Genomic DNA, 56016 nt, shown 5'->3' with positions numbered 1-56016 from the left:
CCATTCCCGCCAGGAGCACGATGAAAGCCACCGCCACGGCGCGCCCCGTGGGGGTCCGTGGACCCGACGGGCTGCCCAGCATCAGTAATGTCGCCGCGGCCAGGGTCGTCAGGATGGCGACCAGCAAAAAGCGGACAAAGGGCTGCAGTCCGCGCGCGGCGAGGTAGTCCGACAACCAGTCATAGTGGTCGGGTTGACGCCACCACACGCCGATCCAGTGCATATTTCGACGCCCCTGGCCCCTCCTTGCCACCACCGTTCGTCTGCGCGGACGACCGAACCTCCGTCGTATGCTACTTATCCACCTGAAAACCAGGGCCCGTTCAGAATTTCAGCGCGAACCGCGCGGTTGCGCGGACAGTCTGGTGATCAACCGCCGCATGCTGCGGCCGAGGGATCGTGGAACGTGATCCGGATCCATCAGCTCGTTCTCGGCCAGCGCGCTGTCCTCGCCGGCCACGGTCCGCTCGGTGAATCGCCGCAAGGTCTTGCCCATACCGCGCAGCGCCTCGACGGCCTGCAGGAAGGACTTTCCCTCCCGCATCGTCCGGTCGAACTCATCGACGGAAATCCCCAGATGCTCACACACCAGTTGTTGGCGCACCGACTCGATGGCTCGCCGGATATGTTGGTGCGCTCCGGTATTCGGGTCCGCCTCGACGGCGAGGTCGCACTCACTGTCGAACCCCAGCGACCGGTTGTTGAAGTTCGACGAGCCGACGCGCAACAGCCAATCGTCGACGACCAATATCTTCGAGTGAATGTAGATCTGCGACCCGCCGTCGGTGACCGCCCAGTAGACGCCCAGGCGGCGGTATTCGTCGGCCGCCCAGAGCTGTTGGATGAGCCGGTGGCGTGCGCTGTCCATCGTCTCGCGTTCTAGCCGGTTCAGTCCGCGGCGGGGAAGGACGATGACGATCTCGGGACCGTCAGGCTCTTGGAGCCGAGCGGCCAGCGCCTCGACCACCTGTCGGGCCGCCAGGTACTGGTTCTCCAGATAAATGGTGTGACGTGCCGCCGCAATCGCCGCGAGGTTGAGCGCTTCCACCTCGCGGATCTCGTCGCGACCACCGAATGTGGGCAACGTGCGCGCGATCCCGACCTCGACATCGCGCAGGATGGGCCGCAGGCCACCGGGCCACACGGCGCGCGCCGATTCGATCGGGGCCAGCGACTCCTCGGTCGCGTCACGCCACCTGTCCCGGGCGACCTCGGCGAGCGCCCGCGCCGCGGCGCCGTCCACCGCGGCCGCGACCTCGTGTCGGGGACAGTACCTGCGGCCGAGCGCGCGACGAAAACGGTTGTTGTGCTTGTGTTCTGGGGTATCCCACCGATCCAGGGTGAGGTCGATGCCGCCGCAGAACGCCAGGACGTCGTCGACGATCACGATCTTTTGGTGATGGACGGCGCCGGTCGGACGGGCTCCATCGACGGCCAGGCGCAATCGCCTGCTGCTGAGCCGATTCACCACCGACACGGGCGTGACGCCGTACCAAATCCCGTCGAACACCGGCAGCAGGCGAAGGTTGGATTTCAGCACGTAAATTTCGAGGTCAGGTCGTCGCCATAGCAGCCAGTACAGAAAGGCACCCAGCTGGTTGGGGCCGGCGAGCTTCTTGCCTCCTCGTTCGAATGCAGTCCTGGCGTCGAAGTCCCAGCCGATCAAGATGATTCGACGTTGGGCCCGCAGCATCGCCGCCTTGACCTGGCGAAAGTACTCGGCGGCGTCGATGATGCAGGCCAGCTGGTCGGCGCGCTCCACGCGCCAGCAGGTCTGGCCGGTGATGGGCAACGGATCATCGGGCATACGCGGTCTGTCTACCACATCGGCGCCCGGTCGCCCCGCCACCCGAAGTACAGTCGTCCACCGTGAACGTTGACGCGGCCGCCTTCGCCGAGCAGTGGGTCGCGGCGTGGAATTCCCACGACGTCGAGTCCGTGTTGAAACACTTCCACGAGGACGTGGTATTCACCTCACCGGTGGCGGCGGAGCTGCTCCCGGAAACGGCCGGGGTCGTTCGGGGCAAACCCGCGCTGCGGGACTACTGGACCCGCGCCTTGGCGCGCGTTCCCGATCTCCGGTTCGCCGTGGAGGGCGTCTACCGGGGAATCGACACGATCGTCATCGCGTACCGAAACCAGAACGACAAACTGGTGAGCGAGGTCTTGCGGTTCAGCGGCGACGCGGTGATCGAGGGGCACGGAACGTATCTCGTTGCTCCGTGACGACGGGCTGGTCTTGTTCGATCGATTGGATCACCTTGTCCATGAGCCAGCCGATCGCCAGCGTCGCGTCGTCGCCGTCGACGTTCCAGACCCCGACGAGGCGCTCGTAGCTGGGCAGGTTCCATAGCACGTCAAGCAAGCCGGCTACCACTCGTCGATCGGTTTCCGACCACTGCGGGGCGGCCGCCGAGACGGCACGCAGCAAGGCCTCACGCCGGCGATGGTCGACGGTGACAAAGGTGGGGTCGTCCGGCGCCTGCATGGACTGGCGCACCGAAAACCGTTGCAGCGAAGCGAAAACGCGAGCGGTGACCTCGGCGAGGTTACCCAGATCCACGTCCTCGTAACGGATGCCCGCTTCGGATTCCAACCGCTGCATGACCGCGTCATGGAGATGCCGCTCGGTCGGGAAGTGCCGATAGACGGTGCGCTCGCCGACGCCCGCGCGTTCGGCGACGGCCCGAAAAGTCAGGTCCCGCCAGTCCCACGTGTCGAAGCCATGCACCAGGTCCGTGCCGGCGGCGACGATCCGCTCCCGGGTTTCGGCCGCCTTCTGGCGTCGCGCACGGTTGTCGTAGCTGCGCCGGGCAGCAATTGACGACGCACTCATAATCATGGCAGTATACTGCCACGAAATTGGAGGAAGCATCGTGGCATCACCCGGCGAGTTGATGACCGCGGCCGTCGAGCGAACGGGGCTCGAGGACTTCGGCGACGATTCCTTCCGCGAGGGCCTCGAGATCTTCCTGCGTGCATTACAAGACGAGGCCCGGTTGAACGCGCGCGGCGAAGCATTCGTCTACGGCCGCATCGGCCTTCATCTTGCGCAGCGGCTGTGCGTCGAGGATTGGTATCGGCGACATCCCGAAATCGACGAGGTCTCGATCGATGCGCCCCTCTTCGGGCTCGGCCTGCCGCGCACCGGGTCGACGGCATTGTCGTTCCTGCTGGCCCGGGATCCGAATGTCCGTTACCTACGCAGCTGGGAGTCGACCCAGCCCTGCCCGCCACCGTCGACCGTCCGAGGCGCGGACCCGCGCATTCCGTCCGGTGAGCTGAAGATCGTCGCCGGCTCGCGGCATCATGTTCCCCAGGACATTCACGGGCCGATGGAGTGCCTCGACCTGATGGCATTGGATTTCAAGTCCCAGATCTTCCAGGCGTACGCCCAGATCCCGTCGTATTCGACTTGGTTGGTCGACCGGGCGGATTTCACGTCGACCTACCGATACGAGCGGCGAGTCCTCAAGCTGCTGGCCTGGGGCGAACCCGCCCGCCCATGGCGGCTGAAGACGCCCGCCCACGTGTTGTCCCTCGACTACCTCGACCGGGCGTTCCCGGACGCCAAATTCGTTATGACGCACCGCGATCCGACGGACGTGATCCTGTCGGTGGCCGACGTGTACGCCGACATCGTCGGCGGCTTCACCGACTACCTCGACCGCCGCTACCTCGGCGAGTTGAACGTGCACCAGTGGTCGATCGGCATGCAGCGGGCAGTGAAGTTTCGCGACGACGGAGCCGAAGACCGATTCTTCGACATCGGGTTCGGTGCCATGCAGGCCGACCCGATCGGTGAGGTGCGCCGCCTCTACCAGTGGCTCGGCGAACCGGTCACCGAGGAGTTCGAGGCCGGAATGCGCGACTGGTGGGCCGAGAACGCGGAACACCGCGAGCCGCACCCGAAGGCCGTACCCGAGGAATTCGGCTTGGAAATCAACGCAATTCGGCCGCTGTTCGCCCAATACGTCGAGCGGTCGCAGCGGTGGCTCGGCCATTAGAGATGGAGAGACAGGCATGACGATCGACCTGACGGGCGGCATCGACCTGGCGCGCGAGTACATGTTCGCCGAGCGGCCGGACAACCCCGAGATGCGCGATTCGGTGAGCTTCTGGGTGTTCGACGAGCGCGGCGAGGTGGGCCTGCCGCGGATCGGGATCGAGGCGGTGAGCGCGAATTGGGGGTCCCACGGCCTTCAGGTCAACGTCGCGTTTTCGGACGGCAGGGTGTATCGGGTGCGCGACGACGGCGACAGCTGGCCCGTCGCCGGCCGCGATGGCAAGCCGACCGTGCTCGGCGCGGGCCCGCTCGGGTTCACGTGCGTCGAGCCGTTCGACGCGTGGACGATGACGTTCGACGGCAAGGCGATCGCCACGTCGTCCGCCAACCTCGCCGACGGCCGCAAGCAAGGTGAGCTGGTCGATCTGCGCTTCGACGTCGAGGCGAAAATGGCCGTGCCCCCATGGGTGCAGGGCGCGCTGCGGAACGACGCCGCATCGGCGCTGAAGACGTCCGTCGAGGGCGACCTGATGGGCGGGCCGCGCTACGAGCAACTGTTCCGGGCCACGGGATCGGTGCGGGTGGCGGGCCGCGAACACCCCTTCACCGGCAGCGGCTTGCGCATCCGGCGCCAGGGTGTGCGCCGGCTGGAAGGGTTCTGGGGGCACTGCTGGCAGTCGGCGCTGTTTCCGAGCGGTCGGGGGTTCGGCTACATCGCCTATCCGCCGCGACCGGACGGGCGGCCCACATTCAACGAGGGATACGTGTTCGACGGCGGCGGCGGCCTGATCCCGGCCCGGGTGGTGGAGGCGCCCTGGCTGAGGCAGCTGCAACCATGCGGCGAGGACGTCTCGCTGGTGCTCGAGACCGCCAACGGCACCGAACGGATCGCGGGCGAAACCGTCGTCTCCACCCACGACATCATCGATCCCGGCGAGGTGCCGGCCGAGCAGCTTGCCAAGCTCGCGAACTGGACGTTCCCGGCTCTGCAGCAGGCCGGCGCCCGCTACCGGTGGGATGGCGAGGAGACGATCGGCATGCTGGAGCGCTCCAGCCCGATGGACAAGATCGAGCGCTAGGCCGGTACGCGGCGATCGGGATTGGATTCGCCAGGCTGGCAGTACTATTCACATGTGGCGATACGGCGCGGACGCCCGACCCGTGCGGAAGCGAAGAAACTCGACCAGGCGGTGCGTGAAGCCGCGGTGGCGACGTTCGTCGAACTCGGTTATGCCGACACGAGTATGGAGGCCATCGCGCGCGCGGCCGGCATCACGAGGCGATCGCTGTACGCTCGGTATCCCGACAAGCGGGCGATCTTTGTCGATGTAATCCCCTGGGCCATGACGAAATTCGACGATGGCGAGGAATCAATCGAGGCGATCATCGGCGACGATCCGGAGGAGACGCTGCTCGCCGTCGCGCGCGCGTGTCTGGCGCGCGCGGTGCGACCGGAAAATGTGCGGCTCAAGCGAATAGCGCTCAGCGAAGCGGCGAACTTCCCCGAGTTCAACGTCTCGTCCGAGTCGATGATGTGGGCCGGCAGGCAACGGGTCGTCACCGAGGTGCTGAAGCACTATGAGGAGCTGGGGTGCCTGGACCTCGGCGATGTCGAGCTGGCCGCCGAGCATTTTCTGGCCATGGTGGAAGCGGTGCCCGCCCGAATGGCCGACTTCGGTGTGTTCCGGTCGAAAAAGCAACAGGAGCGCCACCTGCAGTACGCGGTCCGGTTGTTCTTGCGCGGTACGCTACCGCGCTGACCGTTGTCTAATTGCTCCGTGCGCACGAAATCGATTGGCTCATAAGGTAACTCTCCAGACCCTCGCGGCCGAGCTCACGGCCATAGCCGCTGGCCTTCATCCCGCCGTAGGGCGCGAGCGGATCCATGATGTAGCCCTCGTTGACGCCGAAGGAGCCCGCGCGCACCTGTGCCGCGACGCCGTAACCGCGATCGGGGTCGTCCGTGAACACCGCTCCGGCTAAACCGTAGTCGGATTCGTTGGCGATCCTGATGGCGTCGTCCTCGTCGCGGTAGGGGATCACGGTGAGGACCGGGCCGAAGATCTCCTCACGGGCGATCTTCATCCCGTTGTCGGCGTCGGCGAACAGGGTCGGACGGATGTACCAACCCCGGTCTATCCCGTCGGGCATCTCGGCTCCGCCGGTCACCAGGCGCGCGCCGTCGGACAGGCCGCCGGCGATGTAGTCCCGCACCCGCAGTTGCTGGCGTTGCGCCACCAGCGGGCCGACCTGGGTCGCCGGATCGGACGGATCGCCCACGACGAGACCGTCCAGTTCGGCGGCCAGCGCGTCGACGAAATCGTCCCGGCCGGCCGGAATCAGGACCCGGCTCAAGGCATTACAGACCTGGCCGCTGTTGGCGAGGCTGGACATCTGGATGGCCTTGGCCGCCGAGGCGGGGTCGGCGTCGTCGAGGATGATGGCCGCCGACTTGCCGCCCAGTTCCAGGCTGGCCTGGCGCAGTCCGGCGGCACAGGCGAGCGCTACCTCGCGGCCCGCCGCCGTCGAGCCGGTGAAAGACACCTTGTCGACGCCGTTATGCGCAACCAAGTGCGCCCCCACCGTCCGGTCGCCGGGGACCACATTGACCACACCGGCGGGCAGCTGCGCCTGCTCGATGAACTCGGCCAGCAACAAGGCATCCAGCGATGACTCGGGGGACGGTTTGACCACCACGGTGCAGCCGGCCAACAGGGCGGGCACCACCTTGCCGATCGTGAGGAACTGCGGCATGTTCCAGGGCACGACCGCGGCAACCACGCCCACCGGCTGCTTGGCCACGCAGATGTCGTTGCCGTAGAAGCCGGGCCGGAGCTCTTCGAACTCGTAGGACGCCGCCATCGCGGTGAAGGCGGCGATGGCGCTCAGCGGCAGCCGCGACTGAACGTGCTTGCAGAACGTGATCGGGGCGCCGATCTCGGCGCAGATGAGTTCGGCCATCTGCGATCGTCGTTCCTTGTAGACGGCGGCGAGCCGGTTCACCGCCTCGATCCGCTCGGCCAGGCTCAGCCGCGGCCAGGGCCCCTCGTCGAAGGCGGCCCGGGCCGCTTCGACGGCTCGATCGACGTCGGCGGCGCCGGCCGAAAGAACCTGCCCGATCACCGATTCGGTATGCGGCGAGACGATTTCGATGGGGTTGCTCGTACTCGGGGACTGCCACTCACCGCCGATGAACAGCTGGTCTCTGGTGTACATGACTGCCTATCAGTAGAAGTGAATTCAGGTGCAGCGGCCACCGTTGACACCGAGGATCTGCCCGGTGATGTAGCCGGTCTCCTCGGAGACCAGGAACGAGCACGCGGCGGCGATGTCGTCGGGGCGTCCCACCCTGCCGACCGGTACCTTCGCGATGTTGTCCTCGATCGATCCGCCGAGCAACCCCTGCTCCTCCGCCTTGCGCAGCATCGGCGTGTCGATGAAGCCCGGTGGTATCACGTTGGCCGTGATGCCGTGCGGGGCGTACTCGAGCGCAAGGGTTTTCGTCAGTCCGTTGACGGCGGACTTCGCCGCCACGTAGTGCGCCTGGTACGGCGAGCCCGAATGGGTGCTCGACGAGGAGATGTTGACGATGCGGCCCCAGCCCGCCTCGAGCATGTCGGGCAGCGCCGCCTGGGTGCAGTGCAGCACGCCGTTGAGGTTGACGTCGATCACCTTGGACCACTCCTCGAAGGCGATGTTGAGGAAGCGCCGAAACCCCGTCATGCCGGCGGCATTCACCAGGATCGTGATCGGCCCGAGCGCGCTCCGAATGTCGTCCAGCGCGGCATCGACCGCGCGGCGGTCCGTGACGTCGGCGAGGTAGGCGAACTCGCTGTCCGACTCGGTCAGGTCGATGGTCGCGACGTGGTAGCCGTCGGCCCGGAGCCGTTCGGCGATCGCACGTCCGATGCCGGACGCCCCGCCGGTGACGAGCGCGGTCTTCACGGATAGAAAATATACAGCCTGTGTACTTTCGTTGGCAATGGCGCTACGCTGACAGCGTGGACCGGCCGCAATTCCGCTTCGCGGTGCAGGCGACCAACGCCGCCGACGGGCGTGAGTGGCGCGAATTCGCCTGCCGGGTACAACAACTCGGCTACTCCACGCTCCTGCTCGCCGACCACTACCTCGGCCCCGGGCCGGCCCAGCGCGCCGCGCGCACCCCACGCCAGGACCTCGCCCCGATCGCGGCGATCGCCGCGGCGGCCGCCCACACCACCACGCTGCGCGTCGGCTGCCGGGTGTTTTGCATCGACTACCACGTCCCAGCCGTGCTCGCCAAGGAGGTGGCCACGCTCGACCTGCTTTCGGACGGGCGGCTCGAGCTCGGCATCGGGGCGGGCTGGAGCGAGACCGAGTACGAGGCCATGGGCCTGACGTTCGGGACCCCGGGGCAACGCATCGCCAAGCTCAAAGAGGTTGTCGCCCTGGTGAAGGCGCACTGCGCCGGCGCCGAGCTTGCGCACGCCGGTGCGTACGTGAACGTCAGCGGATACGCCGGCACACCGCGATCCGCGCAGCGGCCGCATCCGCCGATCATGATCGGCGGCGGGGGCCGGCGCGTGCTCAGCTACGCCGGCCGCGAAGCCGACATCGTCAGCATCAACACCGTGCCGTTCGCGCCGCGCACCGACGACGGGCTGACCCCACACGAGGAGGCCGTCCGCCGGTTCGACTACGTCGCCGCGGCCGCCGGCAGCCGCGCCGGCGACCTCGACATCGAAAGCTCGCCCTTCTTCGTCGAGGTCACCGACGACCCGGAGCGCGCCTACACGCGCCTCGGGGCGAGGACCGGGATCGCGCCGGAGATCCTGCGCGACCACCCCAACGTGCTGGTCGGCTCCGCCGACGCGATCACCGAGACATTGCGGGCGCGCCGCGAGGCCTACGGCGTCAACTACGTCACGGTGCGCCAGGCCCAGGCCGAACACTTCGCGCCGATCGTGGCGCAGCTGACCGGAACCTGACAGCGACGGGAGCACCATGGCCAAACGAACCAGATTCAGCGAATACCATGACCGGTACCCGAACTACCGCTTCGAACTGGACGACGACGGCATCCTGCTGATGCAGTGCCATACCGACGGCGACAGCCTGGTATGGAGCTGGCAGGCACACGACGACATGTCCGACGCCTTCGCCGACGTAGCGGGCGACCGGGAGATCAAAGTGCTGATCCATACCGGGACCGGACAGAACTACAACGCCAACTGGGGCCGAATGCCCAATGGCGATCCGGTGGAGAAGCCCGAGTACCTGCTGATGCCCGGCACCCGCGGTTTGGTCAAGCTCGACGAAAAGGCTTGGTACGCACGTCATCTCATCACCAATGTGCTCGACGTCGACGTGCCGATGATCAGCGCGGTCAATGGCCCGTGCAACATGCATTCGGAGGTCCCGCTGATGGGCGACATCGTGCTCGCCTCCGAAGACGCCTACTTCCAGGACGCCTCACACTTTCCGCGGGGCCAGGTGCCCGGCGACGGGCAGCACGTGATCTGGAGCTACCTCGCCGGACACACCAGGGCCCGGTACTTCCTGCTGACCGGCAAGAAGCTCGGCGCGCAGGAGGCCAAGGAGTGGGGCGTCGTCAACGAGGTGTTGCCCAAGGACCAATTGCTGGACCGCGCTTGGGAATTGGCGCGTGAGCTGGTGAAGCGACCGCCGCTGACGTTGCGCTACTCGCGGCAACTGTTCACCAACCCGCTCAAGCGCGCCTTTTTGGACGAGCTGGGCCACGGACTGGCGCGCGAGACATACGCGCAGCGCGCCTTCTTCCCGTTCGGCGGCGAGATGGAACCACTCGATCGACCGTGGGACCAGCAGCCGTGGGCCCAGGCTAACTCCAAGGCCAACGGCCAACCCCTCGACGAAGGAGCGCGACCATGACGGACATTCAACAGCGGCTCGCCACCGGAAAGGGCAAGTTCACCCCGCACTACCCCGACCTCGGCACCGGCCCGGTGAACTACGAGGACTGCATCTCCGAGGAGTTCTTCGCCGCCGAGCGCAAGGCCGTCTTCGAACGGAACTGGCTGTGCGTCGGACGCATCGAGCGCCTGCCCCGCAAGGGCTCCTACTTCACCCGGGAGCTGCCGGGCGGGCTGGCGTCCATCGTGATCACCCGCGACCTCGACGACAACGTCCACGCCTTCCACAACGTGTGCGCCCACCGCGGCAACAAGGTTGTCTGGCAGGAGCACCCGCAACGGGAGTCGTCGGGCAGCTGCCGCGCCTTCGCCTGCAAGTACCACGGGTGGCGCTACGACCTCGACGGCGGCGTGAACCACATCACCAACGAGGAAGAGTTCTTCGACCTCGACAAGAGCAAGCTGCGCATGCCCCCGGTGCACTGCGAGGTATGGGCCGGCTTCATCTTCGTCAACCTCGCCTCCAAACCGGGGCAAGCGCCGGTGCCCTTGCGCACCTTTCTCGGCGACGGCCTGCTGGGCATGGAGTCCTACCCCTTCGGGCGGATGACGCAGCGATACGGCTTTTCCACTCGCATCAACGGCAATTGGAAGCTGGCCGTCGACTCCGTGTGCGAGTGGTATCACCCGCCGTACGTGCACGGCCGGTTCATCGACCCGGACGTGTCCAAGGCCGAGAAGATGGTTCCCCCGGTGGACGCCTACCACTACGAGCTCTTTCGGCCGCACATGCTGACGTCAGTGCCCGGGCCGCCGCCGCTGCCGCCGCGCGAACCGGGGACCGCCGGGCCGGCCCGCCGCGACCAGCGATGGGTCTACAAACTGTTCCGCGCCGGGTTGTTCGGGCCCGACGACGTTCCCGATATCGGACCGCTGCCGGACTTCCTCAACCGCGGCGACATCGCGTCGTGGGGCAACGATCAGTTCTGGATCTTCCCCAACATCTCGGTCCAGATCTGGGCCCGGGGCTACTACATCACCTACACCTACTGGCCCGAGACGGTCGACTCTCACATCTACGAGATCGACATGTACTTCGTCCCGCCCGCCAACGCCAAGGAGCGGCTCGCGCAGGAACTGGTGGTCGACAGCACGATCGAGTTCGCGATGCAGGACGTGAACACCATCGAGGCGACCCATTCGGCGTTGAAGACCCGCGCGCAGAACACCTTTCACCTCAGCGATCAGGAGCTGCTCATCAGGCAATTCCACACGGTCATCCGCCACACCGTCGCCGCCCACCAGTCCGGCAGGCAGGGGAACTGACGATGACGAACACGCTTCCGGACGGCTTCTCCGACCTCGAAACTTACGTCGCGGACTGGGCACTGCCCACCCGCGCGCAGCGATACGCGGCCCGGCTGGACCGGCCCTTCGACGAACTGGTCGCCTTCTACGACGCCGTCGCACCGCGCGCCGAGGAAGCCATCGCCTACCTCGACGGGCTGGACATCACCGCGCTGCCCGAGGACGCCACCAGATTGCTGCACCTGCTCTACTCGATGATCCTGGTGTCGTATGCGGTGAATGTGTTCAAGCAGAACCGCATTCCCGACTCCGGCGCCGCGTTCTTCGAGATGGTCGCCGAGCCCAGCGTGTGATGATGGGTGACGATACGCTGCCGCTGTCCGGGCTGCGGGTGGTCGACGCCGCGACGCTGGCCGCCGGCCCGTTGGTGGCCACCGCGCTGGGTGAGTTCGGCGCCGAGGTCATCAAGGTGGAACAGCCTCGTGTCGGGGATCCGCTGCGCACCTGGGGGACCCGTCGTGACGACGTCGGCTTGGTGTGGAAGAGCCTGAGCCGCAACAAGAAATGCGTAACCCTGGACCTGCGCCGAGATGACGGTCGCGCGGTGTTCCACAGCCTGCTCGACGTCAGCGACGTGCTGGTGATCAACACCCGGCCGAGCACGCTGGCGCGCTGGGGGCTGGACTACGACAAGGTCCATGCCCGCCATCCGAGCCTGGTGATGCTGCACATCACCGGCTACGGGGCGGGCGGTCCGGCCAGCGACCGGCCCGGATTCGGAACCCTCGCGGAGGCGATGAGCGGGTTCGCGCACGTGTGCGGGCAGCCCGACGGTCCCCCGACGTTGCCGCCGTTCATGCTCGCCGACGGCGTCGCCGCGCAATCGGCCACCTACGCCGTCATGATGGCGCTCTATCACCGCGACGCGCATAGCGCGCCAGGCCAACTCGTCGACGTCAGCCTGATCGAACCCCTGGCGCGGCTCGTCGAGCAGGCGACACTGGCCTACGACCAACTCGGACACATCCAGGGCCGCGCCGGCAACCGCGTCGACGCCAGCGCACCCCGCAACGCCTACCGCACCTCCGACGACCGATGGATCGCCATTTCGAGCGCATCGTCGAGCGTTGCCGCCCGGCTCTATCGGGCCATCGACAGGCCCGATCTGGCGGTCCGCCCCGAATACGTCGAGCCCATCCCACGCCAGGCCCGTGCCGACGAGATCGACACGCTCGTCGCGGCGTGGATCCGCGCGCACACGCTCGAGCACGCCATGAAGGTGTTCCTGGCCGAAGACGTTGCGGCGGCACCGGTCTACGACGCACAACAACTGCTCGCCGACGAGCACCTGCGGGCCCGCGGGACCTTCATAGCGGTCGACGATCCCGACCTGGGGACGGTGACCGTGCAGGCGCCCGTCGCCCGCCTGAGTGACACCCCGGGCAGGATCGCCCACCTCGGCCGCGCGCTGGGGGCGGACAACGACGCCGTGTATCGCGGCCTGCTCGGCCTCGACGCCGACCGCCTGGCCGACCTGCGCGCGGCCGGCACGATCTGACCGGGTGCACGTCATGTTTCAGCCAACCCGAACCCGCCCACGCCGCAGCGAGCTTGCGACGCCCGCGAGCAACGAGCACATGTGCGAGGTGGCGGCGCGGGCCGGCGCCGATCTGGTGTTCCTCGACCTCGAGGACGCGTGCGCGCCGACCGTCAAGGAATCGGCGCGCGCCACGGCGGTAGCCGCGCTCACCGACCTCGACTGGGGTCACACGATTCGCGCCGTCCGGATCAACGGCCTCGACACCCAGTGGTGTCACGGTGACATCATCGAAGTGGTCACCGGCGCGCGGAATGCCCTGGACGTCATCATCATTCCGAAAGTTCTCAGCGCACAGGATGTTTGGTGGGTCGACGTGCTGCTGACCCAACTGGAGACCAAGCTGGGGCTGCCGCATCGCATTGGACTGGAGGCGCTCATCGAGGAGGCGGATGGGCTGCTCAACGCGCGTGACATAGCCCGCTCCAGTGACCGACTGCAGGCGCTGATATTCGGTGCGGGTGACCTGTCGGCCTCATTGCGCGCCCGCGTCGACGGAAACTTCCAGCCGTCCGGCGAATACCCGGGTGACTACTGGCACGCCGTCCGAGTGCAGATCCTCGCGGCCGCGCGCGCCGCGGGCATCGCGGCGATCGATGCGCCGTACCCCGGCTACCGGGACGAGGAGGGCTACCGTCGGCAGGCCAGGAGCGCCAGCCTGCTCGGCTTCGACGGCAAGTGGGCGATCCACCCGGACCAGGTGCCCATCGCCAACTCGGTGTTCACGCCGACGGCCGACGAGGTCGACGCGGCCCGCGCCGTCATCGCCGACTACCGACTGGCCGAGGCTGGCGGCGTCGGGGCGGTTGGCCGCGACGGAAAGCTCGTCGACGCCGCACTGATGCGTCACGCCGCCAACGTGCTGCGGCGAGCGGTACCTCCAGAAGTGGTCGATTGACGCCTCGGCCTTTCGAGATCTACCGCGTGCTCTCGTCGGGGAGGTCGTGCCGGGACTGATGCAAACCCGGGCCGTCCGGGTCCTCGTCTTGGTGCTCCAGCTTCTCCTCGAGCTCCCGCTGCTCCGCGGTGGCCTTTCTGGCGTCTTCGGGCGCCGGTGGTGGGTCGATGTTGACTTGCTGATCCACGCGAGATCCCCTCCGAACTTCGACGAATGCTTCTAACAGGATCTCCCCCATCGCGGGATCCGAAACCGAACCCCATCGCCGAAATGACGTTTGCCTCCGAGTAATTTGTCCCGTGGCTAACGGGCAACACGCGCCCGACGCTTCCCCGGAGGTTCGCTCACTGATGTCACGGCTGAGGGCCTGGTGGAACCAGCCGGACCACTACGAGTGGATCACTGCGTTCCTGGCCCAGCGCGGAATGCTGGGTTCGGCGCGGACGATCTTGGTCATCGTTGCCGGATCGTCGATGTTGGTGCCGCTGACCGTGTTGCCGAGCCAAAGCCAGCCGAGCGTCGTCGAAATGATCACCGGTGGAGTCGCCGTCGCGTTCACCGCCGGTGTGACCGTGCTGTGGATGACGCGGTGGCCCACGCGTCGGCAGTCGCAGGCGGGGGTGGCCCTCGGCGCGTTGTTCGTCGGCGGGTGGAGCCTCGTGCAGCCGACCGGGGCACTTGCCGCGCTGGCGTGCACGGCCATGTCCGTGACCGGCGGTTACATCGCGTTCTTCCACGGCCCCAAGCTCCTACTCTTCAACGGCGTCGTGACCGTCGGGGTCACCGTCACGGCGGTGGCGCGATTGGCGCATGAGGCCAATATCGCCACCGCGGCCTCCGCGCTCTGGATCAATGCGTTTCTCAATTTATCTGTGCCCCTGGGCATTTGGGGTATGTCGCGCGCGATGGGCACCTACGTTCAGCGCTCGGAAGAGGATCCCCTCACGGGATTGCTGAACCGGCGGGCGTTCACCGACGCGGTCTGTCATCGGTTGGCGAATCCACCGCAGGCGCATACCCACCTGGCGGTGGTGATGGTCGACCTGGACAACTTCAAACGCATCAACGACACCCACGGTCATCTGGCCGGCGACCGCGCCCTGCGGGCGGTGGCCGATCTGCTGCGCGAGCACACCCCCGCCGACGCGGCTATCTGTCGCGCCGGAGGCGAGGAGTTCTTGGTCGCGCTGACCGCTGTGACCTCGGACGTGCGGCCACTGACCGCGCAGTTCTGCAGCGCGCTCGACGGGCTCCTACCGAAGATCACCGCGAGCGTCGGGATCGCGAGCGCCGAGCTGCGCCTGCTAACCGGTGACGTCGGACGAATCGTCGACGAGCTCATCAGGGTCGCCGACGACGCGATGTACGCCGCGAAACGCCGCGGCGGAAACCAGGTCCACCAAGGCGCGAGGATTTAGCCGCCGGAAGTCCCTCGACCGGCCTCGTTTCGCGTACACGCTATTCACAGATTCGGCATAGCCGTCGCCCAGGTTGCGGCGAAATCATCTAGCCAGGCTCTAGATCGCTTGGGGCGAAAGCACTTAGCGGCGATCCGCGTGCGAGCGAGGGAGGGACGTTGAGCTTCCAGACCGCTGTCGCCGGGGAACCCGGATCGCTCGTGCAGAACGTTGCCGGTGTGCTGAGCAAGCCGCGGCTGCGCGGCTGGATCCACCAGTACTGCGCCGTCGCGGCCGCCATCGCGGGCGTGCCTCTGGTGGTGGTCTCGTGGGCGGAGGCATCCAAGCGGGCGGGGCACTCGACGCTGACGTACACGCTGGCGATCGTGGCGATGTTCGCCGTCAGCGCCGTCTACCACCGCGTCCACTGGCAGTCGGCCGTCACCAGGAATTGGATGAGGCGCCTCGACCACTCGATGATCTTCGTGCTTATCGCCGGCACCTACACACCGTTCGCCAGGCTCGCCATGCCCCGCGGAACCGGCTACCTGGTCCTCGGGATCGTCTGGGGTGGCGCGGCGGTTGGGATTGCGCTGCAACTGTTTTGGCCGACGGCTCCGCGCTGGGTGGGCATTTCCCTCTACCTGCTGCTGGGCTGGGTGGCGGTGTGGTACACCGGGCTGATCCTGCAGAACGCCGGCATCGCGGCGGCCGTCCTGCTGGCGGTGGGCGGCCTGCTGTACAGCGTCGGTGCGGTGTTCTACGGTCTACGCTGGCCCGACCCCTGGCCGACGACGTTCGGTTACCACGAGGTCTTTCACGCGTGCACCGCGGCCGCCGCCATCTGCCAATACATCGCCATCTGGTTCGCGGTCTTCTGAACCAGCGCCCCTAGCGCGACCCGCTACGTCGCGCCGGCGGCTACCCGCTCCAACGCGGCGAGGTGGTCGTCGACGGTCGCCAGGCCGGCCTTCATGGTGTTCACCGAGACGTGCGTGGCGCCGGCGGCCTTCCAGGCCGCGATGTCGGCGGCGGCCTTGTCGGGGTCGCCGGTCCAGGTGACCCGGCCCTCCATCCCCAGGGCGTCGGCGTCGCGGCCGGCGGCCGCCGCCGCGCGCCGCACCTGCTCCTGCGCGTAGTCCAGGCCCGGTCCGGGCTCCATCATCGGGAACCAGCCGTCGCTGAGGCGCCCGGCGCGTTCGTAGGCGCGGTCGGACGCCGCACCGAACCACACCGGGATCGGGCGCTGGGTCGGCATCGGGGCCAGGCCCGCCCCGGTCACCGTGTGGTATTTGCCATTGAACGTCACCGACCGTTCGGTCCACAGCTTGCGCATGACCTCGACCTGTTCCTCGGAGCGCCGCCCGCGGTTGGTGAACGTCTCGCCGAGCGCCTCGTACTCAACGTCGTTCCACCCCAATCCGATACCGAGCCGGAAGCGCCCGCCGGTGAGCAGATCGACCTCGGCGGCCTGCTTGGCCACCAACACGGTCTGGCGCTGCGGCAGGATGATGACGCCGGTGACGAGTTCGAGCGAGGTGACCGCGGCCAGGTAGCCGAACATCACGAACGGCTCGTGAAAGGTCGAGTCGATGTCGTAGTAGCCCTGCCAGCCCTGGTGCACCGCCGGATCGGCGCCGACGACGTGGTCGTAGGCGAGGATGTGGGTGAAGCCCAGTTCCTCGACGCCCTGCCCGTAGGCGCGGACGGCGGCGGGGTCTCCGCCGAGCTCGGTCTGCGGGAACACGACACCAATGCGCATTGCCCGTTCAACCTCACCGCGCCGCGGTTGCTTCCCGAATCGGGGCGCACCGGCCGTAGTTTTGCCAGTAAACAAGCGTTCACAGCGAACTGCCAGGGAGCCCGGTACCGCCGGTACGTATAAGGCGGCGAGGGTGTGGGTATGCGGCCGTTGAACGGTCGCTAGGTGGCGGCCCGTGTTCCGCCCTTGGATCGACCGCTCTCCGCAAATACGAAGGGGACGCCGACGGTGTACATCCGTTGGCCGGGAGGAGCAGCTGATGCCAGAGGTCCAACTTCACCACGAGGGACACCCGAAGTACCGCCGGATGGTCCGTTTCGACTGGTCGGAAACGCCGCTGCACTGGGTGCCCGACGACCCGTTCTCCACGCACATGATCAACGTGCTGCACCTGCTGCTCCCCGAGGGCGAGCGGCACTTCATCAAGGCCGTCCTCGAGGCGTCGTCGCTGGTCGACGACCCGGAGCTGGAGGCCGCGATCAAGCCGTTTATCCAACAGGAGTCCTGGCACGCGTGGGCGCACCAGATCGTGCTGGATCACTTGGCGGAGCAGGGCATCGACACCAAGCCGTACACGGACCGGCTCGGACGATTGTTGTCGATCACGCTGGGCGATCCACCCAAGTGGTTTCCGCCGGCGATGAAGCGGTGGTGGCTGTACCGGCGGTTGGCCGACGTGGCGGCGCTGGAACATTTCACCGCGATGCTGGGCCAGTGGGTTCTGACGAACCGGGGCCTGGACTACGCGGGGGCGGACCCGATGATGCTCGATTTATTGCGCTGGCACGGCGCCGAGGAGGTCGAGCACCGCTCACTGGTGTTCGACGTGTTTCAGCATGTCTGCGGGAGCTACTGGATCAGGGCGTTTGCGATGTTCTTCACTGCGCCGCTGTTCGTCGGCTGGTGGATCGCGGGCGCTCGCTACCTGATGGCACAGGACCCGACCATCGATCAGAAGTGGCGATTCCGGGACTGGTTGTGGGCGGCCCGCGAGTACCGGGTCGTCGGGCCCTGGAAGCTTCTGGTGACGACACCGGTCCGGTACATGCGGCCCAGCCATCATCCAAACGACGAGGCGTCCACACAGATGGCGGTCGACTATCTGAACTACTCGCCGGTGGCGAAAGCCGCCCGCGAGCGGGCGCATTCCCAAGGAAAGTCCCCGGATCAATCCCAAGGGATCGAGACGTCACGCAACGGCGCACGAAAGGTTGACGTGCGATGAAGGTTTCGGTGGATCTCGACACCTGCGATGGCAACGGCGTGTGCATGAGCATCTGCCACGAGGTGTTCGACGTGCAAGAAGACGGACTCCACGTGCTACAGGCGGAGCCACCGGAGGAACTGCGCCAGCAATTGATCGGCGCCGAGGTGTCCTGCCCCACGCAGGCGATCACGGTGAAGGAGTGATCCGATGCCGAGCCGTCAGCTAACGGAGGTTGTCGTCGTCGGTGCCGGCGTGGCGGGGACCCGCGCGGCCGAGACCCTGCGACAGGATGGCTACGACGGCGCCCTGACCATCGTGGGCGCCGAGCGGCACGCCCCGTATCACCGGCCACCGCTCTCGAAGAAACTGCTCACGGGCGAGGTGCACCGCGCCGGTGTCGATTTGGCGCCGCAATTCGAGCTGGAAGCGCGGGTCCTGCGGGGCGCGTCGGCGACCAAGCTGGACCTGGCGTCGCGCACCGTCCACGTGTGTGACGAAAACCGAGACCTGGCACTGCAATTCGACGGACTGGTGATCGCAAGCGGTGCGACACCACGCGAATGGCCGGGCGGCCCGGTCCCGGATGGGGTGCTGATGCTCCGCACGGTCGACGATTGCCTGGCAATCCGGGAAAGGCTGGGCTCGCGTCCACGGGTCGTGGTGGTCGGAGGGGGATTCATCGGAGCCGAAGTGGCCGCGAGTTGCCGCTCGGTGGGGCTGGATGTGGTTCTGATCGAGAAGGCCACCAGCCCTCTGCTGGCCGCGTTGGGTAGGGAGCTGGCGCCGCGCTGGACCGAACTGCACCGCGAGCATGGCGTTGATCTCCGGGTCGGCGTGGGCGTCGACGAGTTCGTCGGCAACGGGCACGTGGAGGCGGTTCGGCTGACCGACGGTGCGCAGGTTCCCGCCGATCTCGTCATCGTCGGCCTGGGCGTCACTCCCGCCACCGACTGGCTGGGCGGCTCGGGATTGCACCTCGATGACGGGGTGTTGTGCGACGCCACCGGCGCGGCCGAGGGCGACACCGGCGACGCCGCGGTGGTGGCCGCCGGCGACGTCGCGCGATGGTGGCACCCGCTCTATGAGACGCATCTGCGCACCGAACATTGGGACGACGCCGGGCGTCAGGGCGCGGCGGCGGCGCGCACGCTGCTGGCGGGCCCCGACGGGGCGCAGGCCCATGACGAGGTGCCCTATTTCTGGTCCGACCAATACGACGTCAAGGTCCAGATGCTGGGTGTCCCTTCGGGTTACGATGCCGTCGAAATCATCGAGGGCTATCCCGACGGCTGGGAGTTCGTGGCCGCGTATGGACGCGACGGCCACACCATCGCGGTGCTGGGAACGGTCCCGAATCGGGTCTATGCCTACCGTGACGCCGTCGCGAAACGCGCGGAGTTTCCACCCGGGCGGCCGGACTAGCGCTAGTCGCGGCGAGTGTGAATCCTGGGCTTTCAGCGTGTACAGGCGGCGGGAATTGCGCGATCTTTCCACCCGGTCTTCACGCGCAAGGCCCACAATTCACACTCATCGCCGAAGGCCAACGCTAGGTAGGCGTGGGATGCCGCTTCTCTGGGAATGGATACGCGGCGTCTGCGTGTTGAGAAGGCCATGACCGACCGGATCGAGCTGAGCCCCACCGATTGGGTGCGTGACCAAACCGAACGAATCCTGCAGCAGGGCACGACCGACGGCGTCGAGATCCTTGACCGGCCCGTCGTCCTGATAACCGTGACGGGCGCGAAGTCCGGCAAGCAGCGCTACGTGCCGTTGATGCGCGTCGAAGAGGACGGCCGCTACGCCATGGTGGCGTCGAAAGGCGGCGCACCCGCCCATCCGTCGTGGTACTTCAACGTCAAGGCCAACCCGGCGGTGACCGTGCAGGATGGGGAAAAGGTCGTCGCCCTCACCGCGCGCGAGCTGGAAGGGGCTGAGCGAGAGCACTGGTGGCGGTTGGCGGTGGAGGCGTTTCCTCCTTACGCCGAATACCAAGAGAAAACTGCCAGGCAGATCCCCGTTTTCGTGCTGGAATAACCGGTCGAATCACCCTGCTTCGGAGGGGTTATCGCTGGGGCCCTAACTGGGTATCCCCACACTGATGTCCCCAGATTCACCTATGGCCGCGCTCCCCGCAGGTTTTACTCGCGCCGGCGCCGCGGACGCCGCCACCGCGGCCGAATTGCGCAGTGCCCTGCGACAGTGGCTGCAGGAGGAGACCGAGGTGTCCGAGGATATTCGCGAGGACATCGTCCTGGGCGCCAACGAAGCGCTTGCGAACTGCGTTGAGCACGCGTACCGGAGCAATCCCACGCCCGGTCCGATGAAACTGCACGCACTCCACGACCCCGGCGCGCAATCCCTCAACGTACGCGTCAGCGACCGCGGAACCTGGCATCGGCAGCGGCCCGTGAAGCCCGACGATCCCCGGGCGTCCCGGGGCATCCTGCTGATGCACGCGCTCGCCGATCACTGCACCATCAACGCCCGGCCCGACGGCACCACGGTGTGCCTCGACTACACCACCAGGCCAGTTGCGCCGGAAGGCGGCGACGCTCGCCCCTAGATCACACGCCGAAGGCGCGCTCCAGATCCTTGAGCGACGTCTCCAAGTGGCCCAGCAGCCGCTGCAGGTGCGGGACGCTGCGGCGGCAGCCGACGAGACCGAAGTCGAGGTTCTCGGCGTTGTTGGTCACGGTGATGTTGACCGCCTGCCCGTCGAGCGGGATCGACAGCGGGTAGTTCCCGTCCAACCGGGCGCCGCGCCAGTACACCGGTTTCGACGGTCCGGCAGAGACGTTCGAGATGACGACGTTGAACGGCGGCGATGCCGTCGAGAGGTATCCCGGAATCAGCCCGAGGAACAGCCCCCCGATGTTGAAGGCCGAGAGGGCGAGCTGTTGGACGGGGGGCAGCTGCCGGAACACCTCCTTCGTGTCGTGGATCGACGAGCTGATGATCTCCAACCGCTTCGCCGGGTCGTCGACATCGGTCGCCAGGTTGCACAGGAAGGTTCCGACCATGTTGCCGCCGCGGTCGTCGCCGTCCTTGCGCAGGTTCACCGGCACCATCGCGGTCAGCGGGTCACCCGGCAGGGCGTTCTGCTCGAGGAGATAGGCGCGAAGCGCCCCGGAGGACATCGCGAGCACCACGTCGTTGACCGTCACTCCGGCGGCGGATTTCACCGCCTTGATGCGGTCCAGCGACCAGGACTGAGCGGCCACCCGCCGCGCACCGCCGATCCTGACGTTGAACATGCTGCGTGGCGCACGGAACGGGAGGGTCAGTTGTTGTTCGAGCAGCGCCGCGCGCGCCAGCCGCACCGTGGACGGCGCCAACGCGAACGCCGACCCCGCGGTGCGGCCGACCCGTTCGAGCAGCGACGGCCGTTTCCCTCGCTCCCGGTGCTGACGGGGGGCCAGATTCCACGGCACCCGCACCTCGTCGTCATCCCGATCGGGGCTGAAGGCGCGCTGCATCAGTCGCAGCGCCGAAACGCCGTCCATGAGGGAGTGGTGGTACTTCGTGTAGACCGCGTAGCGCCCGTCGTCCAGGCCCTCGATCAGGTGCGCTTCCCAGAGCGGACGGTGCCGGTCGAGCAGGCTGCCGTGCAGCCGGGACGCCAACTCCAGCAGGTCACGCACCCGTCCCGGCTCCGGTAACGCCGAGCGGCGAAGGTGGTAATCGAGCTCGACGTCCCGGTCGAACGACCATGCGACGTTGGTGATGCCGCCGAAGAACGCCGGGTGCTTGCGGAACGTCGGTTGAACGTCCGTGCACTCGAGCATCGCCTGATAGGACTCGCGGACGAAGTGCGGCCCGGCGTCCTCGGGCGGCACAAAGAGCTGCAACGCTCCCGCGTGCATCGGATGTTCGCGTGACTCGCCGATGAGGAACAGCGCATCCGTAGGCGATATCGGTTCCATGGTGCCTCCCCATCCGGTCGCAGTCGGTCGGGCCGCCCCGCCCACCCGACGCGGCTCCTCATCTCCAATTAGCCCGAGCGGGCATCGCCCACACCTGGAAAATTCGCCGCCCCGCGATTCCCGCGGGTGGAGCCGCCAATTCGTTGCCCGGCCATCCGGGCGGATAGACTGCTAGGCCTGTAACTCGAGCGGCTGCGATGACACGCCGCTGAGCCCAACAAATTCGTTTCCGGGGGAAGTGTCATGCCTGAAGAACAGACCGAAGCTGTCGGCTTGGAGCCGCACTTCGAGGACGTGCAGGCGCACTACGACCTGTCCGACGAGTTCTTCGAGCTGTTCCTGGATCCGACGCGCACTTACAGCTGTGCATATTTTGAGCGCGACGACATGACCCTCGAAGAGGCGCAGATCGCCAAGGTCGACCTCTCGCTGGGCAAGCTCGGATTGCAGCCGGGCATGACGCTGCTCGACATCGGGTGCGGCTGGGGCACCACGATCGTTCGCGCGCTCGAGCGCTACGACGTCAACGTCGTCGGCCTGACCCTGAGCCGCAACCAGCAGGCGCACGTCCAGCAACGCCTCGATCAGCACCCGTCCGCGCGGAGCAAGCGCGTGCTGCTGCGCGGCTGGGAGCAGTTCGACGAGAAGGTGGACCGCATCGTGTCGATCGGCGCCTTCGAGCACTTCGGACGCGACCGTTACACCGACTTTTTCAAGATGGCCTACGAGGCGCTCCCCGCCGACGGTGTGATGCTCTTGCACACCATCATCAAGCCCAGCGAGGAGGAGTTCGCCGAGCGCGGACTGCCCATCACCATGACCAAGATCCGGTTCATGAAATTCATCATGGACGAGATCTTCCCGGGCGGGGACCTGCCCAATGCCAAGGCCGTCACGGACCACGCCGAAAGTGCCGGCTTCGGAGTCAAGCGTGTCCAGCAGTTGCGCCTGCACTATGCGCGCACGCTCGACACGTGGGCGGCCGCGCTCGAGTCGCGCCGCGACGAGGCCATCGCGGTCCAGTCTGAAGAGGTCTACGACCGGTACATGAAGTACCTGGCCGGCTGCGCCGACCTGTTCCGCGACGGCTACACCGACGTCGCGCAATTCACCCTCGTCAAGGGCTGACACCACACCCTTGCAGGTGGCTGGAACCGGCCGCGCCGCCGCGGCGCGGTTTATCGGCGCATCCCTGGGGGTAACACCACGAGCAACGACCTGATGCGGTAGGCGCCGAGCTGGTTCGGCGCAAAACCGCTGGAAGGACTGACCGTGGACGCCAGCCGCCGCCCGAGCGAAGTATCGGAGCAAAGAACCTCCGGCACGGGCTGGCGTGCGCGTCGCGGGTTGTCCGGCGTGGCGATAGCATGCGAGGTCGTCTCCGCGTCGATGCTGTGCGCCGCGAGCATGATGGGGTTGCTCGCTTACGTCGAGCCTGAAAAGCCGACGGTCGAGTCGACGCTGGGGCCACCGCCGGCCGCCCACCCGGTACGCCAGGAGGGGACCGTCATCGCCGTGTCGGCGGACTCCGTGACCGCCCGCAGCCCCAACGGTTACACACAGACCTACCGCGTCACCCCGAACACCACCGTCATATCCCGTAGCGGCCAACCCCTCACCGGTGCTTCACATTTCACCGTCAACGAGCAAGTGGACATCGTCGGGACGATCGAGGGCGGCACGGCGCTGGCCACCGCCGTCGCGGACCGCGGCACCGCCGGCGGCGATGGACCGCCGATGGATCACATTGCGGCCCAACCGATCAGCGGTCCGGGCGGCGGCGCCTGAGTTTGCGTATCTTTGGCTATCCGTTGCCCAAATGGGCGCTGGCATCGTCCAATTCGTCGCGGCGGAGGGCCATCGGAGTCTTGGCCGGGACGTCCCCGCCGGCGACCACCGCGCGAGTGATCGGAGTGAGCGCCCGAAACAGCGTCTCCACCTCGTCGTCGCTGAGGGCGTCGAGCGCAGACAGGGCGAGCGCGTCGGTGCTCGATTCGATGCGATCCTTCAGCTCCCGCCCGGCCGCGGTCACCGTGCCGTCGCCGTTGAGCAGTCCCCGCTCGGCGAGCTGTTGCTCGTGGCGGCGCCACGCCGCCTCGTCGTAATCACGGGTGCGGGCGATGTAGTCGGGATCGACCCGGCCGGCCGCGGCGTGCAGCACGTTGGACTCCCGACCCGAGATACCGGCCGCGGCCAGCACCGCCACATGCCCGTCGCCGCGCTGCTCGCGCAGCAGGGTCGCGGCATGCCACAGCGCCGCCAGCGGTTCGTCCGGCCAGGGCAGCGCCAGGTTCGCGGCGAACAGCGGTCGCCCGTCGAGCGGTGCCCCTCGTGCCGCCTTGGCCGCCAATTCCCCTGCGACGACGACGTTTTCGTCCGACTCGACGCCGTAACGGCGCAGGACCGCGACCGCCGATTCCAGCCGGGCGCGCAACGCGGCCTCGGGACCGGCGATCTCCCACGCCGCGGGCAGCGCCTTGGCGACGCGCTCGGGGGCGAAGTTGTAGAAGATCGCGGTGACGACCTCGCGCGGCACCCTGCCCAGCGGCGCGGATCGGGCGGCGAAGTAACCCATCCAGAAGCCCCGGTAACCCAGCGCGTCGAGCGCCGCCCGCGCCTCCGGCGCGAAGTAGGTCACCGCGTGCACCGGCTCGAATCGATCGAAGAAGCGCCGCGCCAACCCGGGTTCTCTGCGCACGTTCGCAGTTAACCACCCGCCGCCGACAAAGGACCAGCGGGCGTTCATTGGCCTTTCAGGCTGCCGATCCGCAGCGAAAAGTCCGTTCGTTTGGGCGGCGAATCGCCTTCGACGGTCTCGACGTAGCCTTCGGGGTCGCGGTCGACGATCGGCAACCCCTCGGTGGTCGGATGCTCGGCCATGAACTCGCTGTATTGCCGCCCGAGCGCATCACGCAGACCGATCGGGGCGTTGCGACGAAAATCGGGCAACCCGTCCCGTTCCTCCTCGGCCATGTGGTCGTCGTTCGCCGCGCGGGTACGGCCGACGGCCGCCCACCACTCGTCCGTGCCCACCCGCGCCGCGTTGGCGTCGCGCACCCCGTCGCGAATGTCGTTGTGATCGCCGATGGCGTCGAGCGTCTCACCTTCGGGATCGTTGGTGCCGCGCTTGAGCAGCTGCGGGTAAAAGATCCTCTCTTCGATGTAGGCGTGCACGTCGAGCTTGTCGGCGAGCGGGCGCCACACCCGCTCGAGTGCCGAACTGTTGGCAGGCGCCTGCAGCCGCAGCGACTCGAGCCTGGCGAACTGTTCACGGAACCAGTCGTGGTCGGTCTGGATCAGGACAGTGATATCAGGCATGCCGACTCCTAACTTCCCGGACCGCTGCGCCTTCCGGCCATGGTGTTCCATGCCGAGGCAGAGATCAACTGGCCGCTGCTTAGGCTCGAGCCGTGACCATCACCTATGACGACGCCCTGCGCGAGCGTATCCGGGTACATCTGGCGGGCCATGACCGGCGCGCGGTGACCGACGAGGCCAAGCGGCACGCGGCCGTCGCGGTGGTGTTGGTCGACTCGGAGGTCGGGGAGGACAGGGTAGATCCCGCGCCGCTGGACGACTGGATCGCCGCGGGCCCGGCGTTGGAGACCGACCTCGACGGGCGCATGGTCGATGCGTCCGGAGGTGCGGCCTTCCTGCTGTGCCGCAGGGCATCTCGCCTCACTTCTCATGCGGCGCAGTGGGCGCTGCCGGGTGGGCGAGTCGATCCGGGTGAGACGGCTGTCGAGGCGGCGCTGCGCGAATTGCGCGAGGAGGTCGGCATCGAACTGCGCGACTCGGCGGTGTTGGGTCTACTCGACGACTACCCGACCCGGTCGGGCTACGTGATCACCCCGGTGGTGATCTGGGGAGGCGGACGGCTGGACCCCCGCCCCGCGCCCGAGGAGGTGCTGGCGGTCTACCGGGTGGGCCTGCACCAACTGTTGCGTGACGATTCGCCGCGGTTCATCAGCATTCCGGAGAGCCCGCGACCCGTCGTGCAGATCCCGCTGGGCAATGACCTCATCCACGCGCCGACCGGCGCCGTGCTGCTGCAGCTGCGGTGGCTGTGCCTGGAAGGCCGCGACGACCGGGTCGATGAGTTGGAACAGCCGGTGTTCGCCTGGAAGTAGCGCCAGCGCCTCACGGCCTGCCCGTGATTCGGGCGATTCCCGAATGGGTATGCCCCTGCAAGGTTGTGCGGCAAGTGTGGGGGAGAAGGTGCTGATGGCGGTGGAACGTGGACGCGCGCGGTGCCCGCGGTGCGCGACGTGGGCCGAGTATCAATTTCTTGACCTCGGTGACAACAAGCTTGAGTACGAGGTGCGATGCGCCGCTTGCGGTCACGTCCATTCCGAGGTGACGCTGGTGTACCCGGGCCGCCACGGCCGCTGCCTAGGACGACGGCGGAAACCGCTTGTGCGCAGCCGGATCTAAACGGGTTCGGTCAGCCGTCCGAGTGCGGTGTGGGACTCTGGCCCGATTCCCATTTCGCCGCGAGGGATCTCTTCACCCGCGTGCCCGGCGCCAGGTCGAGCTGGAACGTTTCGCCAGCACCTTCGAGCGTGACAAGGTAGCGGCCGTCGGTGAAGTCCTTGAACACCACCTTGTATGGCTGTTCGCCGGCACCGCGGTCGACGCCGATGACGTCGCCGGGTGTGACGTCATCGATTCGGTCGTTACCGGTAACTTCAGTCATACACGCGACGATAGCGACCAATTGAATTGCAACGCAACATTATTGAGGGCGAACTCACTTGGTGAGCTGCACCAGGAAATCATGGCAGCGCTGCGCGCGCTTGGAATCCTCCGCCATGACGTCCTCGAAGAACGAGGCCACGTCGTCGAGCCCCGCGTTCTTGGCATCGCGGACGTACTGTCCGTAGTCGTGTCCGGCCTTCAGCGAGTGGTACTGCACCGAAACAAGGTCGTAGGTCACGTCGTCGAAGCCGGTTTCGCCCGTCGCCATTCCGCACCTCCTCAGGTCGTCGTCGAAGTTGACGTCTGAGGCCTACCCCTGGGCCGCGCGCCTAAACAGGCGGCCGACGCGGTTGGACGCACGCGGTCCAGGACCCCGTAACCATTGTCTCCAGGTGCTGTCGCTCGACGGACGTGCAATATTTGTCTTCTAGTAACCGGCGGGCGGATTGTGTCTGCGAACCTTGACCGACGCTCCGGGACCCAGGAGTCGCCGCGACCAAAGAAAGGGCGACCATGACGGAACACTTGCGCGCTTACAACAGTCTTTGGCAGGTCCGCAGCGACTCGTGGTGCCGGTTGGAGGAGGCCGCCGATCGGCTCACCCGCCCGACCACCGAGGGGGCGCTGAAGACGAAATGCATCAACACCTGTCAGGAATTGCTCACGCGGCTAAGCACTCTCGAGCCGTACTGGGCCTATCCGGGTTCGCCGCAGTTCGCCCGGGTCCAGCGCCTGTTCGCCGCCGGCAGCTACGACAAGTTCGCGCAAGCCCTGGTGCAGATCAACCGCGCGCTGACCACGGAGTCGTACCGCACGGGCGATGTGGAGAACGCCGGAAGCGACGACCTGGACATGTTCCCGTCCGATCCGCGCCAGCTCGTCGAGCATCAGCCGGCGACGCAGCGTGACCGCCCCTATTTCGAGGTGCTCGTCGTCGAGAAGATGACCGAAGACCAGGAGCGGGCGCTGCGCAACGAGGTCCGCAAATGGCGGCGCCCCGACGACGAATTCGTCTACGAGCTGGTGGTGGTGTCCAGCGGGGACGAGGCGCTCATCGCCGCCCGGCTCAACGTCAACCTGCAGGCGGTCGTGGTCCGCCGGCGTTTCGCCGCCAAGTCGACGCGCGACCTGTCCGCCTTGGCCGAATTCGTCGACACCGACGTGTCCCATGAGTTGGTCGATCACCAATCGCCGGAGGAGCGGGCGCAGATCCTCGCGGTGTCCCTGGCCAAACTGCGGCCCGAACTCGACCTGTATCTGATGACCGAGATCGAGGTGGAGGACATCGCCGGGCGGCTGGGCCAGTACTTCCGCCGGGTGTTTCACGCGCGGGAGGGCATGCTCGAGCTGCACCTGTCGATCCTGCAGGGTGTGGCGGCCCGCTACCGCACCCCCTTCTTCAGCGCGCTCAAGCAGTACAGTCACCGGCCCACGGGCGTCTTTCACGCCTTGCCGATTTCGCAGGGCAAGTCGATCGTCAACTCGCACTGGATCCGGGACATGGTCGGCTTTTACGGCCTGGACGTGTTCATGGCCGAGACGTCGGCGACGTGTGGCGGCCTGGACTCCCTGCTCGAGCCGACCGGCCCGCTGCGCGAATCCCAGCAGCTCGCCGCGGAGGCCTACGGGTCGCGCCATACCTACTTCGTCACCAACGGCACCTCGACGGCGAACAAGATCGTCACGCAGGCGTTGGTGGCGCCCGGCGACATCGTGCTGCTGGACCGCAACTGCCATCAGTCCCATCACTACGGGATGATGCTCGCCGGTGCGAATGTCATTTACCTCGAGGCGTATCCGCTCAACGACTACTCCATGTACGGCGCGGTCCCGCTGCGCGAGATCAAATCGAAACTGCTGGCGCTCAAGCGCGCCGGCAAGCTCGACCGCGTCAAGATGATGTCGCTGACGAACTGCACCTTCGACGGCATCGTCTACGACGTCGAGCGGGTCATGGAGGAGTGCCTCGCCATCAAGCCCGATCTGGTGTTCCTGTGGGACGAGGCATGGTTCGCGTTCGCCCGTTTCCACCCCGTGTATCGGACCCGCACCGCGATGGCGGCGGCGCGTGCGCTGCGCGAGCGGCTGGGCGACCCCGAGTACAAGCGCCGCTTCGAGGAGCAACTGGCAACGCAGCAGGCGCCCAGCGATGACGACCTGCTGGACCGCCGCCTGATTCCCGACCCGGCGCGGGCCCGGGTGCGGGTCTATGCGACCCAGTCGACGCACAAGACGCTGACCGCGCTGCGACAGGGATCGATGATCCACGTCTTCGATCAGGACTACGACCAGAAGGTGGCCGAACCGTTCCACGAGGCGTACATGGCGCACACCTCGACCTCGCCCAACTACCAGATCCTCGCGTCGCTGGACCTCGGCCGCCGGCAGGTGGCGCTGGAGGGTGTCGAGCTGGTGCAGCGGCAGATCGAGAACGCGATGCAGCTGCGCGACGCGATCGACAACCATCCGCTGCTCAGCAAGTACATGCGGTGCCTGCGGACCTCCGATTTGATCCCCGAGGAGTTTCGGCCGTCGGCCATCGAACAGCCCCTGCGCTCGGGTCTGCGCAACATGATGGCCGCCTGGGATCAGGACGAGTTCGTGCTCGATCCGTCCCGAATCACCTTGTTCATCGGCCCCACCGGTTACGACGGCGACACGTTCAAGCGCCAACAGTTGATGGACCGCTACGGAATTCAGATCAACAAGACGTCGCGCAACAGCGTGCTGTTCATGACCAACATCGGCACCACTCGCAGCTCGGTGGCCTTCTTGGTGGAGGTGCTCGTCAACATCGCCCGCGAGCTGGACCAGAACATCTCCGAGATGAGCCTAGGCGAGCGCGAACACTTCGCGCGTGCCGTCTACCGACTCACCGAGATGTCGTTGCCGCTGCCCGATTTCAGCGGTTTCCACCCGGCGTTCCTGGATCACAGCGGAAGCGAGGCGACGCCTGAGGGCGACGTACGCCGGGCTTTCTACCTTTCCTACGACGACACCAATTGCGAATACCTCACCGGCGAGCAGATCGACGAACGGCTGGACGCGGGAGTCGACATCGTGTCGGCGACGTATGTGACGCCCTACCCGCCGGGCTTTCCGGTCTTGGTGCCCGGCCAGGTGTTCAGCCGCGAGATTCTGCAGTTCATGCGCGACCTCGACACACCCGAAATCCACGGCTACCTACCGAATTTCGGGTATCGCGTGTACACCGAGAAGGCCATCGAGGTGGTCAGCGAAGCGGTCGGGCTGGCGCCCAACGATCATCGCCCTTCGCGACGCAAGGCCGCGCCGGCGTCGGCGAAATCGCCGAAAAAGAAGTCCGCCAAGCACGGCGGGTCCAACGGCGACGGCAACGTCCCCGAGGTCGGGCACGAGGAGCTGGTCGGTTCGCAGGTCCCCGGCGACGCGCTCGCGACGGACCCGCCGACGGCCGCCGGCGGCGACGTACCCGAGGTTGGTGTGGACGAATTGATCGGCGGGCAGCAGCCCGGCTGACGAGGTGCGGGCCGCGCGCGGCGCCTAGGCGCGCGGGCCGGGTAGGCGACGTTCGATGATCGTCAGGGCGCGCTCGCCCCAGCGAATGTTCTCCTTCTCGAACGAGATTCCACGCAGCAGCGTCAGATACGGGCCGACTCGTTCGGCCTGCGCCAGGTATTCCGTTTCGCTGCGGCCGTCGAGCATCCGGGCACGCGTCCGTTCGTAGCGCTGCAATTTGGCTTTCGCCCGTTGCACTCGTTCCACCATGAAGTCGCGCACTGCCCGCGCGTCGCCGGCGTCGACGGCCATGACTTTGACCGAAAGCTCGTCGCGGATCGCCGGGGGCTTCGGCGCCCGGGCGGTGAACTGCACGATGGCCTCGTAGCCGGCCTCGGTCAGGGAGAACATGCGCTTGTTGGGCCGGCGATCCTGATGCACGACCCGCGCTTGGATGAGACCTTGCTCGGCGAGCCGCTCGAGCTCTCGATACAGCTGCTGCGGGGTGGCCATCCAGAAGTTCGCCACCGACGCGTCGAAACCTTTGGCCAGGTCGTACCCGGAGGCCTCGCCGTCGAGGAGGGCGGCCAGCACCGCATCACGCAGGGACACGCCTGAAGCATAACAATGTGAATAATCAACAAAGTGACTAATCGCACATCGACATATGGTCGGGCGGGCTTTAACGTCGAGCACGCCTATTCAACAAGTTGACTATGCGAGGTGCCGCGTGAGTTCTAAGCATCCCTTTCGCAAGGCGGTCGAGGAGCGCGACGAGGCGGCCATCCACGCGATGCTGGCCGACACGGTGGTGTTCACCAGCCCGGTGGCGTTCAAGCCCTATGTCGGCAAGCCGATAACCGCCGCGATCCTGCGTGGTGTACTGCGGGTCTTCGAGGACTTCCACTACGTCCGCGAAATCGCCGACGGCAATGGACGCGACCACGCGCTGGTGTTCGAGACCGGGATAGCGGGGGCGCCGGGGGTGAAGATCACCGGATGCGACTTCCTCCACTTCGACGACGACGGGCTGATCGACGACTTCATGGTGATGGTGCGCCCGCTCTCGGGTGCGACGGCGCTGTCGGAGGCGATGGCCGCCCAGTTCGATCGGATCCAGCAAGAGGCGGTCGACCTGGCCAACCAGTTCGCCACCGCGCAGGGGTAGGGATCATGCGGATCGGATTGGGAATCAACTACGCCGGCGGATTCAAGGACGTCGCTGCCGAAGTGGCCGACCTGGAACGCGCCGGGTTGGACATCGTCTTTGTCCCCGAGGCATATTCGTTCGACGCGGTGAGCGCGCTGGGCTACCTGGCGGCGAGCACCGAACGGGTCGAGCTGGCGTCGGGCATCCTGCAGCTCTACACACGCACCCCCACGCTGACCGCGATGACCGCCGCGGGTCTCGACTACGTCTCCGACGGCCGGTTCACCCTCGGCTTGGGCGCGTCCGGCCCCCAGGTCATCGAGGGCTTCCACGGAGTGCCCTACGACGCCCCGATCGCGCGCACCCGCGAAGTCATCGAGATCTGCCGCCAGGTGTGGCGACGCGAGACCCTGCGACACAGCGGCAAGCACTACACGATCCCGCTGCCCGAGGGCCAGGGCAGCGGACTCGGGAAGCCGCTGAAGCTCATCAATAAGCCTGTCCGAGAGCGCATCCCGATCTTGATTGCCGCGCTCGGACCCAAGAACGTCGAGCTGGCCGCTGAAATCGCCGAGGGCTGGCAGCCGATCTTCTATCTCCCGGAGAAGGCGCGCGACGTTTGGGGTGAGGCGCTGGCCGCCGGTCAGGCCAAGCGCGACCCGGCGCTCGGGCCGCTCGACGTGTACGCCGGACCGGTCCTGGCTATCGGCGAAAACGTCGAGCCCCTGCGCGAATTCGTCAAACCGCACCTGGCGCTCTACATCGGGGGGATGGGCGCGAAGGGCAAGAACTTCTATCACACCCTGGCCACCAAGTACGGCTACGGTCCCCAGGCGGACCGCGTCCAAGAGCTCTACCTGGCCGGCGACAAGGACGGCGCGGCCAAGGTGGTGCCCGACGAACTGGTGCGAGACGTCAACTTGATCGGTACGCGGGAATTCGTCAAGGAGCGCCTGGCGGCGTACCGAGAGGCGGGCGTAACGACACTGAACGTCGCGCCCATGGCGGGCACGCCGCAGGAGCGGATCAAGCTGATCGAAACGCTACGCGAACTGGTCTAACCGCCTATCGCGGCCTCGCTTGCCATAGCATGGGTTCATTGCGCCCACCGTAGGAAGCAGCTGCAATGGACCTGGACCGAATCACCCATCCGCTGAGGCTGGCTAGGGGATCGCATCGGCCCGGATCAGGCAAAGGGTGTGCGATGAATGCGATTTCATACATCAACGGCGACGAGCAGATCACCGACTTCCCGGCGACCTCGGCCCGCCCGCTGGCCTCGTTCGTCCAGGCGTGCAACGACCTGCTGGCCGGGCCCGACGGGTATCTCTCGCCGGATGACAGCCTGGTGGTACTCGAGTTGGGGTGGCTGACGGTCGGCACCGCCGATGTCGCCGACGCCGTCGTGCACCCCTGGGTCGCCAAGCTGTTGGTCAGCCCACCGTGGGGCGTCGTTCGCTACGCCGGGAACGCGGCGGCCGGGGCGATCACCGACATCGCCGAACTGCATCGCCGGCTCGCCCCCGGCGAGTCGCCGCCGATCGCCGAATGGGACGGCGCCGCCCGCGCCGCGCGCGCGATCAGTACCACGCCGGTGACCGCCGAAAGGTACGCCGTTCGGGCAGCCGCTCAATCGACCGCGCTCGTCGAGACCGACGACTGGGACACGCTGGATGCCGTGACCGGCAACGCCCTCAAGGCGCACCGACTGGCGAACGCGGAGGCTGGAGCCGCCCGCGTCGTGGAGATCACGCGCCACGCCATCCGCTCGTGGCGACGTTTGGCAGGGCTGAGCGTCGTCGGCGAGCGACCGAAAATTGTGGCGGCATAAGGCATCCGACCACCGAATCAACTCTGGCGGTGCGCAGCCCGCCGCACCCGCACCGCGCGACTCACCGCCGTCGTCACCGCCAGCACCGACATGACGGCCAAGATCGTCGCCGAGACCGCGGACCCGGCTGTGGTCAGTATCAGAGGCAGGCCGAAGCCGACGTAGGTCACCACGTAGAAGACTCCGACCAGCGCGCCGCGCAACCGCCGCGGCGCGGCGGCCTCCAGATCGATCAAGCCCTCGCGCAGGCATAGGCCGGACGCGCATCCCAAGATCAGGAACAGCGGCACGGCCAGCGCCACCGACATGGTCGGCGGGGCCACGGCGGTTGTCGCGTAGCCGAGCGCGGCCAGCAGGGCGCCCGCGGTCCCGGCGTGGGGTCCCCAGCGAAGCGCCCGGGCGAGCAGTTGAATGAGTCCGCTGACGCCGTTGACCATCAGCGTGGCGGTTCCCGCGGCCATCGGGGCGGCGAGCCCGGTGTGCACGCGGCTGGGGATGGCGATGAATCCCAAAGTCGCCGAGGCGAATACCCATGGTGCGAGCGGCATGGCCCAGCTCAAGGCCCACGCGGTTCCTCGCCGCGCCGCGGTCGAGGGCTCCCAGCACTCCGCGCCCGCCGACGCGATACCGTCCGCGGTCCGCACCGCCAAGACCGAGAAAATCATCGCCGCCACGACAAGGACGGCGGCCAGCGCGAACGACACCCGAATGCCGAGCTGGCCGGCCCGCGCGATCACGCCCGCGGCGAACGGCCCGACGGCGAACCCGGCGAGCAGCACCGCACCGGCGGTGGCCGCGCCTGCGGGACCCCTCAGATCGGACGCCCATGCCGTGCAGGAGCTCATCACGAGACCCACGCCGAGCCCGACCACCAACCGTCCCACCAGCAAGACGTCGGGTTGCTGAGAGAACAGCATGGCCAGCGTGCCCAACAGAGCGGTCGTCGAGCCCACCAACGCCACGGACTGGCGCCCGAGCGCATCCGAGGCACGCCCGCCGAAAAGCAGTCCGGGCAACAATCCCACCGCGTAGATCCCGAATATGGCGTCGAGCCGGGCCGCGCCGAGGTGTTGGCGGTCGCTGATCGTCGGCATCAACGCGACGAAGTGGTTGGCGACCCATCCGGTCGACAGCAGCAGGGCCAGCACGCTGGCGAACACAGCACGGTTCGTGCCCGGCTGGAGCCCGTCGTCGCGCTCGTCCGTCTTCGCCAACGTCGATGCGTTCGACGGGCTCACTGCATTATCCTTCCCGGGCTTTGTAACTCCCCAATAGACCCAATAGACGTAGCGACCGACGAAGGTATTCCCGCTGCGGCGCAAGCAAACACAAGGCCAGGAGGCGCAAATCGCAGTGAGGTTTGAAATAGGCCGATTTGGTGAACAGACAGCTCAAACCGGACCTAGGAGGGCAAATGATCAAGCAAACCGCGGCGGCCGGGATCGCGCTGGCCGCGCTGCTGTCCGGCGCGTGCTCGGCCTCGCAGATCGTCAACACCGGCGGCGACACGAAGTGCAAGGACTTCACCGGGCAGGACGAAAAGAAGCAGAGCGATGAGGTCAGCAAGATGCTCAAGGACAAGAACGGGTCCGATCCGACCAACGCGGAGATCACGGCGACCCGGCTGTCCGCGTTGACCTACTGCCAAACCCTGGGCAAGCCGGACACGAAGATCTCCGAGGCTCCGCACGGCTGACCGAGCCGGCCGGAGCCGGGTTCGAATCACGACCAATCCAAACCTGGTGACCGCCGGCCTCGATTTCTAGGCTGCGCGGGTGACGTCGAGCAACCCTGCGCCGGCACAGGTGTCGCTGCGCGGTGTCAACCGAACGTTCGGCAAGCACGCCGTGCTGGACGACGTCGACGTCGAGATCGAGCCGGGCGAGGTGGTCGCGTTGCTCGGATCGTCCGGAAGCGGCAAGTCGACACTGTTGCGGCTCATCGCCGGTCTGGACCGCCCGACGGACGGACGGGTCGACATCGACGGCGTTGCCGTTCGCGGGATCGACCCGCGCTGCGCCATGGTCTTTCAGGAACCCCGGCTGCTGCCCTGGCGAAACCTGGCGGACAACGTGGCCTTCGGTCTGCCCCGCGGCACCGCCCGGTCGAAAGGGCAAGCCGTGGTGCAACATTGGCTCGATGTAGTCGGATTGCATGAATTCGGCGACCACTATCCGCGGCAGGTGTCCGGCGGTATGGCCCAGCGCGCAGGCCTCGCGCGCGCCCTCGCCCGGCGGCCCAGCGTGCTGCTCCTCGACGAGCCGCTGGCGGCCCTAGACGCACTGACCCGGCTGCGGATGCAGGACCTGCTCGACACGGTGCAGCAGGAGGCAGGCACCACCACACTCCTGGTGACGCATGACGTCGACGAGGCGGTGATCCTCGCCGACCGGGTGTTGATCCTGCGCGCCGAAACTGGGGGTGTCGCAACGATTGCCGCGACATTCGACGTCACCATTCCCAAGCCGCGCGACCGTGGCGACCCGCGCATCACCGCGCTGCGTGATCGGTTGCTGGGCGAACTCGGCGTGCGCCGGCACGGCGCCGCCCGCGACGAGGAGGCAAACGCAGAATGAAAGCCCGGTATCTAGCGGCCATTTCGATCCTCACGCTGGCGGGCGCCATATCCGCCTGCGGTTCGAAGGCGGGTCCGACGGCGTCAAAGGACATCCGACTGGACTACGCCTACTACAACCCCCTCAGCCTGGTGGTGCGCGACCAGCGCCTGCTCGAGAACCGGGGCTACAACGTCACCTGGGTCCTGTCGGCCGGCAGCAACAAGGCCAACGAGGGGCTGCGCTCGCAGGCGCTGGACTTCGGGTCGACCGCGGGTTCGGCCGCATTGGTCGCGCGGGCCAACGGCACGCCGATCAAGATCATCGACGTGTACAGCAAGCCGGAATGGACGGCCCTCGTTGTCGCGAAGAACTCGCCGATCAACTCGGTGGCCGACTTGAAGGGCAAGAAGGTCGCGGTTACCAAGGGGACGGATCCATACTTTTTCCTTTTGCAATCGCTTGCGACGGCGGGGCTTTCGCCTGCCGACGTGGAAATCATCAACCTGCAGCATGCCGACGGTAAGACCGCCCTGGAGCGCGGCGACGTGGATGCCTGGTCGGGACTGGACCCGTTCATGGCGCAGACAATCCAGCAACAAGGCTCTCGATTGCTGTACCGCAACCCGGATTTCAATTCCTACGGAGTGCTGAACGTTCGCGAGGACTTCGTCACCGCGCATCCGGACCTCGTCCAATCCGTGGTCAATAGCTATGAGGAGGCCCGGAAATGGGCGAAGGCGCATCCCGACGAGTTGGCGGCGTTGCTGGCCTCGCAGGCGAAGGTGGCGCAGAGCGTGGCCCAGGAGGAGTTGCAGCGAACGGCGTTGGACATCCAACCCGCCCCCGGCGATCCTCAGCGCGCGGTCCTGACCAACATCTTGCCGATCGCCGTGGCGGACTCCGACATCAAATCCGACGAAGCGGGGCGCGGCGCCCTGAACACGATCATCGACCCGAAGTACGCCCAGCACGCCTCCTGAGGTTGCGCGCCGCCCCGGCGGTGGGCCTCGTCGTACCGTTGCTGCTGCTGGCGACGTGGCAACTGGTCACCGCCGCGGGGCTGTTCTCCGCCAGCCAGTTGCCGCCGCCCGGCGATGTGGTGGGCGCCCTCGGTGGCCTGCTGCGCCACGGCGAACTGTGGACCCACCTGCAAGCCAGCCTGTTGCGGGTCGTGCTCGGCTACCTGGCCGGCGCGGCGGCGGCGCTCGCGCTCGGTTCCCTGATCGGTCTGTCGGGTGCCGCGCGCAGGCTGCTGGCGCCGACGGTGGCAGCGCTTCGTACGGTGCCGTCGTTGGCATGGGTGCCGTTGCTGCTCTTGTGGTTTGGGATCGACGAGACGCCGAAGGTGTTGCTCGTCGCCATCGGGGCGTTCTTCCCCGTCTACACGACGACGGCGTCGGCACTCTCGCACGTCGACCCGCAGCTCCTGGAGGTCGGGCGCGCCTACGGTCGGCACGGCGCCTCGTTGTTGGTGACCGTGATGCTGCCGGCGGCGGCCCCGGGGCTCGTCAACGGGCTGCGATTGGGCCTGGCGAACGCGTGGCTGTTTCTGGTGGCGGCGGAGCTGATCGCCTCGTCGAAGGGTCTCGGGTTCCTGCTCATCGACAGCCAGAACACCGGGCGCACGGATGTGATGCTGTTGGCGATCGTCCTGCTCGCCGGGTTGGGCAAACTCAGTGATGCCGCGTTGGGCACGCTCGAGCGCCGAATGGCGAGGCGGCGCGCCTAGCCCAGGATGAGCTCGCTCGGCGGCTCGTCGTTCAGCACGGCCTGGGCCAGCAATTCGCCGAGCAGGGGCCCGAACTTCATCAGATTGCTGCCGACGAACGCGACGACGCGACCCCGCCGGGCCACCGTCCAGCCGTCGCCACCCGAGTCCAGCCACGGGGCGCGAACCGTGACGCAGTCCACCCGGTCCACCGGCGACAGGGACGGAAACAGCGCGCGCACGGTCGCGGGGTCGGGCACCTCCTGCCCGAACGCCCAGCGGCCCGTGCTGCCCAGCGGCAAGCCGTATCCCTCGGGCGCGGAAAGGCATGCGGCGCCGGCGGCTTCGGCGCCTTCGTAGGTGAACCGGGTGTGCGGGGCGAATTCGACGCCGAGCGGGCCGAACAGGGCCGGCGTCTCGACACCCGCGCAGACGAGCACGCGGTCTGCGCGCACGACGGTGCCGTCCGATAGCGTCGTCGCGCCGTCGTCGGCCACCGACACGACGGTGGCGCGCTCGATGGCCGCGCGCCGCGCCAGGGCGCCGAGCGCGCGGCGGATCCGAAGGCTGCCGCCGTGCGGATCGAACAATCCGGTTTCCCAGGGTGCGGCCAGGAACGGGATTCGCGCGGTGATGTCGGACCGGTCAAGCCGAAAGTAGGCGGCGCCGGTGTCGTCCATCGCGGCCGCGGTGTCGCGGGCGGCGCCGGCGGCGATAAAGCCCTCCGTACCGAGCAGCCGCCCGGCGCCGAACTCGGTCTCCCAGCGCAGCCAGCCGTCGCGGGCCCGCATGGCGAGCCTGCACAACGCGGGGCGTCGATGCGCGATGCGGAAGATGCGTGCCAGTCCCGCGGATTGCTCCGCGAACGGCTCACCGCGCTCGAACACGACCGCGCGTTCCCCGCGCCGGGACAATTCGTAGGCGGCGGCCAGCCCGCAGATGCCCGCGCCGACGATGACGATCATCGCTAGAAGAAGAACCCTGCGTGTGGGGCTTCCGCCACCGCGAACAGGCGATCGGCAATCGCGAGCGCTCGCGGGTCGTCGGCGCGGGCCAGCCCGGCCGCGGCCAGGCCGCGCCAGGTCGCGCCACCGAGCAGCGCGGCGCCGAGCGCGTCGACTCCGGTGTGCAACGCGGCCGGTCGGTCCGTCTGCTGCGCGCCGGCGGCGGTGACGGTGAAGCTGGCCGAATTGTCCGGCAACAGGGGGTCGTCGACCGCGACGGTGACCTCCCCGCCCCCGACATATCCGCGCGCTGCCAACGCCTTTCGCGCATCGACGACCCGCAGCCACGTCTCATCGTGCACGGCACTCACCCGGGCGGCTCGCCGATCGACGAGCAGCCAGGGCAACGGATCGTCGACGGGCAGCATCCAGAACACCACGCGGTCGATGAGATCGAGCCCGAGCAGGAAGCGCAGCAGCCCGACGTAGGCCTCCATCGTCGGCGCGAAGAAGTCCTCGACCGCGATGGTGCGGTGGTCGCTGACGAACCACGCATCGGTGTCGACGGGGCGGTAGCGAGCGAATCCGGACTCCGACCCCGGATCACCGTGCACCGCGACATACGATGCGCCCGAGGAGGATTCGGCGCGCATCCGCAGGCTGCGCCACCACACCGCCGGGCGGTCGATGGTCCCCGGGCGGGACGGGCGATTCTCGGCGTAGATCCGGGGCAGGAGGTCCCACGATTCGCCCACTTCCACCAGCCGCACCGGACCCCCGGCCGCCACCCCGGGGCGCAGCGCCGCCCGTGCGGTCTGGACCTCGACCGTCTGCGACGAACTCGCCACACCGTAGCCGTAGCGCTCGTAGATGGTCGCCTCCGAGGCGCGCAGCGTCGCGACCGCCTCACCCCGCGCGGCGATATCGCGCAGCTGATGATGTATCAGGTCGGTGGCGATGCCTTTTCGGGTGAACGACGGCAGCACCCCGATGTGGGTCACCGCGGCGTGGCCGACGATCGCGCCGCCCGGAAGCGTCAGTGCGCTCGTCACCGCGTCGGCGGTGCCGACGAGTTGCCCCGACACGAAAGCGCCGATTGTGCGGCCTGGTTCGAGCAGCTCGGTGATCTGACCGGGTGCCAGGTTTGCCAGCGGGGGAAATCCCACCATGGCTGCGCGAAACACGTTCGCCGCGGCGATGAGGTCGTCCTCGCTGTCGAGCACCCGAATGTCGGTGGTCATGCCGCCATCATGTCGCAGCCGACGGCGAAGTCCTAACGAATCTGTAGGCCGGTGACCGCCCGCGAAATGACCAGGCGCTGAATCTCGCTCGTTCCCTCGAAGATGGTGAAGATCTTGGCGTCGCGGTGCATCCGCTCCACGGGGTAGTCGCGGGTGTAGCCGTTGCCGCCCAGGATCTGGATGGCCTCGTCGGTGACGTAGACCGCGGTCTCGCTGGCCACCAGCTTGGCCATCGAGCCCTCCGCCGAGTCGAAGCTCTGGTTGTTGCGCGCCATCCATCCGGCCCGCCACACCAGCATCCGCGCCGCGTCGATGCGGCTCTTCATGTCCGCCAACTTGAACGCGATCGCCTGGAACTCACCGATCTTGCGGCCGAATTGCTCGCGCTGGCAGGCGTATTCGAGCGCATATTCGTAGGCGGCCCGGGCCACCCCGACCGCCATCGCGCCGACCGTGGGCCGGGTGCGCTCGAAGGTCTTCATCGCGGCCTGTCCGCGCGACGAGGCGCCGGACTTGACCCGCGCGATGCGCTCCTCGAACTTCTCCCGTCCGCCGAGAATCGTGTCCTCGGGCAGCCGGACGTTGTCCAGCACCACTTCGGCGGTATGCGACGCACGGATCCCGTGCTTCTTGAATTTCTGCCCCTGCGACAGGCCGGGGGTATCCGGCGGGATGACGAACGTGGCCTGGCCGCGGGTGCCGAGCTCGGGATAGACCGAGGCCACCACGATGTGCACGTTGGCGATGCCGCCGTTGGTCGCCCACGTCTTGGTGCCGTTGAGCACCCATTCGCCGGCCGCCTCGTCGTAGCGTGCGCGGGTGCGGATGGCGCCGACGTCCGAGCCCGCGTCGGGCTCCGAGGAGCAGAACGCGCCGAGTTTGGGTTCGTCGGGCGTACCGAACATCTCGGGCAGCCAGCGGCCCAGCTGTTCCGGAGTTCCGTTGCCCGCCAACGCCGCCGCGGCCAGACCGGTGCCCAGGATGGACAGCGCGATGCCGGCGTCACCCCAGAACATCTCCTCGAACGTGGTGAGAAATCCCAGCCCGCTCGGCTCGGCCGCCTGCTGGGCGAAGAAGTCCGGGGAGTACAGGCCGACCTTCGCGGCCTCCTGGATCACGGGCCACGGGGTTTCCTCCCGCTCGTCCCATTCCGATGCGGCGGGGCGGATTACCTCGGCCGCGAACTTGTGCACCCAATCGCGCACCTCGATCACGTCGTCGCTCAATTGCAATGAAAATGTCACGGGATGACTCCTGAAATAGATTGGTGGACTTCAGCTTTTCGGGTTTTCCGGCTTGCGGTATTGCCTGAGGACGCTGAGCGTCTGGTTCACCCATGCCTCGATGTAGCGGTCTTCGGCGATGTTGCCGGGCAGGCGGCCGGTCAGCGACTGCAACGTCGCGGCGTAAGACAGCGACCCGATCGCCACGGCCGCGATCGCCGCGGGATCGGGTATCTCGGTGCGGCCCGAGCGATTCAACGCGGCCAGTTCGTCGGCGAACCGCTGATAGGCGTTGTCGGTGATGACCTGCCAGGTCTTCTCGCCGAGATCGCCAAGCTCGTCAGGTTCGCGCAGCATGACCTTGAGCAAATCCTCACTGTCCTTGAGGTTGCTCCAGATCAACTGCCCCGCGGTTCGCACCGCCTGCTCGAAGCTGCCGGGCTCCCCGGCGTCGTACTGCTCGCGGGCCGCCACGATGCTGTCGATGCGGTGCGCGACGGCGGCCTCCAGCAGCTCCCGCTTGGAGCCGAAGTGCTTGTAGAGCGCGCCCGACCCCGGCGCCAGACCGGACGCCCGCTGGATGTCGGCCACCGACGTCGCGGCGTAACCCTTGTCGGCGAAAAGCCGCAGCGCTTCGCCCAGCAGTCGGTCACGCCCCGAAGATTGCATAGGTGAGAGAGTACTCACTCACCTATGCCGCGGGCAACATCGGTGTTACACGTTTCACACAAACCACCGCTTCGGGCGGTGCGAATGCGGACAAAAGTTTTGCGTTCGATATGCGACGGGCCCGTCGGGTTGCCCGCGTCCGAACGCCCCAATTACTTTTCACAGCAGGGGCCGGGCATTCTCAGCCGAACGACGATATAGCCGGCAGTCATGGAAATGCTTGATTCCCAGCGTGTTACATCGACGCGAGTGCCGCAGATCGCGGAACGCCCAGGTGCCACCTAATGAGAAAGTGAGCAATGCAGCAAGTTGGAGAACCCCTTCAGCAAGCGGCCGATCGCGGCGCGGAATCACGAAAAGAACGGCTGGGCTGCGTGATTCGCAGCGACCTGCCTGCGTCGCTGGTCGTTTTCCTGGTCGCGCTTCCCCTGTCGCTCGGGATCGCCATCGCATCGAACGCTCCAGTGCTCGCGGGTCTGATAGCCGCGATCGTCGGAGGGATCGTCGCTGGGTGCATCGGAGGATCACCACTGCAGGTGAGCGGTCCCGCGGCCGGGCTCACCGTCATCGTCGCCGACCTGGTGTCGGACTTCGGTTGGGGGGTGACATGTTTGATCACCGTCGCCGCCGGTGTCGTGCAGGTCTTGCTGGGGATGAGCCGCATTGCGCGGTCAGCGCTGGCGATTTCACCGGTCGTCGTGCACGCAATGCTGGCCGGAATCGGAATCACCATCGCACTTCAACAGGTCCACGTGTTGCTGGGCGGAAAATCCAAAAGCACTGCCTGGCAGAACGTTATCGGACTTCCGGATCAAGTTGTCGGCGCGCACAGACCCGGCATGATCCTGGGCGTGCTGGTGGTACTGATTCTCGTCGGATGGCGATGGGCTCCCGCCAAAGTCGCCCGCATACCCGGAGCGCTCGTCGCCATCGTTGCGGTGACCGTCATTTCGCGGGTCTTCCCGTTCGACGTGCCCCGGATCGAACTCGAGGGATCCGTCGTGGATGCGCTGCAGTTGCCGGAATTGCCCGACGGCGGCTGGGGCGCCGTCGCGGTGGGTGTACTGACGGTCGCGCTTGTCACCAGCGTTCAGAGCCTGCTGACCGCGGTGTCGATCGACAGAATGCACAACGGAACGCGGACCGACTTCGATCGCGAGCTGATCGGACAGGGCGCCGCGAACATCGTGTCGGGCGCGATCGGTGGCCTGCCGGTCAGCGGTGTCATCGTGCGTAGCGCGGCTAATGTCAACGCGGGCGCCAAATCCCGGGCCTCGACGGTGATGCACGGCGTGTGGATCCTGCTGTTCACGCTCCCGTTCGCGGAACTGGTCGAGCAGATTCCGAGTGCCGCGCTGGCCGGCCTGCTCATCGTCGTTGGACTCCAGCTGCTCAAGCCGGCGCATATCGAGACCGCCCGGCGCACCGGAGATCTCGCCGTCTACATCGTCACCGCTTTCGCGGTGGTCTTCCTCAATCTCTTGCACGGCGTCATGATCGGCCTCGTGGTCGCCGTGGCGCTGACCGGCTGGCGGGTGATACGGGCCAGGGTCGAGGCCGCGCACGTGGGTGACGAATGGACGATCGAGGTCGGGGGCGCATGTACGTTTCTCGCCCTGCCCCGACTCACCCGGGTGCTGGCGTCCGTGCCGGCGGGCGCGAAGGTGACCGTCAACGTGGCGGCCAACTACCTCGATCACGCCGCGCACCAGGCGATTAGCGACTGGCTGCGTCACCATCGGCACACCGGCGGCACGGTGCGGATCCACGGCGTGAGTGAGCCGGACGGGACCGGCCCGTCCGACGGTGCGGCCGCAACTGTAGAACGCGGCAGTGTCCAGCTGACCTTGGTCCATCCCAAGGCGGCAACCGCCGAAGGGAGCTGACCGCTGCGCCGCCGCTCGTAGCGCCGCGCGTGTGAACCGCTAACCTCAAACATCGCGCCTATATCCTGAGCTCGTTGGTCAAGCCAGGGCCAAGACGGAAGGCAAGATGTCACGAGAAGTTCGGCCGCTGCCGCGGACGGTGTGAGTGATGGCGACCGATACGCCTCCGGTTCGCCACCTGCGGTTGCCGATGAAGGTGCTCTCGCTGCGCACCATCCTCATCGTCGCCGCGCTGTCGGTGATCACGCTGGTCGTCCTTCTGGGCGCCTGGGTGTGGATCGGCGTCACCAACGATCAGTACAGCCAGCTCGACCGACGGCTGGATTCGGTGAGCAGTTTGGGAGACATCAACACGCTGATCACCAGCGGGCAGCTCGCCAATCCCGATCGGCCGATTCCGGACGGCAACCTGGTGCGCACCGCGCGCATCGGGGATGTCACGGTGTCCGTTCCCGGCGATATCGTTTTGCCGAAGCTCCCGAACGGATACGCCAACACCACCATCAACGGCGTGCAGTACCGCGTCCGTACCTTCAGCGCGGGCCCCGCCTCGATCGCGCTCGCCGCCCCGCTGGCCGAGGCCCAACACCGGATCAACGAACTGCACATGCGGGTGTTGCTGATCTGCGGCAGCGTCATCGGCGGCACGATCCTCGTCGGCTGGGTGATCTCGCTGATCATGGTCAACCCGTTCCTGTTGCTGGCGCAGCAGGCCCGCGCCATCAACGCTCAATCCAGCCCCGACGAAGTCCAGGTTCGGGGCGTGCGCGAGGCCGTGGAGATCGCCGAAGCGGTCGAAGGCATGCTGGCCCGCATCGGCAACGAGCAACAGCGCACCAAGGCGGCGCTCGAGTCGGCGCGCGACTTCGCCGCCGTTGCGTCGCACGAACTGCGCACCCCGCTGACCGCCATGCGCACCAACCTGGAAGTGTTGTCCACCTTGGAAATACCGAGGGAACAACGCCAGGAGGTGATCGGTGACGTCATCCGCACCCAGAGCCGGATCGAAGCGACGCTGACGGCGCTGGAACGGCTCGCGCAGGGCGACCTGACCACCGTCGACGACTTTGTCCCCTTCGACGTCACCGAGCTTCTGGACCGGGCCGCGCACGACGCGCTGCGCGTCTACCCGGATGTGCAGGTGTCGCTGGTGCCGTCGCCCACGGTGTTGATGGTGGGGCTGCCCACCGGGCTGCGCCTGGTGATCGACAACGCCATCGCCAACGCCGTCAAGCACGGCAGCGCCACCGAAATCCGGCTCTACGTGACCAGTTCCGGCGAGGGCGTGGAAATCGCCGTCGACGACAACGGCACCGGGGTGCCCGAGGACGAGCGCACCGCGGTCTTCGAACGCTTCTCCCGCGGATCGACCGCCTCGCGTTCCGGGTCGGGGCTGGGGCTGGCCCTCGTCGCGCAGCAGGCCGAATTGCACGGCGGGAGCGCGTCCCTGCATTCCAGTCCGTTGGGCGGCACGCGCCTGCTGCTGCGGCTGGCCGGTGACGGGCGCGGCCCGGCCGGGTGACGCGATGCTGGGCCACCTTGGTGTCAACGTGCCGGACCTCCCGGCCGCGAAGCGCTACTACGACGCGTTGATGCCCCTGGTCGGATTCGAGCCCTTCCTTGATGCGGACGACGAATTCGCCTACAAACCCGCGGACAACAAGCCCGGCACGTACCTGTTCTTCTATCCGTCCAGCCAACCGGGGGACTACTCGGCAGAGCGGACGGGGCTGCAGCACCTGGCGTTCATGGTGCGGCGGCGGTCCTCGGTGCACGCCGTGCACGACCATGTACTTCGGATCGGCGGCACGGTCATCCATTCCCCGCGGCATTTCCCGCAGTACGCCGGCCACTATTACGCCACCTTTTGGTACGACCCGTTCGGGCTGAGGCTAGAGGCCGTGTGCCACCACGACCGCGATTGAGCGCGAGTTGATATCAGGCGCCGGCTCAAGCCCGTGCCGGCGCCCTAAAGCTAGGCGCTTCCCGCCGAAACCAGTTGGCGCCCGGGCGCTTTCATCGCGGGCCGGAGACGCGGGACGGAGCGCGGCCAGAAGAACCATCTGCCCAGCAGCGCGACGATGGACGGCACGACGAGCGCCCGCACGACGAGGGTGTCCATCATCAACCCCACCGCGATCGTCGTGCCGATCTGCGCAATGCTGAGCACGCTGCTGCCCAGCAACGCAAGCATGGTGAGCCCGAAGACGATGCCCGCGGTGGTGACCACCCCGCCGGTACCGCCGAACGCGCGAATGATCCCCGTTCTGATTCCCGCGGTTGCCTCCTGCTTGATCCGCAACGCCAGCAGCAGGTTGTAGTCCGCCCCGACGGCGATCAGCGCGATGAAGGCGATGGGCGCGACGGCCCAATGCAACTCGTGATGAAGCAGGCGCTGCCAGATCAGCGCGCTGATGCCGAGCGCCGATGCGTAGGAGGCGACGACGGTGCCGACGACGACCAGCCCGGCCACCGGACTGCGCAGCATCGCCGCGACGATCAGGAAGATGAGGACCAGTGCCGCGCCCACGAGCAACGCGCTGTCGCGGGCGACGAAGTGCTGCAGATCGGCGGTCACGGGGCCGACGCCGGCCAGGTCCACACCCGTCGGCGCCAGCGTTCCCTCCTTGGTCGCCTCCTTGATCGCGGTGCGCACCTGATCGGCCCGCGCGGCGCCCTCGGCGCCCCATTCGTTGCCGTCGCCGTAGACCAGCAGGTAGGTGGCGTGACCGTCGGCGGACGTCAGTTGGTGCAGCACGTCGACGTACCGCGGGTCGCTCAGCGCTCGCTGTGGCAGGTAGAAACCCGATGCGGCGCTGCCCTGAAATTGCGTGGCGATCTCAGTCAGGTAGTCGGTCAACTGGTGCAGCTGCGGGCCGATCGTCCCGCTCAGGCCCAACAAGTCGCGGGTGGCCAAACGCGCCTGTCCCAGAGCGTCTTTCATCGATGTCACCGCTTGAGGTAGGCCGGCGATCGCCTTGGCGGCCGTATTCGAACCGCTGGTCAGCTTGGCGGCGCCGTCGCCGAGCCGCGACGAGGTCTGCACGAGACTGTCGACGGGTTGGACCACACGGTCCACGGTCGAGCAGACCGGATTGGCGGCGCAGTCCGGAGTCCGCGCGACGAAATCCCGCAGTGGGTCGAGATAACCCGACACCGTGCTGACGGTGCGTTGCACGCCGTCCATGCCGCTGCGCATGTCGTCCGCGGCCGCGGACATGTCGGCCAGCCCCGAACTGCCGCCGCGCAATCCGCTGCCAAGAGTGTCCACCGCGGTTTGCGCCTGCGCGAGGGCGTTGTCGAGTTCGGAGACCCGGTTCAGCCGTTGGGTCAGTGAGTCGATCGTGTCCCCGAGCTGACGGCCGAGCACCCCGGTCTGATACGTCAACGTCGCCTGGTCGGGCACCCTGCCGTCGGGCCGGCTCGCGGACTGCACCGTGCGCACACCGGGTATCGCCATGATCTGGCGCGTGATCCGCTCGACGGCTATCAGCCCCGCCGGGTTCCGCAGGTCGTGGTCGGCCTGAATGGTGACGACGTCGGGCAGCAATGAATTGGACGCGAAGTGCCGGTCGCTGGCCGCATAGCCGCGACTCGATTCCGCGGCGGACGGGGTGGCGGCCGGCTCGTTCCAACCGACCCGCGTGCCGGCCAGCGGCAGCGCCGCCAGCAGGGTCAACCCACCCGCGGTGACGAGGACAGGTCCGGGCCAGCGCGCAACCGCCGCCCCCACGCGTCGCCAGCGCCGCGACGTCCTCGAGGGGCGCGGTTCGAGGAACCCGCGGCGCAACGCCAGGCCCATGAGCGCCGGCGTCAGCGTCAACGCGGCGGCCATGGTTACCAGAATCCCGATGGCGCAGGGTATCCCGGCGCTGCGGAACATCCCCACCTGCGCGAAGCCCAGGCATCCCAACGCCACCGACACCGTCAGGGCCGATCCGATCACCACCGGCGCGACGGCGCGGTAGGCCTCGGCCAGCGCCTGGGTCGGCGCGACGCCGCGTCGCCGGCCCTCGTGGTAGCGGCCGATGAGGAATATCGCGTAGTCGGTGCCCGCGCCCAGCGTCATCGCCGCCATGAGCGCCACCGAGAACAGCGACACCTCAACGACATTCGCTTGGCCGAACGCCGCGGCGACGGCCCGGCCCACGGCCAGCGCGATGCCGACCGACATCAGCGGGATCGCCGCGGCGATCGGCGATCGGTACACCAACAGCAGCAACAGCAGGATGACACCGACCGTGGCGGCGGTGATCGTGAGCATCTGCCGGTCGATCGCGGCGAATTCGTCGACGATCGTGGCGCCGGGACCCGTGACGAGGACGCGCAGGCCTTGCGGCGGTGACAGCTTGGCCACCTCGCCGCGCACGGCGTTCACCGAATCGCGGGCTTGGGAGGTGCCGAGCATTCCGGCGAGCCGCACCATCAGGCTGACCGCCCGCCCGTCGGAACTCTGGGCGCCGGCGGCGGTGGCGGGCTGTGACCACAAGTCGGTGACCGCGTTCACGTGGCCGCGATCGGAGGAGAGGGTCGCGGTCAACGCGTCATAGAACTGGCGGTCGCGCGGCGTGAGGCGTTGATCGCGTTCGAGCACCACGTAAACGAAGTTGTTGCTTGGCTTTTGGCCGAACAGCTGGGCGGCGCGGGACGCGGCGACCGAACTCGGCGCGGCGGCGGGCATGAACGTGCGGGCGTGGGTTTCCACGACCCGCTCCAGTTGGGGGACGGCCAGATTGGCGGCACCCGCCGCCAAGACCCACAGGCCGACGATCAGGATCGCGCATCGGCCGGTCAGGCGCGAGATGATTCCCGTTCCGTCAAGCAACGGTCTGCCGATCGCTGGGTCCGCCCAGCAACTCCATGACCCGCCGCTCTCCCCCGGACAGGGACCGCACCCGCAGCGACCGCCGGGACGCGATCTCCAGCAGGGCGTGCAGCCCCGGCTCAGCGGCCGCGAGGTCGGCCCGCACCCGTTCGGCCGCGACGCCGTCGTGCGCCGCCTGATCCAACTTGGCGACGAGCATCGTCATCCAGCGCTGCCGCAGCGACAGCAGGAGCCCCTCCTCGCCGCCGAATAGCCGAGAGACCTCGGACGAACCGTCGGCCAGCGCGAGGGCCGCCTCGGGATCGGTCTCGGCGGCCTTGATCACGTTGGCCATGAAGGCCATCCGGTCGTGCAGCAGTGTCCATGTCATGACTCGACGCTAGGAAAGCGGCCCCCTGCCGCGCGTCGTGCCGAGGTTCGGTCTTTGCCTCCTACCACGGGCGGAGACGGCTGCCGACCTCGGCATGATGTGGGCGCGGGGCACCGGGTCCTACGATTGTTTGATGTTGCGTGCCGCAGGCGATTACCTGGGAGAACGGGTTCGCCGACGGGGTGAGCTTCTCCCGGTTGGGATCACTTGGTCGTTCTTGTTGATCACCGATGCCATCGTGATCCTTGGCGGGATCGTCGCGACGTTGCAACGGCCGGCCGCGGACCTGCCAGTCTGTCTCGGCGCATTTGCGATCGCCCTGTCGCCGGCGTTGACGTTCATCCTCTTCAACGTGAAGGTCCGCTCTGTGGTCTTGTGGCCGACTTGGTCAGCGGCGACCGCGGTGATGCTGTTCGGCACGTCGACGCCCGTTCGTGCCGACTTCGCACCGTCATTGCTGGTGTTGATGGTTGGGGCGGTCGGCGCGTTGACGTCGGCGGTGGGCGGCTTCCTGGCCTCCATGTCGGCGAGCGCCCTGCTCCTCGTCGCGTCAGAGCTGCATCGCCTCGACGCGGTGGCGTTGTATTTGGGTTTTGTCGGCGGCGGCTGGTTGATCGGCTACCTCATGTGCACGCAAAGGCGGCTGCTGGCCGAACAGATGGAGGCGCAGAAGATGCTTGCCGAGCACGCCGCGGCCGACGAGCGTCGGCGCATCGCCCGCGAGGTGCATGACGTCATCGCCCACTCGTTGTCCATCACGCTGTTGAACGTGACCGGTGCGCGGCGGGCACTGCAGCAGGATCGCGACGTCGATGACGCGGTGGAGGCGCTCGAACAGGCCGAGCGGCTGGGCCGGCAGGCGATGGCCGACATCCGCCGCACGGTCGGCCTGCTCGACGATTCACCGATGAGAATTGGGCCCGAGCCCGGCATCGACGACATCGCGGCGCTCGTTGCGGATTTCGAGCGAGCGGGCCTGGACGTCACGTTGCGTAGCGACGGATCGGTCAAACGCGTCTCGGCCGCCGTCGGGCATGCGTTGTACCGCATCACCCAAGAATCGCTGGCCAACATCGCCAAACACGCGCCCGACTCGAAATCCGCCGTGGCGCTGACTATTTCGGCTGCATCGGCAAACCTCGTCGTCAACAATCGACTCCCGGCCGCGGTGACCGCAGGCCCGTGTGCGGAAGGGCGCGGGGTGAACGGCATGCGTCAGCGCGTCGAGCTGCTGGGCGGCGCGATCGACGTCGGCCCGACCGGCGACGGGTGGTCGGTGCGGGCCGAGATCCCGCTGGAAGCGGGCGACACCGGGTGGCGGCCGCCGTGGTGCAAGTTGTGATCGACGAGGCCGAGATCGCGGTGCTGCTGGTCGACGATCAGGACTTGGTGCGCTCCGGGTTGCGCCGGATCCTGCGTCGCAAGGACGGATTCAACGTGGTCGCCGAATGCGCCGACGGGGACGAGGTGCCCGCCGCCGTGGCCGAATACCGGCCCGACGTCGTCGTGATGGACCTGCGGATGCGGCGGGTCGACGGCATCGAGGCGACGCGACGGCTGGCGGGGGGCCCGCCCGTGCTCGCGTTGACCACCTTCAACGAGGACGACCTGCTGTCCGGGGCGCTGCGGGCCGGGGCCGCCGGATTCGTGCTCAAGGACTCGTCGGCCGAGGAGTTGATCCGCGCCGTGCGGACGGTGGCCAGGGGAGACAGCTACCTGGATCCCGCGGTCACCTCCCGCGTGCTCACCACCTACCGCAAGGCCGCGCCCGGCGCCTGCGAAAGCCGGGCCAACGAGATCTCCCAACTCACCACCCGCGAGTTGGACGTGCTGACGCTGATCGGAAAGGGACTGTCCAACAGCGAAATCGCCGACGAACTGTGCATCTCGGGTGTCACGGTCAAAAGCCACATCGGCCGGATCTTCGGAAAACTCGACCTGCGCGACCGCGCCGCGGCGATCGTCTACGCCTACGACAACGGGATCGTCGCCCCGCGCTGAAAGTGTCCGCGAACGTGCGGCCAGCCGCACATTCGGCTTCGAGCGTGCGGCCAGCCGCACGGTCGAGTCTTGATGGCGACTATCAGCCCGAATTCACAGTGGCGTGGCCTGTTGGGCCAGGTTCAGCAAGACGTAGGCGATGCAGAAAAGGAAGTTGAGAACGACCAGGACCAGGCCCATGAACAGCAGCGAGCGGGTGCCCTGGCGCTTGAGGCGCTTGACCCGCGCGCCGCGGGCCTCGCGGTTGAGCTGCAACGCGATCAGAGCGAAATTGACGTCCGTGACTTCATCGTCGGCGACGGGCGCACCGGCCACCATCTGACGCAGGCGTTCGGGGGCGGTGTGGACCCCGACGCGCTCGAAGTGGTGACACAGCCGTCGCGCCCGCCTGCGGCCCAGGGCCTGACATCGCATCTGTACCTGATGCATGAGTTGCCGCCGTTCGTAGCCCCAGGCATCGGACGGACTCGTCACAAGCCGGGAGTCTAATGCGCGCCTACCCGATTTCGGGAGGTCTAAGCGAATTCCGTCGGCACCTTTTAACCGCCGGTCATCCGCTCGCCTTCGGGCAGCCGCAGATACCGCTCCAGGTTGCGATGCATGTTGATTACGCGGCATTCCTCGCTGGACAGCGCCAGGTGGGTAAAGCCGGGCTGGCGCAGGCCGCGCTGCAGGCCCGCGAGCAGCTGGATGTCCTGGGTGAGCACCAGGCCCGGTTCGGCCTCCCCGGCGGTGGTCCGCACATCGGCCGGCTTGGTGCGCGGCGCGCCCGGGGACATCCGGGTCATCAAAAACATGACCATCTCGCCGTGATCGGGATCGGCGCCGGGCCGCGCACACATGACGGTCAGGTGATCGGCGTTGGCCAGCAGCGTCATGTTGGGAAACACGTTGTACTGGTGCAGGCGGGTGATCCGGTCGGTGTCGGCCCAGGCGAGGTCCACCCCGCGGCTGGCCGCGAAGGCCCTGGTGTGCTCGGCGATGAGGTCCTGGACCGTCTGCCCGGGCCGGCGTTCGTCGGCCGGGAAGGGCGTGCCCTCGGCCGCACCCATCAGGGCGCCCTGCGTTTGGACGTAGGCGTCCCACACCTCTTCGTCGCTCAGCGCGCCGTCGAACCGCGGGCTGGGCACGCCGTAAGGCTGGTCGGACTTGCCGGCGTGACCCCAGATCTGTTGGGGCGCATGGACGTCGTCGACGCAGCGCAGCAGCTCGGGATGCAGCGTCTGAATGTGGTAGGTCTCGCTGAAGCCGTCGGCGATCGTCTTCCAGTTGGCGTCGACGTCGATGGTGAGTGTCGCGTAGCACCGGAAGTCGCTCAGGTGGCACCACGCGATGTCGTCGGGCATCGCCTCCAGGTATTCGAGCAGCGACGTCGCGCCGACGTCCAGGTTGACGAAGACGAGCCCTTCCCAGGTGTCGACGCGGGCGGGTATCAGCGGGAAATCGGACATCCGGAGCGAACCGAAGCCCTTGCGGTCGGGCACCCGCTTGAGCGCGCCGGCGAGGTCCCAAGTCCACCCGTGATATCCGCACTTGAGCTCGCGCAGCCCGGACCCCGAGCCGGTGCACAGCGAGTTGCCGCGATGGCGGCAGGCGTTCTGGAACGCGCGCAGGACGCCGTCTTCCCCGCGCACGATCAGCACCCCGTAGGCGCCGCAGCGGTATTCGAAGTAATCGCCCGGCTCGGCGACGTGGTCGACCATGCAGGCGAGCTGCCACACCTTCGGCCACATCCGTTCGACCTCGAGTTGGGCGAACGCCGGCGAGTAGTAGCGCTCGGCCGGCACCAGGGTCGGGCAGCCGGGCGGGGTGCCGATCGCGTCCTCGTCACGCGTGCGAGTCGGGTTACCGGCGGGCGCGTTCATGCGCAGCCCTAACGCGCTCCGCGCACTAGGCGACCGGGGCGCGCCCCGGTGTCGACGTCGTGGCGGCGGGTCACCGTGCCGCTGACGATTGTGGCGGCGTAGCCGCTCGCCCCCTGCAGGATCCGATGGCCGCCGGCCGGCAGGTCGAAGGCCATCGCCGCCGGGTGCAGTCGCAGGGCGTCCATGTCGATCACGTTGATGTCGGCCTTCTTGCCGGCTTCGATGGTGCCGCGGTCGGTGAGGCCGAACAGGTGCGCGGTGTCGCGGGACTGCTTGCGGATCACGTACTCGAGCGGCAACTTCTCGCCCCGGCGGCGGTCCCGCGCCCAGTGCGTCAGCAGGAACGTGGGATAGGAAGCGTCACAGATCATTCCGCAGTGCGCGCCGCCGTCGGAGAGCCCCAGCACGCCTGCGGGGTGCAGCATCATCTCCCGGATCGCGTCGCAGTTGCCGTCGGCGTAGTTGAACAGCGGCAGCATCAGCATGTTGGTCGCGTTCGACTCGAGCATGAGGTCATACAGGGTGGCCAGCGGGTCCTCGCCGCGTTCCTTGGCGATCGCGGCGACGGTGCGGTCGGGCGTCGGCTCGTAGTCGGGCGGGTTGCCCAGCGCGTAGAGGCGGTGCAGCGAGTGCTGCACCAGGGCGAACATCCCGTCGAACAGCAGGGTTGGGTCGACCGGCAGGTCCTCCTCGGACAGGATCGCCGCCTTGACCGCGGGATCGGCGAGGCGCTGCGCGAGCTCGGCGCGGCTGCATTCGGCCGCGAGCCTGCGATACGTCGGCCGATGGCTGAAGCCGTGATGCCCTTGGAAGCCGATCATCATTCCGAACGGTCGCGCCGCGATCTGCGGGTGCAGCCGTGCGCCCGCCGCGTGCGCATCTGCGGACAGGTCGAGCATCTCGCGCCACAGCTTCGGGTCGGCGTCCACCTGAATGAGGGCAAACGACACCGGGCGGTCGATCTCCGCGCTCAGCCGGCGCATCCAGTCCAATTCCTTCTTCGGGCCGATGATGTCCTCGCCCGCGGCCCCCTGTGGAGCCAGCTCGAACACGGCCTGACCGCCGGCGGCCATGGCTCGGCCCAGGCCGAACAGTTCCTCCTCGGCGGCGAAGGTGCCGGGCACCGGCTCGCCGTCCATCGCGCGGTGGCCCATCGTGCGCGACGTCGAAAATCCGAGCGCGCCGGCCTCGATGGCCTCGGTGACCAGCCGCGACATGGCCGCGATGTCGTCGGGGGTGGCCGGCTCGTTGCGGGCGCCCCGCTCGCCCATCGCATACGCGCGGATGGCGCCGTGGGCGACCTGGCTGCCGACGTCGATCGCGAACTTCTGCTTGCCGATCGCGTCGAGGTACTCGGGGTAGGTTTCCCAGCCCCAGGTGATGCCCTCGGTGAGCGCGGTGCCGGGGATGTCCTCGACGCCCTCCATCAACTCGATCAGCCATTGCTCGCTGCCGGGCCGCACCGGCGCGAAGCCGACGCCGCAGTTGCCGGTCACGATCGTGGTGACGCCGTGGCCGCTGGACGGCTCGAGCAGGCCGTCCCAGCTCACCTGGCCGTCGTAGTGGGTGTGGATGTCGACAAACCCGGGGGCCACCAGATGCCCTGTCGCATCGATGGTTTCGGCAGCCTCGCCGCCCATCTCGGGGTCGTCGGCGCCGCGCCGAACGACGTCGACGATGACGCCGTCCTTGATGCCGACGTCGGCCCGATAGCGCTCGGCGCCGGTGCCGTCGACGACAGTGCCACCGGTGATCTTCAGGTCGAACATGAGGTTCACTCCTTGTCGCCATGCGCAGTCGACGCGAGGCAGGCAGTATTTCGCTACGCCAAGTAGCGTAACTCCTCACAGTATTCGTCGCGGAGGAACCAGTCAATGACTCTGTCGCTGATCAGCGCGCACCCGCGAGGGATCACCCCTGCCCTGGAAGATCGGTACGTTGGTAGGTTCTGGAAGTGCTCTTCGCGGCCCTGCGCGACATGCAATGGAAAAAACGGCGCCTGATCATCACCGTCGTCAGCACCGCGCTGATCTTTGGAATGACACTGGTCATGACCGGACTGATGAACGGCTTCCAGGTCGAGGCCCGCGGCACCGTCGATTCCCTGGGCGTCGACGCGTTCGTGGTGAAAAACGGAGCGGCCGGACCGTTCCTGGGTTCGACACCATTCCCCGACGTCGACCTGGCCCACATTAGAGCTTTGCCCGGCGTCGCAGCCGCGGCCCCGCTGGGCTGCGTGGGGACGATCATGAAGGAGGGCGGGACAACGCGAAACGTCACGGCGTTCGGCGCCCCCGAGCATGGCCCCGGCATGCCGCGAGTCTCGGAGGGTCGCGCGCCGTCGATGCCGGACGAGGTCGCGGCGTCGAGTGTGCTGGGCCTGCGCGTCGGCGACACCCTGGAGGTCGGCGCACACGTATTGCGGATCGTCGGCATTGTGCCGAATTCCACTGCGCTGGCGAAGATCCCGAACATCTTCCTCACCACGCCGGGCCTGCAGCAGGTGGCGTATAACGGGCAGCCGATGGTCACGTCGATCGGGGTCGTCGGCACACCCCGACACCTCCCGGACGGCTACCAGACGTACGACCGGGCGGGTGCGGTGAAGGACCTGGTGCGCCCGTTGCACGTGGCGGTGACTTCGATCTCGATCGTCACCGTCTTGCTGTGGATCGTGGCGGCGCTGGTCGTCGGATCGGTGGTCTATCTCTCCGCGCTCGAGCGGGTCCGCGACTTTGCGGTGTTCAAGGCGATCGGCACGCGGACGCGATCCATCATGGCGGGGCTGACGTTGCAGGCGCTGGTTGTTGCGTTGCTCGCGGCGGCGGTGGGCGTCGGGCTTGCGCAGCTGATGGCACCGCTGTTTCCGATGATCGTCGCGATCCCCGTCGGCGCGTACCTGCTGTTACCCGCGGTCGCCATCGTGGTCGGCCTGTTGGCCAGCCTCGCCGGGCTGAGGCGCGTGGTGGCCATCGATCCGGCGCTCGCGTTCGGAGGTCCTTAGCGATGGGCGATCTCAGCATTCAGGACCTCGTCGTCGAGTACTACAGCGGCGGATACGCTCTGCGGCCGATCAACGGCTTGAACCTCGATGTGACGGCGGGGTCGTTGGTGATCCTCCTCGGGCCCAGCGGGTGCGGGAAGACGACGCTGCTGTCCTGCCTCGGCGGCATACTGCGGCCAAAGTCGGGCGCAATCAAGTTCGATGACGTCGACATCATCACCCTCGACCGCACTGCGCTGGCGGACTATCGGCGCGACAAGGTGGGCATTGTCTTCCAGGCGTTCAACCTGGTGCCCAGCCTCACGGCCCTAGAGAACGTAATGGTTCCGATGCGCGAGGCCGGGATGTCGCGCCGGGCCGCGCGTGAGCGCGCCGAGGAGCTCCTGACGCGGGTCAACCTTCAAGAGCGAATGAAACACCGCCCGGGCGACCTGAGCGGCGGGCAGCAGCAACGCGTGGCCGTCGCCCGCGCGATCGCGTTGGATCCACCGCTGATCCTCGCCGACGAACCGACCGCGCACCTCGACTTCATTCAGGTGGAAGAGGTGCTGCGGTTGATCCGCGAACTCGCGGACGGGGATCGTATTGTCGTGGTCGC

At 67.4% G+C, this 56016-nt stretch carries 58 protein-coding genes (2 of these 58 only partly in view); 35 read left to right on the top strand and 23 right to left on the bottom strand.

Features of this window, described 5'->3' with window-relative positions:
- Positions 1 to 223: the beginning of a diguanylate cyclase gene (locus tag A9X00_RS13650; RefSeq protein ID WP_067153788.1), read on the bottom strand. Its footprint begins 863 nt before the window's first position; 223 of the gene's 1086 nt are visible here — the first part of the coding sequence; its start codon is at positions 221 to 223; the stop codon falls past the left edge of the window.
- A 108-nt stretch (positions 224 to 331) separates the two neighbouring features.
- A complete protein-coding gene (locus A9X00_RS13645) occupies positions 332 to 1807 on the bottom strand; it encodes a phospholipase D-like domain-containing protein (RefSeq protein ID WP_067153786.1) in 1476 nt (491 codons plus the stop codon).
- A gap of 62 nt (positions 1808 to 1869) precedes the next feature.
- On the opposite strand from A9X00_RS13645, the gene A9X00_RS13640 reads away from it, so the two are divergent.
- On the top strand, positions 1870 to 2226 hold the full coding sequence (locus A9X00_RS13640) for a nuclear transport factor 2 family protein (RefSeq protein ID WP_067153784.1): 357 nt from the start codon (positions 1870 to 1872) through the stop codon (positions 2224 to 2226).
- On the opposite strand, the gene A9X00_RS13635 is transcribed toward A9X00_RS13640, so the two are convergent.
- The gene (locus A9X00_RS13635; protein ID WP_067153783.1) at positions 2174 to 2836 is read right to left on the bottom strand and encodes a TetR/AcrR family transcriptional regulator; all 663 of its coding nucleotides are present in this window, start codon (positions 2834 to 2836) and stop codon (positions 2174 to 2176) included. The genes A9X00_RS13640 and A9X00_RS13635 overlap by 53 nt on opposite strands.
- A 40-nt stretch (positions 2837 to 2876) precedes the next feature.
- Between A9X00_RS13635 and A9X00_RS13630 the strand changes: the two genes are divergently transcribed.
- Genes A9X00_RS13630 through A9X00_RS13620 form a run of 3 tightly spaced genes read left to right on the top strand, consistent with a single transcriptional unit; the run spans position 2877 to position 5766 of the window.
- Positions 2877 to 4007, top strand: a complete 1131-nt coding sequence (locus A9X00_RS13630; RefSeq protein ID WP_067153780.1) for a sulfotransferase — start codon at positions 2877 to 2879, stop codon at positions 4005 to 4007.
- A gap of 16 nt (positions 4008 to 4023) precedes the next feature.
- Complete coding sequence (locus A9X00_RS13625) at positions 4024 to 5085, top strand: hypothetical protein (protein WP_067153777.1); 1062 nt, start codon at positions 4024 to 4026, stop codon at positions 5083 to 5085.
- A 54-nt stretch (positions 5086 to 5139) separates the two neighbouring features.
- A complete protein-coding gene (locus A9X00_RS13620; RefSeq protein ID WP_082975189.1) occupies positions 5140 to 5766 on the top strand; it encodes a TetR/AcrR family transcriptional regulator in 627 nt (208 codons plus the stop codon).
- Between the two features lie 7 nt (positions 5767 to 5773).
- Here A9X00_RS13620 and A9X00_RS13615 read toward each other — a convergent pair whose 3' ends face one another.
- Together A9X00_RS13615 and A9X00_RS13610 are read right to left on the bottom strand one after the other, a co-directional pair.
- On the bottom strand, positions 5774 to 7222 hold the full coding sequence (locus tag A9X00_RS13615) for an aldehyde dehydrogenase (RefSeq protein ID WP_067153772.1): 1449 nt from the start codon (positions 7220 to 7222) through the stop codon (positions 5774 to 5776).
- A gap of 24 nt (positions 7223 to 7246) precedes the next feature.
- Entirely contained in the window at positions 7247 to 7951 is a 705-nt protein-coding gene (locus tag A9X00_RS13610; RefSeq protein WP_067153769.1) for an SDR family NAD(P)-dependent oxidoreductase, read from the bottom strand.
- Positions 7952 to 8007: 56 nt separating this feature from the next.
- Between A9X00_RS13610 and A9X00_RS13605 the strand changes: the two genes are divergently transcribed.
- Genes A9X00_RS13605 through A9X00_RS13580 form a run of 6 tightly spaced genes read left to right on the top strand, consistent with a single transcriptional unit; the run spans position 8008 to position 13679 of the window.
- On the top strand, positions 8008 to 8973 hold the full coding sequence (locus A9X00_RS13605; protein ID WP_067153766.1) for a TIGR03621 family F420-dependent LLM class oxidoreductase: 966 nt from the start codon (positions 8008 to 8010) through the stop codon (positions 8971 to 8973).
- Between the two features lie 16 nt (positions 8974 to 8989).
- Entirely contained in the window at positions 8990 to 9895 is a 906-nt protein-coding gene (locus tag A9X00_RS13600; protein ID WP_067153763.1) for an enoyl-CoA hydratase/isomerase family protein, read from the top strand.
- On the top strand, positions 9892 to 11202 hold the full coding sequence (locus tag A9X00_RS13595) for an aromatic ring-hydroxylating dioxygenase subunit alpha (protein WP_067153760.1): 1311 nt from the start codon (positions 9892 to 9894) through the stop codon (positions 11200 to 11202). Before A9X00_RS13600 ends, A9X00_RS13595 begins: the two co-directional genes overlap by 4 nt.
- Positions 11203 to 11204: 2 nt before the next feature.
- Complete coding sequence (locus A9X00_RS13590; protein ID WP_067153757.1) at positions 11205 to 11537, top strand: hypothetical protein; 333 nt, start codon at positions 11205 to 11207, stop codon at positions 11535 to 11537.
- Between the two features lie 2 nt (positions 11538 to 11539).
- A complete protein-coding gene (locus A9X00_RS13585; protein ID WP_067153754.1) occupies positions 11540 to 12742 on the top strand; it encodes a CaiB/BaiF CoA-transferase family protein in 1203 nt (400 codons plus the stop codon).
- 13 nt (positions 12743 to 12755) lie between these two features.
- Positions 12756 to 13679 carry a CoA ester lyase gene (locus tag A9X00_RS13580; RefSeq protein WP_067153862.1) on the top strand — a complete coding sequence of 308 codons (924 nt, stop codon included), beginning with the start codon at positions 12756 to 12758 and terminating at the stop codon, positions 13677 to 13679.
- A 19-nt stretch (positions 13680 to 13698) separates the two neighbouring features.
- On the opposite strand, the gene A9X00_RS31305 is transcribed toward A9X00_RS13580, so the two are convergent.
- The gene (locus tag A9X00_RS31305; RefSeq protein ID WP_197515153.1) at positions 13699 to 13866 is read right to left on the bottom strand and encodes a hypothetical protein; all 168 of its coding nucleotides are present in this window, start codon (positions 13864 to 13866) and stop codon (positions 13699 to 13701) included.
- Between the two features lie 163 nt (positions 13867 to 14029).
- Here A9X00_RS31305 and A9X00_RS13570 point away from each other — a divergent pair, with 163 nt between their 5' ends.
- Together A9X00_RS13570 and A9X00_RS13565 are read left to right on the top strand one after the other, a co-directional pair.
- Positions 14030 to 15097, top strand: a complete 1068-nt coding sequence (locus tag A9X00_RS13570; RefSeq protein WP_067153747.1) for a GGDEF domain-containing protein — start codon at positions 14030 to 14032, stop codon at positions 15095 to 15097.
- 158 nt (positions 15098 to 15255) lie between these two features.
- Positions 15256 to 15957 (top strand): hemolysin III family protein, encoded by a 702-nt coding sequence (locus A9X00_RS13565; RefSeq protein WP_067153744.1) that lies wholly within the window; start codon positions 15256 to 15258, stop codon positions 15955 to 15957.
- A 23-nt stretch (positions 15958 to 15980) separates the two neighbouring features.
- Here the strand turns inward: A9X00_RS13565 and A9X00_RS13560 are convergent, their stop codons facing one another.
- Entirely contained in the window at positions 15981 to 16838 is an 858-nt protein-coding gene (locus A9X00_RS13560) for an LLM class F420-dependent oxidoreductase (RefSeq protein WP_067153741.1), read from the bottom strand.
- 259 nt (positions 16839 to 17097) lie between these two features.
- Here A9X00_RS13560 and A9X00_RS13555 point away from each other — a divergent pair, with 259 nt between their 5' ends.
- The 5 genes from A9X00_RS13555 to A9X00_RS13535 all read left to right on the top strand — a co-directional run bounded on the left by A9X00_RS13555 (position 17098) and on the right by A9X00_RS13535 (position 20608).
- The gene (locus A9X00_RS13555; RefSeq protein WP_082975185.1) at positions 17098 to 18063 is read left to right on the top strand and encodes a metal-dependent hydrolase; all 966 of its coding nucleotides are present in this window, start codon (positions 17098 to 17100) and stop codon (positions 18061 to 18063) included.
- Positions 18060 to 18248, top strand: a complete 189-nt coding sequence (locus tag A9X00_RS13550; RefSeq protein ID WP_067153738.1) for a ferredoxin — start codon at positions 18060 to 18062, stop codon at positions 18246 to 18248. Before A9X00_RS13555 ends, A9X00_RS13550 begins: the two co-directional genes overlap by 4 nt.
- Positions 18249 to 18252: 4 nt before the next feature.
- Entirely contained in the window at positions 18253 to 19467 is a 1215-nt protein-coding gene (locus A9X00_RS13545; RefSeq protein ID WP_067153731.1) for an NAD(P)/FAD-dependent oxidoreductase, read from the top strand.
- A gap of 189 nt (positions 19468 to 19656) precedes the next feature.
- Positions 19657 to 20079 carry a nitroreductase family deazaflavin-dependent oxidoreductase gene (locus A9X00_RS13540; protein WP_067153726.1) on the top strand — a complete coding sequence of 141 codons (423 nt, stop codon included), beginning with the start codon at positions 19657 to 19659 and terminating at the stop codon, positions 20077 to 20079.
- 82 nt (positions 20080 to 20161) lie between these two features.
- Entirely contained in the window at positions 20162 to 20608 is a 447-nt protein-coding gene (locus A9X00_RS13535) for an ATP-binding protein (RefSeq protein ID WP_232006803.1), read from the top strand.
- Between the two features lies 1 nt (position 20609).
- On the opposite strand, the gene A9X00_RS13530 is transcribed toward A9X00_RS13535, so the two are convergent.
- Positions 20610 to 21968, bottom strand: a complete 1359-nt coding sequence (locus A9X00_RS13530; protein WP_067153720.1) for a wax ester/triacylglycerol synthase family O-acyltransferase — start codon at positions 21966 to 21968, stop codon at positions 20610 to 20612.
- Between the two features lie 243 nt (positions 21969 to 22211).
- Between A9X00_RS13530 and A9X00_RS13525 the strand changes: the two genes are divergently transcribed.
- Both A9X00_RS13525 and A9X00_RS13520 read left to right on the top strand, forming a co-directional pair.
- Positions 22212 to 23096 (top strand): cyclopropane mycolic acid synthase family methyltransferase, encoded by an 885-nt coding sequence (locus tag A9X00_RS13525; RefSeq protein WP_067153718.1) that lies wholly within the window; start codon positions 22212 to 22214, stop codon positions 23094 to 23096.
- Positions 23097 to 23324: 228 nt separating this feature from the next.
- A complete protein-coding gene (locus tag A9X00_RS13520; protein ID WP_232006801.1) occupies positions 23325 to 23756 on the top strand; it encodes a hypothetical protein in 432 nt (143 codons plus the stop codon).
- 16 nt (positions 23757 to 23772) lie between these two features.
- Here the strand turns inward: A9X00_RS13520 and A9X00_RS13515 are convergent, their stop codons facing one another.
- Together A9X00_RS13515 and A9X00_RS13510 are read right to left on the bottom strand one after the other, a co-directional pair.
- Positions 23773 to 24666 (bottom strand): hypothetical protein, encoded by an 894-nt coding sequence (locus A9X00_RS13515; RefSeq protein ID WP_067153861.1) that lies wholly within the window; start codon positions 24664 to 24666, stop codon positions 23773 to 23775.
- A gap of 44 nt (positions 24667 to 24710) precedes the next feature.
- Complete coding sequence (locus tag A9X00_RS13510; RefSeq protein WP_067153711.1) at positions 24711 to 25286, bottom strand: hemerythrin domain-containing protein; 576 nt, start codon at positions 25284 to 25286, stop codon at positions 24711 to 24713.
- Positions 25287 to 25378: 92 nt separating this feature from the next.
- Between A9X00_RS13510 and A9X00_RS13505 the strand changes: the two genes are divergently transcribed.
- A complete protein-coding gene (locus A9X00_RS13505; protein ID WP_067153709.1) occupies positions 25379 to 26098 on the top strand; it encodes a CoA pyrophosphatase in 720 nt (239 codons plus the stop codon).
- Positions 26099 to 26412: 314 nt separating this feature from the next.
- Here the strand turns inward: A9X00_RS13505 and A9X00_RS13500 are convergent, their stop codons facing one another.
- Both A9X00_RS13500 and A9X00_RS13495 read right to left on the bottom strand, forming a co-directional pair.
- Positions 26413 to 26664 carry a hypothetical protein gene (locus A9X00_RS13500; RefSeq protein WP_067153707.1) on the bottom strand — a complete coding sequence of 84 codons (252 nt, stop codon included), beginning with the start codon at positions 26662 to 26664 and terminating at the stop codon, positions 26413 to 26415.
- 54 nt (positions 26665 to 26718) lie between these two features.
- On the bottom strand, positions 26719 to 26934 hold the full coding sequence (locus tag A9X00_RS13495) for an acyl carrier protein (RefSeq protein ID WP_066935553.1): 216 nt from the start codon (positions 26932 to 26934) through the stop codon (positions 26719 to 26721).
- 245 nt (positions 26935 to 27179) lie between these two features.
- Between A9X00_RS13495 and A9X00_RS13490 the strand changes: the two genes are divergently transcribed.
- On the top strand, positions 27180 to 30164 hold the full coding sequence (locus tag A9X00_RS13490) for an aminotransferase class I/II-fold pyridoxal phosphate-dependent enzyme (protein WP_232006800.1): 2985 nt from the start codon (positions 27180 to 27182) through the stop codon (positions 30162 to 30164).
- A 24-nt stretch (positions 30165 to 30188) separates the two neighbouring features.
- Here the strand turns inward: A9X00_RS13490 and A9X00_RS13485 are convergent, their stop codons facing one another.
- Positions 30189 to 30755, bottom strand: coding sequence for a PadR family transcriptional regulator (locus A9X00_RS13485; RefSeq protein WP_067153705.1), 567 nt, complete (start codon positions 30753 to 30755; stop codon positions 30189 to 30191).
- Between the two features lie 55 nt (positions 30756 to 30810).
- Between A9X00_RS13485 and A9X00_RS13480 the strand changes: the two genes are divergently transcribed.
- The 3 genes from A9X00_RS13480 to A9X00_RS13470 all read left to right on the top strand — a co-directional run bounded on the left by A9X00_RS13480 (position 30811) and on the right by A9X00_RS13470 (position 33124).
- Entirely contained in the window at positions 30811 to 31311 is a 501-nt protein-coding gene (locus A9X00_RS13480) for a nuclear transport factor 2 family protein (RefSeq protein ID WP_082975183.1), read from the top strand.
- Between the two features lie 5 nt (positions 31312 to 31316).
- Positions 31317 to 32354, top strand: coding sequence for an LLM class F420-dependent oxidoreductase (locus A9X00_RS13475; RefSeq protein WP_067153703.1), 1038 nt, complete (start codon positions 31317 to 31319; stop codon positions 32352 to 32354).
- A gap of 143 nt (positions 32355 to 32497) precedes the next feature.
- The gene (locus A9X00_RS13470; protein ID WP_197515152.1) at positions 32498 to 33124 is read left to right on the top strand and encodes a hypothetical protein; all 627 of its coding nucleotides are present in this window, start codon (positions 32498 to 32500) and stop codon (positions 33122 to 33124) included.
- Between the two features lie 17 nt (positions 33125 to 33141).
- Here A9X00_RS13470 and A9X00_RS13465 read toward each other — a convergent pair whose 3' ends face one another.
- Positions 33142 to 34338: an MFS transporter gene (locus tag A9X00_RS13465; protein WP_067153853.1), complete on the bottom strand. Its 1197-nt coding sequence runs from the start codon at positions 34336 to 34338 to the stop codon at positions 33142 to 33144.
- Positions 34339 to 34538: 200 nt separating this feature from the next.
- Here A9X00_RS13465 and A9X00_RS13460 point away from each other — a divergent pair, with 200 nt between their 5' ends.
- The 4 genes from A9X00_RS13460 (at position 34539) to A9X00_RS13445 (ending at position 37411) form a co-directional block, all read left to right on the top strand.
- Positions 34539 to 34820 carry a hypothetical protein gene (locus tag A9X00_RS13460; RefSeq protein WP_067153699.1) on the top strand — a complete coding sequence of 94 codons (282 nt, stop codon included), beginning with the start codon at positions 34539 to 34541 and terminating at the stop codon, positions 34818 to 34820.
- Positions 34821 to 34929: 109 nt separating this feature from the next.
- Positions 34930 to 35700 (top strand): ABC transporter ATP-binding protein, encoded by a 771-nt coding sequence (locus A9X00_RS13455; RefSeq protein WP_197515155.1) that lies wholly within the window; start codon positions 34930 to 34932, stop codon positions 35698 to 35700.
- Positions 35697 to 36662, top strand: a complete 966-nt coding sequence (locus tag A9X00_RS13450) for an aliphatic sulfonate ABC transporter substrate-binding protein (protein ID WP_067153695.1) — start codon at positions 35697 to 35699, stop codon at positions 36660 to 36662. Before A9X00_RS13455 ends, A9X00_RS13450 begins: the two co-directional genes overlap by 4 nt.
- A gap of 38 nt (positions 36663 to 36700) precedes the next feature.
- Entirely contained in the window at positions 36701 to 37411 is a 711-nt protein-coding gene (locus tag A9X00_RS13445) for an ABC transporter permease (protein ID WP_369830747.1), read from the top strand.
- On the opposite strand, the gene A9X00_RS13440 is transcribed toward A9X00_RS13445, so the two are convergent.
- The 4 genes from A9X00_RS13440 to A9X00_RS13425 are packed head-to-tail and all read right to left on the bottom strand — an operon-like array spanning position 37408 to position 41467.
- On the bottom strand, positions 37408 to 38355 hold the full coding sequence (locus A9X00_RS13440) for an FAD-binding oxidoreductase (RefSeq protein ID WP_067153693.1): 948 nt from the start codon (positions 38353 to 38355) through the stop codon (positions 37408 to 37410). The genes A9X00_RS13445 and A9X00_RS13440 overlap by 4 nt on opposite strands.
- A 2-nt stretch (positions 38356 to 38357) precedes the next feature.
- Entirely contained in the window at positions 38358 to 39575 is a 1218-nt protein-coding gene (locus A9X00_RS13435) for a GNAT family N-acetyltransferase (RefSeq protein ID WP_067153691.1), read from the bottom strand.
- Between the two features lie 32 nt (positions 39576 to 39607).
- Entirely contained in the window at positions 39608 to 40819 is a 1212-nt protein-coding gene (locus A9X00_RS13430) for an acyl-CoA dehydrogenase family protein (protein ID WP_067153689.1), read from the bottom strand.
- A gap of 30 nt (positions 40820 to 40849) precedes the next feature.
- Positions 40850 to 41467: a TetR/AcrR family transcriptional regulator gene (locus tag A9X00_RS13425; RefSeq protein WP_067153687.1), complete on the bottom strand. Its 618-nt coding sequence runs from the start codon at positions 41465 to 41467 to the stop codon at positions 40850 to 40852.
- Between the two features lie 299 nt (positions 41468 to 41766).
- On the opposite strand from A9X00_RS13425, the gene A9X00_RS13420 reads away from it, so the two are divergent.
- From A9X00_RS13420 to A9X00_RS13410, 3 genes are all read left to right on the top strand, one after another.
- A complete protein-coding gene (locus A9X00_RS13420; RefSeq protein WP_067153685.1) occupies positions 41767 to 43353 on the top strand; it encodes a SulP family inorganic anion transporter in 1587 nt (528 codons plus the stop codon).
- Positions 43354 to 43543: 190 nt separating this feature from the next.
- Positions 43544 to 44875: a sensor histidine kinase KdpD gene (locus A9X00_RS13415; protein WP_067153842.1), complete on the top strand. Its 1332-nt coding sequence runs from the start codon at positions 43544 to 43546 to the stop codon at positions 44873 to 44875.
- A gap of 4 nt (positions 44876 to 44879) precedes the next feature.
- A complete protein-coding gene (locus A9X00_RS13410; RefSeq protein ID WP_067153840.1) occupies positions 44880 to 45278 on the top strand; it encodes a VOC family protein in 399 nt (132 codons plus the stop codon).
- Between the two features lie 50 nt (positions 45279 to 45328).
- Here A9X00_RS13410 and A9X00_RS13405 read toward each other — a convergent pair whose 3' ends face one another.
- Positions 45329 to 48178 (bottom strand): RND family transporter, encoded by a 2850-nt coding sequence (locus A9X00_RS13405; protein ID WP_067153682.1) that lies wholly within the window; start codon positions 48176 to 48178, stop codon positions 45329 to 45331.
- On the bottom strand, positions 48171 to 48548 hold the full coding sequence (locus A9X00_RS13400) for a hypothetical protein (RefSeq protein WP_067153680.1): 378 nt from the start codon (positions 48546 to 48548) through the stop codon (positions 48171 to 48173). The genes A9X00_RS13405 and A9X00_RS13400 overlap by 8 nt, the downstream gene beginning before the upstream one ends.
- Positions 48549 to 48681: 133 nt before the next feature.
- Here A9X00_RS13400 and A9X00_RS13395 point away from each other — a divergent pair, with 133 nt between their 5' ends.
- Positions 48682 to 49890 carry a sensor histidine kinase gene (locus tag A9X00_RS13395; protein ID WP_067153678.1) on the top strand — a complete coding sequence of 403 codons (1209 nt, stop codon included), beginning with the start codon at positions 48682 to 48684 and terminating at the stop codon, positions 49888 to 49890.
- Positions 49887 to 50549 (top strand): response regulator transcription factor, encoded by a 663-nt coding sequence (locus A9X00_RS13390; RefSeq protein WP_067153837.1) that lies wholly within the window; start codon positions 49887 to 49889, stop codon positions 50547 to 50549. The genes A9X00_RS13395 and A9X00_RS13390 overlap by 4 nt, the downstream gene beginning before the upstream one ends.
- Before the next feature lie 93 nt (positions 50550 to 50642).
- Here the strand turns inward: A9X00_RS13390 and A9X00_RS13385 are convergent, their stop codons facing one another.
- The 3 genes from A9X00_RS13385 to A9X00_RS13375 all read right to left on the bottom strand — a co-directional run bounded on the left by A9X00_RS13385 (position 50643) and on the right by A9X00_RS13375 (position 54183).
- Complete coding sequence (locus A9X00_RS13385) at positions 50643 to 51023, bottom strand: hypothetical protein (RefSeq protein WP_232006798.1); 381 nt, start codon at positions 51021 to 51023, stop codon at positions 50643 to 50645.
- A 65-nt stretch (positions 51024 to 51088) separates the two neighbouring features.
- Positions 51089 to 52414 carry an SRPBCC family protein gene (locus A9X00_RS13380; protein WP_067153676.1) on the bottom strand — a complete coding sequence of 442 codons (1326 nt, stop codon included), beginning with the start codon at positions 52412 to 52414 and terminating at the stop codon, positions 51089 to 51091.
- Positions 52415 to 52422: 8 nt separating this feature from the next.
- Positions 52423 to 54183, bottom strand: coding sequence for an amidohydrolase family protein (locus A9X00_RS13375; protein WP_067153832.1), 1761 nt, complete (start codon positions 54181 to 54183; stop codon positions 52423 to 52425).
- 185 nt (positions 54184 to 54368) lie between these two features.
- Here A9X00_RS13375 and A9X00_RS13370 point away from each other — a divergent pair, with 185 nt between their 5' ends.
- Together A9X00_RS13370 and A9X00_RS13365 are read left to right on the top strand one after the other, a co-directional pair.
- Positions 54369 to 55418, top strand: coding sequence for an ABC transporter permease (locus A9X00_RS13370; protein ID WP_067153674.1), 1050 nt, complete (start codon positions 54369 to 54371; stop codon positions 55416 to 55418).
- 2 nt (positions 55419 to 55420) lie between these two features.
- A protein-coding gene (locus A9X00_RS13365; RefSeq protein WP_067153672.1) for an ATP-binding cassette domain-containing protein crosses the window boundary here: on the top strand, positions 55421 to 56016 show its 5' portion. Its footprint extends 397 nt past the window's final position; only the first 596 of its 993 coding nucleotides appear in the window; its start codon is at positions 55421 to 55423; its stop codon lies off the right edge, out of view.

Origin of the sequence: Mycobacterium sp. 1245805.9, from assembly GCF_001672915.1 — a bacterium.
Classification (GTDB): Bacteria; Actinomycetota; Actinomycetes; order Mycobacteriales; family Mycobacteriaceae; genus Mycobacterium.
The sequence above is the reverse complement of the archived record's forward strand: the minus strand, read 5'-3'. Positions and strand labels throughout refer to the sequence as shown.

Excerpts from the sequence above, each read along its gene's own strand:
- A9X00_RS13645 (WP_067153786.1), bottom strand. The coding sequence starts at position 1,807 with ATGCCCGATGATCCGTTGCCCATCACCGGCCAGACCTGCTGGCGCGTG.
- A9X00_RS13635 (WP_067153783.1), bottom strand. The coding sequence starts at position 2,836 with ATGAGTGCGTCGTCAATTGCTGCCCGGCGCAGCTACGACAACCGTGCG.
- A9X00_RS13625 (WP_067153777.1), top strand. The coding sequence starts at position 4,024 with ATGACGATCGACCTGACGGGCGGCATCGACCTGGCGCGCGAGTACATG.
- A9X00_RS13615 (WP_067153772.1), bottom strand. The coding sequence starts at position 7,222 with ATGTACACCAGAGACCAGCTGTTCATCGGCGGTGAGTGGCAGTCCCCG.
- A9X00_RS13600 (WP_067153763.1), top strand. The coding sequence starts at position 8,990 with ATGGCCAAACGAACCAGATTCAGCGAATACCATGACCGGTACCCGAAC.
- A9X00_RS13595 (WP_067153760.1), top strand. The coding sequence starts at position 9,892 with ATGACGGACATTCAACAGCGGCTCGCCACCGGAAAGGGCAAGTTCACC.
- A9X00_RS13590 (WP_067153757.1), top strand. The coding sequence starts at position 11,205 with ATGACGAACACGCTTCCGGACGGCTTCTCCGACCTCGAAACTTACGTC.
- A9X00_RS13585 (WP_067153754.1), top strand. The coding sequence starts at position 11,540 with ATGGGTGACGATACGCTGCCGCTGTCCGGGCTGCGGGTGGTCGACGCC.
- A9X00_RS13580 (WP_067153862.1), top strand. The coding sequence starts at position 12,756 with ATGTTTCAGCCAACCCGAACCCGCCCACGCCGCAGCGAGCTTGCGACG.
- A9X00_RS13570 (WP_067153747.1), top strand. The coding sequence starts at position 14,030 with ATGTCACGGCTGAGGGCCTGGTGGAACCAGCCGGACCACTACGAGTGG.
- A9X00_RS13560 (WP_067153741.1), bottom strand. The coding sequence starts at position 16,838 with ATGCGCATTGGTGTCGTGTTCCCGCAGACCGAGCTCGGCGGAGACCCC.
- A9X00_RS13555 (WP_082975185.1), top strand. The coding sequence starts at position 17,098 with ATGCCAGAGGTCCAACTTCACCACGAGGGACACCCGAAGTACCGCCGG.
- A9X00_RS13550 (WP_067153738.1), top strand. The coding sequence starts at position 18,060 with ATGAAGGTTTCGGTGGATCTCGACACCTGCGATGGCAACGGCGTGTGC.
- A9X00_RS13545 (WP_067153731.1), top strand. The coding sequence starts at position 18,253 with ATGCCGAGCCGTCAGCTAACGGAGGTTGTCGTCGTCGGTGCCGGCGTG.
- A9X00_RS13540 (WP_067153726.1), top strand. The coding sequence starts at position 19,657 with ATGACCGACCGGATCGAGCTGAGCCCCACCGATTGGGTGCGTGACCAA.
- A9X00_RS13535 (WP_232006803.1), top strand. The coding sequence starts at position 20,162 with ATGGCCGCGCTCCCCGCAGGTTTTACTCGCGCCGGCGCCGCGGACGCC.
- A9X00_RS13530 (WP_067153720.1), bottom strand. The coding sequence starts at position 21,968 with ATGGAACCGATATCGCCTACGGATGCGCTGTTCCTCATCGGCGAGTCA.
- A9X00_RS13525 (WP_067153718.1), top strand. The coding sequence starts at position 22,212 with ATGCCTGAAGAACAGACCGAAGCTGTCGGCTTGGAGCCGCACTTCGAG.
- A9X00_RS13510 (WP_067153711.1), bottom strand. The coding sequence starts at position 25,286 with ATGCCTGATATCACTGTCCTGATCCAGACCGACCACGACTGGTTCCGT.
- A9X00_RS13500 (WP_067153707.1), bottom strand. The coding sequence starts at position 26,664 with ATGACTGAAGTTACCGGTAACGACCGAATCGATGACGTCACACCCGGC.
- A9X00_RS13495 (WP_066935553.1), bottom strand. The coding sequence starts at position 26,934 with ATGGCGACGGGCGAAACCGGCTTCGACGACGTGACCTACGACCTTGTT.
- A9X00_RS13490 (WP_232006800.1), top strand. The coding sequence starts at position 27,180 with ATGACGGAACACTTGCGCGCTTACAACAGTCTTTGGCAGGTCCGCAGC.
- A9X00_RS13480 (WP_082975183.1), top strand. The coding sequence starts at position 30,811 with ATGGTCGGGCGGGCTTTAACGTCGAGCACGCCTATTCAACAAGTTGAC.
- A9X00_RS13475 (WP_067153703.1), top strand. The coding sequence starts at position 31,317 with ATGCGGATCGGATTGGGAATCAACTACGCCGGCGGATTCAAGGACGTC.
- A9X00_RS13470 (WP_197515152.1), top strand. The coding sequence starts at position 32,498 with ATGAATGCGATTTCATACATCAACGGCGACGAGCAGATCACCGACTTC.
- A9X00_RS13460 (WP_067153699.1), top strand. The coding sequence starts at position 34,539 with ATGATCAAGCAAACCGCGGCGGCCGGGATCGCGCTGGCCGCGCTGCTG.
- A9X00_RS13450 (WP_067153695.1), top strand. The coding sequence starts at position 35,697 with ATGAAAGCCCGGTATCTAGCGGCCATTTCGATCCTCACGCTGGCGGGC.
- A9X00_RS13440 (WP_067153693.1), bottom strand. The coding sequence starts at position 38,355 with ATGATCGTCATCGTCGGCGCGGGCATCTGCGGGCTGGCCGCCGCCTAC.
- A9X00_RS13435 (WP_067153691.1), bottom strand. The coding sequence starts at position 39,575 with ATGACCACCGACATTCGGGTGCTCGACAGCGAGGACGACCTCATCGCC.
- A9X00_RS13425 (WP_067153687.1), bottom strand. The coding sequence starts at position 41,467 with ATGCAATCTTCGGGGCGTGACCGACTGCTGGGCGAAGCGCTGCGGCTT.
- A9X00_RS13420 (WP_067153685.1), top strand. The coding sequence starts at position 41,767 with ATGCAGCAAGTTGGAGAACCCCTTCAGCAAGCGGCCGATCGCGGCGCG.
- A9X00_RS13415 (WP_067153842.1), top strand. The coding sequence starts at position 43,544 with ATGAAGGTGCTCTCGCTGCGCACCATCCTCATCGTCGCCGCGCTGTCG.
- A9X00_RS13410 (WP_067153840.1), top strand. The coding sequence starts at position 44,880 with ATGCTGGGCCACCTTGGTGTCAACGTGCCGGACCTCCCGGCCGCGAAG.
- A9X00_RS13400 (WP_067153680.1), bottom strand. The coding sequence starts at position 48,548 with ATGACATGGACACTGCTGCACGACCGGATGGCCTTCATGGCCAACGTG.
- A9X00_RS13395 (WP_067153678.1), top strand. The coding sequence starts at position 48,682 with ATGTTGCGTGCCGCAGGCGATTACCTGGGAGAACGGGTTCGCCGACGG.
- A9X00_RS13380 (WP_067153676.1), bottom strand. The coding sequence starts at position 52,414 with ATGAACGCGCCCGCCGGTAACCCGACTCGCACGCGTGACGAGGACGCG.
- A9X00_RS13375 (WP_067153832.1), bottom strand. The coding sequence starts at position 54,183 with ATGTTCGACCTGAAGATCACCGGTGGCACTGTCGTCGACGGCACCGGC.